At 70.2% G+C, this 56973-nt stretch carries 50 protein-coding genes (1 of these 50 only partly in view); 13 read left to right on the top strand and 37 right to left on the bottom strand.

From position 1 onward, the window contains the following. The 4 genes from recB to ABEA33_RS01430 form a co-directional block, all read right to left on the bottom strand. A protein-coding gene (recB, locus tag ABEA33_RS01445) for an exodeoxyribonuclease V subunit beta (protein ID WP_345524741.1) crosses the window boundary here: on the bottom strand, positions 1–1282 show its 5' portion. It extends 2012 nt beyond the left edge of the window; 1282 of the gene's 3294 nt are visible here — the first part of the coding sequence; its start codon is at positions 1280–1282; its stop codon lies beyond the left edge, outside the window. Continuing rightward, positions 1282–4581 carry an exodeoxyribonuclease V subunit gamma gene (gene recC / locus ABEA33_RS01440; RefSeq protein WP_345524740.1) on the bottom strand — a complete coding sequence of 1100 codons (3300 nt, stop codon included), beginning with the start codon at positions 4579–4581 and terminating at the stop codon, positions 1282–1284. Before recC ends, recB begins: the two co-directional genes overlap by 1 nt. Before the next feature lie 132 nt (positions 4582–4713). Then, positions 4714–5532, bottom strand: coding sequence for an ABC transporter permease (locus tag ABEA33_RS01435; protein WP_345524739.1), 819 nt, complete (start codon positions 5530–5532; stop codon positions 4714–4716). Further along, on the bottom strand, positions 5529–6446 hold the full coding sequence (locus tag ABEA33_RS01430; RefSeq protein ID WP_345524738.1) for an ABC transporter ATP-binding protein: 918 nt from the start codon (positions 6444–6446) through the stop codon (positions 5529–5531). Before ABEA33_RS01430 ends, ABEA33_RS01435 begins: the two co-directional genes overlap by 4 nt. Before the next feature lie 206 nt (positions 6447–6652). Here ABEA33_RS01430 and ABEA33_RS01425 point away from each other — a divergent pair, with 206 nt between their 5' ends. Continuing rightward, positions 6653–7141 carry a cupin domain-containing protein gene (locus tag ABEA33_RS01425; protein ID WP_345524737.1) on the top strand — a complete coding sequence of 163 codons (489 nt, stop codon included), beginning with the start codon at positions 6653–6655 and terminating at the stop codon, positions 7139–7141. Positions 7142–7209: 68 nt separating this feature from the next. Here the strand turns inward: ABEA33_RS01425 and ABEA33_RS01420 are convergent, their stop codons facing one another. Continuing rightward, positions 7210–9951 (bottom strand): ATP-binding protein, encoded by a 2742-nt coding sequence (locus ABEA33_RS01420; RefSeq protein WP_345524736.1) that lies wholly within the window; start codon positions 9949–9951, stop codon positions 7210–7212. Between the two features lie 128 nt (positions 9952–10079). On the opposite strand from ABEA33_RS01420, the gene ABEA33_RS01415 reads away from it, so the two are divergent. After that, complete coding sequence (locus ABEA33_RS01415) at positions 10080–11180, top strand: class I SAM-dependent methyltransferase (RefSeq protein WP_345524735.1); 1101 nt, start codon at positions 10080–10082, stop codon at positions 11178–11180. Beyond that, positions 11177–13363 (top strand): alpha/beta hydrolase, encoded by a 2187-nt coding sequence (locus tag ABEA33_RS01410; RefSeq protein WP_345524734.1) that lies wholly within the window; start codon positions 11177–11179, stop codon positions 13361–13363. Before ABEA33_RS01415 ends, ABEA33_RS01410 begins: the two co-directional genes overlap by 4 nt. A 9-nt stretch (positions 13364–13372) precedes the next feature. On the opposite strand, the gene ABEA33_RS01405 is transcribed toward ABEA33_RS01410, so the two are convergent. Beyond that, positions 13373–14746: an FAD-binding oxidoreductase gene (locus tag ABEA33_RS01405; protein ID WP_345524733.1), complete on the bottom strand. Its 1374-nt coding sequence runs from the start codon at positions 14744–14746 to the stop codon at positions 13373–13375. 189 nt (positions 14747–14935) lie between these two features. Here ABEA33_RS01405 and ABEA33_RS01400 point away from each other — a divergent pair, with 189 nt between their 5' ends. Together ABEA33_RS01400 and ABEA33_RS01395 are read left to right on the top strand one after the other, a co-directional pair. After that, positions 14936–15871: a Dyp-type peroxidase gene (locus tag ABEA33_RS01400; RefSeq protein WP_345524732.1), complete on the top strand. Its 936-nt coding sequence runs from the start codon at positions 14936–14938 to the stop codon at positions 15869–15871. A 45-nt stretch (positions 15872–15916) separates the two neighbouring features. Next, positions 15917–16585 (top strand): hypothetical protein, encoded by a 669-nt coding sequence (locus ABEA33_RS01395; protein WP_345524731.1) that lies wholly within the window; start codon positions 15917–15919, stop codon positions 16583–16585. Between the two features lie 22 nt (positions 16586–16607). On the opposite strand, the gene ABEA33_RS01390 is transcribed toward ABEA33_RS01395, so the two are convergent. Beyond that, entirely contained in the window at positions 16608–17153 is a 546-nt protein-coding gene (locus ABEA33_RS01390) for a cysteine dioxygenase (protein ID WP_345524730.1), read from the bottom strand. Next, positions 17150–18085, bottom strand: a complete 936-nt coding sequence (locus ABEA33_RS01385; RefSeq protein WP_345524729.1) for an amidohydrolase family protein — start codon at positions 18083–18085, stop codon at positions 17150–17152. The genes ABEA33_RS01390 and ABEA33_RS01385 overlap by 4 nt, the downstream gene beginning before the upstream one ends. A 99-nt stretch (positions 18086–18184) precedes the next feature. Here ABEA33_RS01385 and ABEA33_RS01380 point away from each other — a divergent pair, with 99 nt between their 5' ends. Beyond that, a complete protein-coding gene (locus ABEA33_RS01380; protein WP_345524728.1) occupies positions 18185–18442 on the top strand; it encodes a GlsB/YeaQ/YmgE family stress response membrane protein in 258 nt (85 codons plus the stop codon). Positions 18443–18449: 7 nt separating this feature from the next. On the opposite strand, the gene ABEA33_RS01375 is transcribed toward ABEA33_RS01380, so the two are convergent. The 5 genes from ABEA33_RS01375 to ABEA33_RS01355 are packed head-to-tail and all read right to left on the bottom strand — an operon-like array spanning position 18450 to position 22463. Continuing rightward, a complete protein-coding gene (locus ABEA33_RS01375) occupies positions 18450–18608 on the bottom strand; it encodes a hypothetical protein (protein WP_345524727.1) in 159 nt (52 codons plus the stop codon). Continuing rightward, the gene (locus tag ABEA33_RS01370) at positions 18601–19947 is read right to left on the bottom strand and encodes a hypothetical protein (RefSeq protein ID WP_345524726.1); all 1347 of its coding nucleotides are present in this window, start codon (positions 19945–19947) and stop codon (positions 18601–18603) included. The genes ABEA33_RS01375 and ABEA33_RS01370 overlap by 8 nt, the downstream gene beginning before the upstream one ends. Before the next feature lie 22 nt (positions 19948–19969). Beyond that, on the bottom strand, positions 19970–20614 hold the full coding sequence (locus tag ABEA33_RS01365; RefSeq protein ID WP_345524725.1) for a 3-oxoacid CoA-transferase subunit B: 645 nt from the start codon (positions 20612–20614) through the stop codon (positions 19970–19972). After that, entirely contained in the window at positions 20611–21285 is a 675-nt protein-coding gene (locus tag ABEA33_RS01360) for a 3-oxoacid CoA-transferase subunit A (protein WP_345524724.1), read from the bottom strand. The genes ABEA33_RS01365 and ABEA33_RS01360 overlap by 4 nt, the downstream gene beginning before the upstream one ends. Then, the gene (locus tag ABEA33_RS01355) at positions 21282–22463 is read right to left on the bottom strand and encodes a thiolase family protein (RefSeq protein WP_345524723.1); all 1182 of its coding nucleotides are present in this window, start codon (positions 22461–22463) and stop codon (positions 21282–21284) included. The genes ABEA33_RS01360 and ABEA33_RS01355 overlap by 4 nt, the downstream gene beginning before the upstream one ends. A gap of 71 nt (positions 22464–22534) precedes the next feature. Between ABEA33_RS01355 and ABEA33_RS01350 the strand changes: the two genes are divergently transcribed. Then, positions 22535–23431 (top strand): LysR family transcriptional regulator, encoded by an 897-nt coding sequence (locus ABEA33_RS01350; protein ID WP_345524722.1) that lies wholly within the window; start codon positions 22535–22537, stop codon positions 23429–23431. 40 nt (positions 23432–23471) lie between these two features. Here ABEA33_RS01350 and pcaDC read toward each other — a convergent pair whose 3' ends face one another. The 4 genes from pcaDC to pcaH are packed head-to-tail and all read right to left on the bottom strand — an operon-like array spanning position 23472 to position 27037. Further along, positions 23472–24653, bottom strand: a complete 1182-nt coding sequence (gene pcaDC / locus ABEA33_RS01345) for a bifunctional 3-oxoadipate enol-lactonase/4-carboxymuconolactone decarboxylase PcaDC (protein ID WP_345524721.1) — start codon at positions 24651–24653, stop codon at positions 23472–23474. Then, the gene (locus ABEA33_RS01340) at positions 24650–25747 is read right to left on the bottom strand and encodes a lyase family protein (protein WP_345524720.1); all 1098 of its coding nucleotides are present in this window, start codon (positions 25745–25747) and stop codon (positions 24650–24652) included. The genes pcaDC and ABEA33_RS01340 overlap by 4 nt, the downstream gene beginning before the upstream one ends. Positions 25748–25751: 4 nt before the next feature. Beyond that, a complete protein-coding gene (gene pcaG, locus ABEA33_RS01335; protein WP_345524719.1) occupies positions 25752–26267 on the bottom strand; it encodes a protocatechuate 3,4-dioxygenase subunit alpha in 516 nt (171 codons plus the stop codon). Beyond that, entirely contained in the window at positions 26264–27037 is a 774-nt protein-coding gene (pcaH, locus tag ABEA33_RS01330) for a protocatechuate 3,4-dioxygenase subunit beta (RefSeq protein ID WP_345524717.1), read from the bottom strand. Before pcaH ends, pcaG begins: the two co-directional genes overlap by 4 nt. A gap of 69 nt (positions 27038–27106) precedes the next feature. Between pcaH and ABEA33_RS01325 the strand changes: the two genes are divergently transcribed. The 4 genes from ABEA33_RS01325 (at position 27107) to ABEA33_RS01310 (ending at position 31340) form a co-directional block, all read left to right on the top strand. Beyond that, positions 27107–27850: an IclR family transcriptional regulator gene (locus tag ABEA33_RS01325; protein WP_345524716.1), complete on the top strand. Its 744-nt coding sequence runs from the start codon at positions 27107–27109 to the stop codon at positions 27848–27850. Between the two features lie 62 nt (positions 27851–27912). After that, positions 27913–29100, top strand: coding sequence for a 4-hydroxybenzoate 3-monooxygenase (locus tag ABEA33_RS01320; protein WP_345524714.1), 1188 nt, complete (start codon positions 27913–27915; stop codon positions 29098–29100). 78 nt (positions 29101–29178) lie between these two features. Next, positions 29179–30486 carry a S1C family serine protease gene (locus tag ABEA33_RS01315; protein WP_345524713.1) on the top strand — a complete coding sequence of 436 codons (1308 nt, stop codon included), beginning with the start codon at positions 29179–29181 and terminating at the stop codon, positions 30484–30486. A 122-nt stretch (positions 30487–30608) separates the two neighbouring features. Next, entirely contained in the window at positions 30609–31340 is a 732-nt protein-coding gene (locus ABEA33_RS01310; protein ID WP_345524712.1) for a hypothetical protein, read from the top strand. A 200-nt stretch (positions 31341–31540) separates the two neighbouring features. On the opposite strand, the gene ABEA33_RS01305 is transcribed toward ABEA33_RS01310, so the two are convergent. The 3 genes from ABEA33_RS01305 to npdG form a co-directional block, all read right to left on the bottom strand. Beyond that, on the bottom strand, positions 31541–31990 hold the full coding sequence (locus ABEA33_RS01305; RefSeq protein WP_345524711.1) for a PGPGW domain-containing protein: 450 nt from the start codon (positions 31988–31990) through the stop codon (positions 31541–31543). A 22-nt stretch (positions 31991–32012) separates the two neighbouring features. Continuing rightward, on the bottom strand, positions 32013–32675 hold the full coding sequence (locus tag ABEA33_RS01300; protein ID WP_345524710.1) for a PQ-loop domain-containing transporter: 663 nt from the start codon (positions 32673–32675) through the stop codon (positions 32013–32015). Between the two features lie 323 nt (positions 32676–32998). Continuing rightward, positions 32999–33676, bottom strand: a complete 678-nt coding sequence (gene npdG / locus ABEA33_RS01295) for an NADPH-dependent F420 reductase (protein ID WP_345524709.1) — start codon at positions 33674–33676, stop codon at positions 32999–33001. A gap of 87 nt (positions 33677–33763) precedes the next feature. Here npdG and ABEA33_RS01290 point away from each other — a divergent pair, with 87 nt between their 5' ends. Continuing rightward, the gene (locus ABEA33_RS01290; RefSeq protein ID WP_345524708.1) at positions 33764–35821 is read left to right on the top strand and encodes an MDR family MFS transporter; all 2058 of its coding nucleotides are present in this window, start codon (positions 33764–33766) and stop codon (positions 35819–35821) included. On the opposite strand, the gene mftF is transcribed toward ABEA33_RS01290, so the two are convergent. The 7 genes from mftF to mftA all read right to left on the bottom strand — a co-directional run bounded on the left by mftF (position 35778) and on the right by mftA (position 41506). Further along, entirely contained in the window at positions 35778–37205 is a 1428-nt protein-coding gene (gene mftF / locus ABEA33_RS01285) for a mycofactocin biosynthesis glycosyltransferase MftF (RefSeq protein WP_345524707.1), read from the bottom strand. The two genes, ABEA33_RS01290 and mftF, sit on opposite strands and share 44 nt — an antisense overlap. Next, the gene (locus tag ABEA33_RS01280) at positions 37202–37924 is read right to left on the bottom strand and encodes a mycofactocin-coupled SDR family oxidoreductase (protein WP_345524706.1); all 723 of its coding nucleotides are present in this window, start codon (positions 37922–37924) and stop codon (positions 37202–37204) included. Before ABEA33_RS01280 ends, mftF begins: the two co-directional genes overlap by 4 nt. Beyond that, positions 37921–38556, bottom strand: coding sequence for a mycofactocin biosynthesis peptidyl-dipeptidase MftE (mftE, locus tag ABEA33_RS01275; protein ID WP_345524705.1), 636 nt, complete (start codon positions 38554–38556; stop codon positions 37921–37923). The genes ABEA33_RS01280 and mftE overlap by 4 nt, the downstream gene beginning before the upstream one ends. Positions 38557–38653: 97 nt before the next feature. After that, on the bottom strand, positions 38654–39850 hold the full coding sequence (gene mftD / locus ABEA33_RS01270; protein ID WP_345524704.1) for a pre-mycofactocin synthase MftD: 1197 nt from the start codon (positions 39848–39850) through the stop codon (positions 38654–38656). A 45-nt stretch (positions 39851–39895) separates the two neighbouring features. After that, entirely contained in the window at positions 39896–41089 is a 1194-nt protein-coding gene (gene mftC, locus ABEA33_RS01265) for a mycofactocin radical SAM maturase (protein WP_345524703.1), read from the bottom strand. Next, a complete protein-coding gene (gene mftB / locus ABEA33_RS01260; RefSeq protein WP_345524702.1) occupies positions 41086–41382 on the bottom strand; it encodes a mycofactocin biosynthesis chaperone MftB in 297 nt (98 codons plus the stop codon). Before mftB ends, mftC begins: the two co-directional genes overlap by 4 nt. A 16-nt stretch (positions 41383–41398) precedes the next feature. Next, positions 41399–41506, bottom strand: a complete 108-nt coding sequence (gene mftA, locus ABEA33_RS01255; protein ID WP_345524701.1) for a mycofactocin precursor MftA — start codon at positions 41504–41506, stop codon at positions 41399–41401. Between the two features lie 72 nt (positions 41507–41578). Between mftA and mftR the strand changes: the two genes are divergently transcribed. Beyond that, positions 41579–42154 (top strand): mycofactocin system transcriptional regulator, encoded by a 576-nt coding sequence (gene mftR / locus ABEA33_RS01250; RefSeq protein ID WP_345524700.1) that lies wholly within the window; start codon positions 41579–41581, stop codon positions 42152–42154. Between the two features lie 235 nt (positions 42155–42389). Here mftR and ABEA33_RS01245 read toward each other — a convergent pair whose 3' ends face one another. From ABEA33_RS01245 to ABEA33_RS01200, 10 genes are all read right to left on the bottom strand, one after another. Continuing rightward, entirely contained in the window at positions 42390–43634 is a 1245-nt protein-coding gene (locus ABEA33_RS01245; RefSeq protein ID WP_345524699.1) for a DNA adenine methylase, read from the bottom strand. Then, a complete protein-coding gene (locus ABEA33_RS01240; protein ID WP_345524698.1) occupies positions 43631–44599 on the bottom strand; it encodes a hypothetical protein in 969 nt (322 codons plus the stop codon). Before ABEA33_RS01240 ends, ABEA33_RS01245 begins: the two co-directional genes overlap by 4 nt. Further along, positions 44596–46464: an ORC-CDC6 family AAA ATPase gene (locus ABEA33_RS01235; protein WP_345524697.1), complete on the bottom strand. Its 1869-nt coding sequence runs from the start codon at positions 46462–46464 to the stop codon at positions 44596–44598. The genes ABEA33_RS01240 and ABEA33_RS01235 overlap by 4 nt, the downstream gene beginning before the upstream one ends. Then, positions 46457–47692: a metallophosphoesterase family protein gene (locus ABEA33_RS01230; RefSeq protein ID WP_345524696.1), complete on the bottom strand. Its 1236-nt coding sequence runs from the start codon at positions 47690–47692 to the stop codon at positions 46457–46459. The genes ABEA33_RS01235 and ABEA33_RS01230 overlap by 8 nt, the downstream gene beginning before the upstream one ends. 449 nt (positions 47693–48141) lie before the next feature. Beyond that, a complete protein-coding gene (locus tag ABEA33_RS01225; RefSeq protein WP_345524695.1) occupies positions 48142–48774 on the bottom strand; it encodes a GTP cyclohydrolase II in 633 nt (210 codons plus the stop codon). After that, entirely contained in the window at positions 48771–49262 is a 492-nt protein-coding gene (locus ABEA33_RS01220; protein ID WP_345524694.1) for a DUF4231 domain-containing protein, read from the bottom strand. The genes ABEA33_RS01225 and ABEA33_RS01220 overlap by 4 nt, the downstream gene beginning before the upstream one ends. Positions 49263–49507: 245 nt before the next feature. After that, on the bottom strand, positions 49508–50719 hold the full coding sequence (locus ABEA33_RS01215; RefSeq protein WP_345524693.1) for an IS110 family RNA-guided transposase: 1212 nt from the start codon (positions 50717–50719) through the stop codon (positions 49508–49510). 310 nt (positions 50720–51029) lie between these two features. Next, positions 51030–51563 carry a hypothetical protein gene (locus ABEA33_RS01210; RefSeq protein ID WP_345524692.1) on the bottom strand — a complete coding sequence of 178 codons (534 nt, stop codon included), beginning with the start codon at positions 51561–51563 and terminating at the stop codon, positions 51030–51032. 200 nt (positions 51564–51763) lie between these two features. Continuing rightward, entirely contained in the window at positions 51764–54883 is a 3120-nt protein-coding gene (locus tag ABEA33_RS01205) for a M14 family metallopeptidase (RefSeq protein ID WP_345524691.1), read from the bottom strand. Positions 54884–54981: 98 nt separating this feature from the next. Beyond that, complete coding sequence (locus tag ABEA33_RS01200; protein WP_345524690.1) at positions 54982–56664, bottom strand: alkaline phosphatase family protein; 1683 nt, start codon at positions 56662–56664, stop codon at positions 54982–54984. Positions 56665–56973: the final 309 nt, after the last annotated feature.

Here is a 56973-nt window from a genome sequence, read left to right as displayed (position 1 = left end):
CGGCGATATCACCGGCCTCGAGCGGGCGTCCGTCGTACGACGCACCGGCGGCGAGCAGCCGCTGGATGTCGGCCGCGAGGTCGGCGGCGATGTGGTCGCGCACCTCGTCCATCGGCACCGTGCGGGTGCCGGTGACCCCGAACTTCTCCCGGGTCACGACGCGCAGCCGGAACGGGTCGTTGCGCGGCGCACCCGACAGACGGTGACCTTGGAGGTCTGCCTGCACGTCGCGTACGACGATCTCGGGGTGGCCGAGCGCGGCCCCGCCGAGGACCGTGGCGAGGCGACTCACCAGCGGCTGGTCGCTGCGGTAGTTGGTCGCGAGCGTCCACCGGTGGTCGGCGGCCGTCGCGGCCCGCAGGTAGGTGACGATGTCGCCGCCGCGGAAGGCGTAGATCGCCTGCTTGGGGTCGCCGATGAGGACCACGGTGGAGTGCCCGACGAAGGCCCGCTCGATCACCTCCCACTGCACCGGATCGGTGTCCTGGAACTCGTCGACCATCACGATCCGCCAGCGCCCGCGCATCCGGGCACGGGCCGGCGCGTCCTCGTCCTCCAGCGCGATCGCCAGCCGGCTGAGGAGGTCGTCGTAGCCCAGGATGCCGAGGCGTCTCTTGCGGCGTTCGAGCTCGGCGAGGACGTCGCCGGCGAACGCCCGCCGGATGCCCTCGACCGACTCGGCCGGCGGCTCCTCGGGCGTGAGCGTGGTGCGCGGGTTGGCGACCACGTCGCGCGCGAGGCCGAGCGCCTGGGCGCGGGTGAGCTCGGGCTTGTCACGCTGCTGGCCGAAGCGCTGCAGGTAGAGGTCGTCGACGATCTCGGCCACCACGTCGTCGAGACTCTCCACCAGGGTGACCCCGGCGTCGGTGTCGCCCGCGACGCCGAGCGAGCGGAGCACGAGCTGGCAGAACTGGTGGGTGGTCGCGATCGTGGCGGCGTCGAAGCCGGCGAGGGCGTCACGCAGCCGGTCGCGGCGGTCGGCCAGCTCCGCCGGCGAGCCCCGCAGCAGGTGGGCGAGGAGCTGGTTGCCGCCCACCAGAGACGGGTCGTCGAGCGCCTCGGCGGCCTGCACCAGCTGACCGCGCACCCGCTCGCGGAGCTCCTGGCTGGCCGCCCGGCCGAAGGTGATCAGCAGCATCTCGTCGAGAGTCGCCCGACCTTCGGCGACGTAGCGCGTCACCAGGCCGGCCAGGGTGAAGGTCTTGCCGGTGCCCGCGCTCGCCTCGAGCACGGTCGTCGTCGGTCCGGAGGGCAGGTCACCGAGCAGGTCGAAGGAGTCCATCAGGAGAAGGCCCTCTCCGAGCGGAGCAGCGGCAGCCAGAGCCGGGCCGCGAAGGCGCCGAGGCGGGTGTCCTCGCCCTCGACCGCCTCGCTCGGGGATGGCGGACCGAGCAGCCGGTCGAGCGGGGCGTGGTCGCCCCAGACCCGCACCTGCGCCGGGTCGGCGTCCTCGGCGGGGTACATCCCGCTCTTCCACCGGCGCGACGCCTGCTCGCGCGGGTCGTCGCCGTGGAGCCGTGCGCTCGCCCACGCGAACGTCGTCTTCAGTGGAAGCGGGAGAGGCTCGCGACGGCCGGCGTCGTACAGCCGGACCAGGTCGGTGAGCAGACTGAGCGGCTCGTCGACCGCGGGGCCGAGCAACCGCTGCGCGGGGACCGTCCCGCGCTGGGCACGGCCGATGGTCAGCGCGGTCCAGTTGTGGTCCGGGTCGTGGGCCGCCAGCGCCAGCAGCCGGACCCAGGACTCGATGAGCTGCTTGGCGTCGAGCCGTGAGTAGCCGACCGCGACGAGGCGGTCGCCGTACACCGGGCCGACCGTGCCGGTGACGCGTCGCCCGTCGTCGAGGCGTACGTCGACGTCATAGGCCTTCGGGTCGACCTGCCGGTGGGTCAGCGCCGCGATCGCCAGCTGCATGGCGGCGTCGCGCACCTCCCCGGCCTTGCGCCAGCCGAGCTGGCCGGGCGGCAGCGCGCCGCGGCGCCACTCGGCGCCGAGCGCCTGGTCGGGGTGGATCCCGCGCAGCATGTCGGCGAGCATCCGGTCGCCGACGCCCCAGGTCTCGAGGGCATCGATCTCGACCGGCATCGCGTCGGAGACGCCGTCGACGTCCCAGGGCAGGGTGAGATCGAGAGCGCGGAAGAACCCCTTCACCGGGTCCTTGAAGAAGCCCACCAGATCGGCCAGCGCGATGTCGTCCGGCTCCGGCGGTGCGAGTGGTGCCGCGAGGAACTCCGGCGCCGCCGGCCGGTCTCCGACTGCGGTTCGCGCGGCCACCAGGAGCGCGGGATCGAAGGTGAACGGCGTCGGCACCCCGAGGCTGCCCGGTGTCACGTTGCGCGCGTCGAAGGGCTGGAGCGGGTGCTCGACCACGAGCCGGTCTCGGACCCGCTCGGGGGTGGTGCGGTCGAGGGCGTCGAGCAGCTCGCCGAGAGGTACGGCGGGAGGCCGCTTCTGGCCACTGTGCTCGTTGGCGCCGGTGTAGGTCACCACCAGCGTCTCGGTCGCCGCTCCCACGGCGTCGAGCAGGAGCTGGCGGTCCTCCGAGCGCACGTCGCGCTCGCCGGTGAGGGGGGTGCGAGCGAGGACGTCGTCGCCGTCGACCAGACCCAGCCGGGGAAAGATGCCGTCGTCGAGGCCGAGCAGGCAGACCACTCGGTGCGGGACCGACCGCATCGGGACGAGGGTCGCGACAGTCAGGCCACCGGTGCGGAAGTTGGCGCGCGTCGGCCGGCCGGTGAGATGGGCGCCGAGCAGCGCCCGGACATCGCTCAGCCGCATCGAGAGGTCCTCGCGATGCGCGGCGTCGGCGCGCACCTGGGCGAACTCCCGCTGGACCTGCCCGGTCTGCCACTGGTCGTTGCGGTCGACCTTGGTCAGCGCCGCCACCCCGTCGGCCAGCGCGCTCAGCCAGTCGCGGAGTGGGCGAGTCCCGGTGAGCCCGTCGGCCGCCACCGACAGCCGGTCCACGAACTCCGCGAACCGACCCGCGAGCTCGACCCGGTTGCTGCCGACGTCGTCGAGCGGCAGGGTCGTGCCGAGCCAGCCCTGCGAGTCGTCGGACAGCGCGACCCCCACGAGCACCCGGTCGACCCCGAACTGCCAGGTGTTCTGGATGAAGTCGACGCCGTACGGCGCCCGATGCTCCTTGTCGAGGCCCCAGCGGATGCCCGACTCACGCACCCACGCCGTGATGGCGTCGAGGTCGTCGTCGGTGAAGCCGAAGCGACGGCGTACGGCAGGAGCCTGGGCCAGGTCGAGCACCTGGCTCGCCGTCGTGCGGCCGCCGGCGAGGTCCAGCAGCTGCGCCGCGACGCCGAGGAGCGGGTTGGTCTGGGTGAGCGCACGGTCGGCGAGACGAACCCGCAGCCGGTGGGCGGGGTGCCCGCCCTCGACGAGATCACCGAGGCCGAACCCGGCCGTGATCAGCGGTGCGTAGGTCTCGATGTCGGGACACATCACGAGGATGTCGCGCGGCTCGAGGGTCGGGTCGTCGTCGAGGAGCCCGAGCAGCACCTCGCGGAGCACGTCGACCTGCCGGGCGGCGCCGTGGCAGCTGTGCACCTGCACCGAACGGTCGGCTGGGTCGAACGTGCGCCCGTCGGGGCGTACGGCGTTTGCGCGCAGGTCGCTCTGGAGCCACCCCAGCATCGTGGCGGGAGCCGCCGGATCACCGTGGTGCTGGTCGGTCGCGTCGACGGCGGCGAGGCTGCGCTCGAGCTCGCGGACGTCGCGCCCGAGGGTGGCGAGCAAGGGATGGCCGACTGCGCGGTGGCCGCGGTCGTCCGCCCGACGTACGGGCCCGCGCTCGTCGGCGAGCGCCTGCCAGAGGCCGTCGCTGGGATGCGGGAGCCAGAGGTGCAGGTCGTGGTGGGTCGAGAGCGCGGCCAGCAGGGCGATCTCGGTGCTCGGCATGCGGGTGTGGCCGAAGAGCGACAGCCGCGTCGGCAGCTCGCTCGGCCCGGCCTCGAGCCGGGCGACCGTCTCCGCGTGCCGGACGTGTGGCGGCGGCTGGCCCACGGTCGCCACGAGCGCGCGCCAGAGCGGCGGCTGCCAGTGCAGGTCGGCCGAGAGCTCGCTGCCCGCGCCGTCGGTGAGCCGGCCGTCGAGCCAGTCGACCAGGAGCTGCGGCCGCTGCGTGGCATACGACGAGAAGAGCCCGGCCAGCCGGCGGGCGACGGAGTAGCGCCGGCCGCGCCGGAACTCGGCCTCGTCGCCGACGTGGTGCTGCCCGAGGTGCAGCGCGAGGGTGTGGGCCCAGGGTTCGTCGAGGCTGGCGTCGAGAACCTCGAGCAACGGCCAGGCAAGGGCGTCGGCCGCCCACGGGTCGTCGTACGTCGTGCCCATCAGCTCGGCGATCAGCGATCGCGGCGAGCGGAACTCGACCCCCGCGCACACGCCGTCCTGGGTCTCGCCGCGACCGAGGACGTGGGAGAGCCGCTGGCTGAGCCAGCGTTCGACCCCCTTCGCCGGCACCAGCACCAGCTCGGTCGCGAACGGGTCGTCGAGGGGCGACGCGAGCAGCTCGCCGAGGGCGTCGGCGAGCTGGTCGGTCCGCGGTGCGCGGTGCAGGTGGAGCGCCACGGCCGCACCCTACGGGGCCGCGGGGACATGGTGCCGGGCGGCGGCGGGTTTCACCGGTCGACCGGTGAAACCCGCGCGACACGCCGGGGGACTACGGCGTGTCGCGCGGGTTTCGGCTGACAAGTACGCCGATCAGGCGTCCCGCCGCCGCACCATCGCCCACGCGAGCAGCAGGAGTACGGCGGTCTCGGCACCGAACACCGCGAACCCGGTCCAGGCGTCCAACAGGTTGGGGTTGAAGGAGACCGGCGTGGCGATCGCCGAGCCGGCATTACCCGGCATCAGCTTCGTCAGCCACTCGCCGAACTCACCCGGCACCAGGTTGACCATGTTGCCGAGGATCAGCATCAGCGCGAGGACGATCGAGATCGTGCCGGCCGTGTGCCGCAGCAGGAAGCCGACGGCGACGGTGAAGAGGCCGATGCCGGCGAGGTAGAGGCCGGAGCCGTACATCGCCCGCAGGACGTCACCTTCCAGCGACATCCCGATGCCCTCGCGATCCAGGAAGTAGTTGCCGCCGAAGTAGCCGACGAACGCGGTCACCGTGCCGACGACGAACAGCACGGCCACGACCACGACGGACTTGGCGGCGAGCACCCGGCCGCGGGCAGGTACGGCGGCGAACGTCGTCCGGATCATGCCCGTGCCGTACTCGGTCGTCACGACGAGCGCACCCAGCACCACGGCGGTGATCTGGGCGATCATCATGCCCCAGGTGATGAACGAACCGGGCGACTCGTCGGCACCCTCGGACGCCAGCCAGTCGGCGTTGCCCCAGCACATCAGGATCGTCAACCCCGCGCCGAGCACGAAGGTCGCGACCAGCGTCCACCAGGTCGACCGCACGGTTGTCAGCTTGATCCACTCCGAGCGCAGCACGGCGCCCAGGCCGGGGCGGCGAACGTCGGTCCGCTCGACGACGGCGCCGGACTCCATCAGCGTGGCGCTCATGCGACGGCTCCTTCAGTGCTCGCGTGGTACTCCACGCTGTCGGCGGTCAGGGTCATGAACGCGTCCTCGAGCGAGGAGCGCACGAGCGTCAGCTCGTGCACCATCAGGCCGTGGCGGAACATCAGCTCGCCCACGGACGGTGCGTCCATCCCACCGATCCGGAGCTCGTCGTCGACGCGGGTCACCTCGAGGCCGCGGCCGGTCAGGAGGTTGGCGGCGTCGCCGAGCGCGGGCGCCTTGACGCGGACGTACGACGCGGCGTGGTCGCTCATGAACTCGGTCATCGAGCAGTCCGCGAGGATCGAGCCGCGCCCGATCACCAGCAGGTGGTCGGCCATCAGCGCCATCTCGGACATCAGGTGGCTGGAGATGAAGACGGTCCGGCCCTCGTCGGCGAGCTGGCGCGCGAGGGTGCGCACCCAACGGATGCCCTCGGGGTCGAGTCCGTTGACGGGCTCGTCGAGCACGACCACCGGCGGGTCGCCGAGCATCGCTGCGGCGATGCCGAGCCGCTGCCCCATGCCGAGCGAGAACCGGCCCGCCCTCTGACCGGCGACCGACTCCAGGCCGACCAGGTCGAGCACCTCGCCCACACGTGTGGTCGGGATGCCGTTGGACGCCGCCAGCCACCGCAGGTGGTCCCGGGCGGACCTCCCGGGGTGGATGGCGTGCGCGTCGAGGAGCGCACCGATCTCGCGCAGCGGCGCGGGCGACGCGGCGTACCGGTGCCCGTTGACGCTCACGCTGCCGGACGTCGGTGCGTCCAGGCCGAGGATCATCCGCATCGTCGTGGACTTGCCGGCGCCGTTGGGGCCGAGGAAGCCGGTGACGCGGCCGGGCTCGACGACGAAGTCGATGCCGTCGACGGCGTTCTTGTCCGCGAAACGCTTCGTGAGTTGGTGGGCTCGGATCATGTGTCGAGCGTGCCCGCCAGAAGCCCGGACCGCATCGGGGAGCACCCCGGACCCGACCCTGAGGCGTCCCCGGGGGGCTGCGGGTTTCCCCGGCTGCCCGGGGAAACCCGCGCGACACGCCGTGCCCACCCCGCGTGTCGCACGGGTTTCGGCTGACAAGTCCCGATCACCTGCGGCGTACGTCGCGCGTCCCTACGCTCCTGGGCATGAAGCGTCTCCTCGTCCCCGTCGCAGGTCTCGGTCTGATCGCGTCCGGGTTCGGCGCCGGCATGGCGGTGTCCGCGGCCTCGGCCGACGACCCCGTCCCGGTCACCGTCACCCGTCAGTCCCTCGCGGAGGCCGCGGCGCCTCCGGGCGCCCCGAAGCGCACCCTCGGGCTCAGCAAGGTCGTCGTGATGCCGGGCTCCACGCTCGCCTCGCACCACCACCCCGGCGCCCAGCTCGGCTACATCGCCGAGGGCGCGCTGACCTACACCGTCGAGACCGGATCCGCGACCGTGCTCAAGGGTCCCGGCGACGACGCCACCGTGGTCAAGAGGCTCAAGCCCGGGCAGACCTACACGGTCAAGGCCGGTCAATGGCTGCGCGAGGAGCAGGGCGAGGTCCACCACGCCCGCAACGCCGGGACCGTCCCGATCGTCATCTACATCGCCACGCTCTTCAAGACGGGCAAGCCTGCGGCGATCAGCGACTGACGCAGCGGGACGTCATACCAATCGAGGCCCCTGAGCCACGATTCGGATGACGTCCCGCGTCGCCGCGGTCAGCTGGCCCGACGCATCCGCTCGGCCAGCTCGGCCCGGGAGCCGATGCCGAGCTTCGTGTAGACGTGCCGCAGGTGGTACTCGACGGTCTTCGGGCTGAGGAACAAGGCGGCCGCGGCCTGGCGCGTGGTCTGCCCGTCAGCGAGGAGCAGCGCGATCTGCAGCTCCCTGGCAGTCAGGTCGACGACAGGTCCGGTGTCGCGCCGCCGGAGGGTCAGCCCGGTGGCGTCCAGCTCTGCCAGCGTGATGTCGGACCAGAGTCGGGCGCCGAGCCGCTTGAAGTCGTCCAGGGCCGACCGCAGGTGCACCCGGCACTCGGCCCGGCGACGCAGCCGTCTCAGCCGCTCGCCGTACAGGAGCCGGGTGCGCGCGGTCTCGAACCGGTCCGGGGTGCGGGCGTGCTCCGCCAGGGCCGCGCCGAACGCCGCGTCCACCTCGTCGTCGCCACACAGCAGCGCTCGCACCCGCGCCGCACGCGCCAGCGACCAGGGCCGACCCTTGCCTTCTGCCCTCGCGAGGTACGTCGCCACGAGTGCGTCCGAGCCCGTCACGTCACCCAGCCGCAGCTGGGCCTCCACGAGCTCGGGCACCGGGGACAGGTCGGGGTCGCGTACGTCGAGCTCCGCGAGCCTCGCCGCCAGCGACTCGAACCCGGCGGCCGCCTCCGCCACCCCACCCAAGGACAGGTCGAGCTCGGCCAACCCGAACTCCACCCACATCTCCGCCATGTGTACGTCGTGCGCGTGCGCGATCTCGCGTGCCTCGGCCCCGGCCGTGCGACAGTCCTCGACCCGTCCCTGGCGGGCATGGAGCCAGCACAGGCCGGCGAGGTTCGCCGCCAGCTCGGTGGCCTGACCGGACTCGCGGGCCAGGGCGACGGCCTCGCCGTACGCCGCCTCGCCCCGGGTCCACCGTTCACCCGTCGCGTCGTCGCGAGCCAGGTGGAAGAGCAGGTGGGGCAGCTCGCCGATCGCGCCGGCCTCGCGGCGCTCGGTCACGGCTCGCTGGACCAGGTCACGGCCGGCGCCCGACTCCCGGAGATACAGCGGCCCGAGCACCTCCCACGCCGACCGGCTGCGGTGGTCGGCGAGCGGAAGGCCCGCGAAGAGCGAGACGCCCCGACGCAGGTGCTCGACCCCCGAGCCCCCCTCCAGCGTGCGCGCCATGCCGACCGCGATCGACGCGATCGCCTCCGCTCGCGCCCCAGCCCGGGCGCAGACCTGCGGATCCGCCAGCAGCCGTTCGAGGCGCTGGGCGACGACACTGCCCGCCGGCACGTCCAGGAGGTAGGCGCAGACCTCGACGACCTCCGCGTAGAGCTCCATGGAGGCACCGATCGCCCGCTCCCCGGCGCGATCGGCGGCACGCAGGAGCTCGACGTACGCCTGTCCCAGGCGCCCGCTCCGGGCGGAGGCGAGCCCGGTGATCGCACGCACCCGGGCCCGTTCCTCGGGAAGGGTCAGGTGCCGGAGCGCATCGTCGAGGACGGCGGCCGCCCTCGCGTCGTCGCCGGACAGCCACGCTGCCTCCCCCGCGGCGAGCAGCCGACGACCCGTGTCCTCGGACGACTCCGAGAGCTGCGCCGCCCGCACGCTCGCCGTCGCCGAGACAGAGTGCGCGCCACGGGCCGTCGCGCGGGTCGCCACGAGGTCGAGCGCCTCCGCCACCGACTCGTCGGGGCCGAGCGCCGCGGCGCTGAGGTGCCACGCCCGACGGTCCCCGTCCCCTGCCGGCAGCGCCTCGGCCACCAGGCGGTGCAGCTCGCGGCGTAGCCCCGCAGGAGCCCCGGCGTACGCCGCCGCCCTAGCCAGCGGGTGGACGAACGCGACCCGCTCGGCGTCGGTGCTGAGCAGCCCCGACTCCTCAGCCGCCACCAGCCCCGCCACGGGGATCCGGGCGAGGCCGCAGGCGCGAGCCACGAGGGGGAGGTCCTCGCCGGCGACGGCCGCCACCCGGACAGCGTCGAGCGCCGCCTGCTCGAGCTGGTCGAGCTGCATCCCGTAGGCAGCCGTCGCCACCGAGGAGAGCCCCGGGTCCGGCGCGAGCACCGACGGCAGCCCGCTCAGGGAGTCGGGGCGACCGGCCAGGGTGCGCAGGACCAGCGGGTTGCCGTCGGCCAGCTGCACGATCCGCTCGACCTGCTCCTCGGTCAGTGCCGGGCCCGAGTCGTGCACGACCTCGCGCGCCGCCTCCGGGTCGAGGCGCATCAGGTCGAGGACCGGCAGTCCCTCCCAGGCATCCGACTCGTCGGGGCGCAGGGCGACCAGCACGAGGAGCGCATCGGCGAGAAGCCTGCGAGCGACGAAAGCGAGGGCCTCGGCCGACGGCCGGTCGAGCAGGTGGGCGTCGTCGATCACGACGACCGTCGGCTGCTCCTCGCTCGCCCGGGTCAGCAGGGTCAGCAGCCCGGCCGCGATCGCGAACCGGTCCACCACCCCACCCTCACGCAGAGCCAGCGCGATGCCGAGCGCCTCGGCCTGCGGCGGCGGGAGCGTCTCGACCCGGTCGACCAGGGGGCGCAGCAGAGCAGCGAGCGCGGCGAACGGGAGCTCGCGCTCCACCTCCGTCCCGCGCGCCCGCAGCACCTCGAGCCCGCTGGCGCGGGCCACGGCGTCCTCGAGGAGGGCGCTCTTGCCGATCCCCGGTTCGCCACGCACGACCAGGACGCCGCTCTGCCCGAGCCGGGCGCCCGCGAGCAGCGCCTCGACGTCGCGCTGGGTCTGGGGACGCCCCACCAACATCTCTGAAGTGTAGGGAACAGGCCGGGTGTCCTAGGGGGGTCACCGGATGCGGCATCGGTGACGGCTGACCGAGGGTCGACCTACCCATCCCGGCACCCGGCCGGACACCCGCACCGAGGAGTCTCCGCATGACAACCCAGACCGCCCAGACCACGACGCCCGCCCCTCCCGCCGAGCTGGACGAGGCCGCCCTGATGGCGTTCGTCTTCCGCGCCGTCGACGAGGTCGGCGCCTCCCTCAACTGTGCTCTTGTCGTCATGGGCGACCGCCTGGGCTACTACCGCGCCCTCGCCGACCGCGGCCCGCTGACCGCCCCCGAGCTCGCTCAGGCGACCGGCACCGGCGAGCGGTACGCCGCGGAGTGGCTCAACGCCCAGGCCGCCGGAGCGTTCGTGACGTACGACCCGGCCACCGGCCGCTACACGCTGCCGCCGGAGCACGTCGTCGCGCTGACCGACGAGTCCAGCCCGGCGTTCCTCCCCGGCTTCTTCCAGATCGCGTTCGGCACCATCAGCGACGCCGCCCAGATCTTCGACCGCGCCCGCGCGGGAGACGGACTGGGGTGGGGGGACCACAACCACGACGTCCACGAGGGGTGCGAGCGGTTCTTCCGGCCGAGCTACGCCGCCAACCTGCTGCCGAGCTGGCTGCCGGCCCTCACCGATGTGGTGCCCAAGCTCGAGCGGGGGGCACGCGTGCACGACCTCGGCTGCGGCCACGGGGCGTCGACGGTCCTGATGGCGGAGGCCTTCCCGGCCTCGACGTTCGTCGGCTCGGACGCGCACGGCGAGTCGATCGGCGTGGCCAGGGAGCGCGCGATCGAGGCGGGCGTGTCCGACCGGGTCGAGTTCGAGGCCGTGACCTCGACCGCGGTCACCGGCTCCGGCTACGACCTGGTCACCGTCTTCGACGCCCTGCACGACATGGGCGACCCGGTCGGCTGCGCGCGCCGCGTGCACGACCTGCTCGCCGACGACGGCACCTGGATGATCGTCGAGCCCGCCGCCGGCGACCGGATCGAGGACAATCTCAACCCCGTGGGCCGGGCCTACTATGGGTTCTCCACCCTGCTGTGCACGCCCGCGTCGCTCTCCCAGGACGTCGGACTCGCGATCGGGACCCAGGCCGGACCGGCCCGGATCCGCGACATCGTCACCGCCGCCGGATTCACGCAGTTCCGGATCGCGGCGCAGACGCCGTTCAACAACGTGCTGGAGGTCCGCAAGTGACCCAGCCGTCGACCCAGCCGGCAACCGCGTACGGCGACGCCACCGCCGTTGCCAGCCGGGCCACCCTGCCCGACCGGACCGGCGTCGCCGTGCGCGACGGCGTACCGCTCGCCTGGGCGTCGTACGGCAGCGGCGACACCACGCTGCTGCTGATGCCGACGTGGTCGATCGTGCCGTCCCGGATGTGGAAGGCCCAGGTCCCCTACCTGGCGCGGCACTTCCGGGTCGTCACCTTCGACGGGCGCGGCTGCGGCGCCTCGGGCCGGCCGACGGGGGCGGCGGCGTACACCGATGTGGAGTACGCCGCCGACACCGTCGCCGTGATGGACGACGCCGGGGTCGACCGCGCCGTCCTCGTCTCGCTGTCGTGCGGCGGGACCTGGTCGGTGCACGTCGCTGCCGGCCATCCCGAGCGCGTCCTCGGCCTGTTCTCGATCGCGCCGGCCTGCGGGCTGTCGGTCCACGACCCGGTGCGCGAGGAGTTCCACTGGTCCGAGCGCTACCCGCACGCCGACGGCTGGGCGAAGTACAACAAGCACCACTGGCTCGAGGGCGGTTACGACGACTTCCTCGCCTTCTTCTTCGCCCAGATGTTCACCGAGCCGCACTCGACCAAGCAGATCGAGGACGCGGTGGCCTGGGGGCGGGACGTCGCGCCGCAGACCCTGGTCGACACGACCGCAGGACGGCTCGGGTGCGACGGCGCCACCTGTACGTCGGTCGAGCCGCTGTGTCCCCAGGTCACCTGCCCGGTGCTGGTCGTGCACGGCACCGACGACCGGATCCGGGGCCACCGGATCGGCGAACGGCTCGCGGAGCTCACCGGCGGCGAGCTGATCCTCGTCGAGGGCGGTGGCCACGGGCTGCCCGGGCGCGACCCGGTGTGGGTCAACCACCAGATCCGCCGGTTCGCCGCGCGGTTCGACCCACCGCCGACCAAGCCGCCAGCACGCTCCTGGCGACGGGCCCTCAGCCGGCCCCGGCGCGCGCTCTACCTGTCGTCCCCGATCGGGCTCGGGCACGCGCGACGCGACCTCGCGGTCGCGGACGCACTACGCGAGCTGCACCCCGGCCTGGAGATCGACTGGCTCGCCCAGGACCCGGTGACCCGGGTGCTCGACGACGCCGGCGAGGTGGTGCACCCGGCGTCCGCGCACCTGTCCAGCGAGTCGGGACACGTCGAGGCCGAGTGCGGCGAGCACGACCTGCACGCCTTCCGGGCGATCCGCCGGATGGACGAGATCCTGGTCAACAACTTCATGGTCTTCGACCAGCTCCTCGAGGAGGAGCCGTACGACCTCGTCATCGGCGACGAGGCCTGGGACGTCGACTACTACCTCCACGAGAACCCGGAGCTCAAGCGGTCGGCGTACGCGTGGCTCACGGACTTCGTCGGCTGGCTGCCGATGCCGGACGGCGGTGCGGAGGAGGCGGCGCTGACCGCCGACCTGAACGCCGAGATGATCGAGCACCGCGCCCGCTTCCACCGACTGCGTGACCGGTCGGTCTTCGTCGGCAACGCCGACGACGTCGTGCCCGACACCTTCGGTCCGGGTCTCCCCGCGATTCGGGACTGGACGGCCGACAACTTCGAGTTCGCGGGCTACGTGACCGGGTTCGACCCCGCCGCTCTCGGCGAGCCGGCAGAGGTGCGGGCCCGTCTCGGCTTCCGCCCGGACGAGACGGTGTGCGTCGTCAGCGTCGGCGGCTCGGGCGTGGGCGCGCCCCTGCTGCACCGCGTGCTCGACGCCGTACCCCGAGCTCGAGCGCTGCGACCGGACCTGAGGTTCGAGATCGTCGCCGGGCCGCGCATCGACCCGAGGTCGCTGCCGGAACGAGACGGCGCCCGGGTGCACGGCTACCTCCCGGACCTGACCAGCTGGCTCGCTGCCTGCGACGTCGCGGTCGTGCAGGGTGGGTTGACGACCTGCATGGAGCTCACCGCCCTGCGCAAGCCGTTCGTCTACCTGCCGCTGCGCCACCACTTCGAGCAGAACTTCCACGTACGCCGCCGCCTCGACCAGTACGCCGCCGGCACCTGTCTGGACTACGACGTGACACGCGATCCCGACGCGTTCGCCAGCGTCATCGTCGCCGAGGCGGCGCGGGACACGGCGGCGTACCGCGCCGTCGAGACCGACGGCGCGCACCGGGTCGCTCGGCTCCTCGCGGACCTGCTGTGAGGTCCCGGCTCAGGCGGGCACGATGTTCTGGTTGTGCCGGAAGACGTTGCCGGGGTCGTACGTCGCCTTGATCTTCCGCAACCGGTCGTAGTTGCCCTTGTAGTTCGCGGCGATCCGGTCCTGGTCGTCCTCGGCCATGAAGTTGATGTAGCCGCCCTCCTCCGAGTGCGGGGCCGTGGCGTCGTAGTAGTCGCGGACCCAGGCCGTGCCGGCCTCGTCGTCCACCTGGTCCGGCGGCCACATCCCCGCGATCACGGTCGCGAAGGTGGCGTCGCGGTGGGCGAACGCGGTCGCGTCGGGCGCGACCCGATGGCAGGCGCCGTTGATCGGGTAGATGTGCATCGTCGAGTTCACCACCGGCAGCTTCGGGCCGTGCTCGAGGTGCGCGGCGATCGCGTCGTCGGTGAGCTCCTTGACGAAGCTGGCCTTCCAGTAGTGGTGGAGCCCCGGCGGGACGAGCGCGTCGAAGGCGCTGTTGAGCGCGGGGTAGGGCATGGGCCCGACCATCTCGGCGACTCTCGGGGCGACGTCCCGGATCGGCTGGAGCGCCTTCTCCCCCGCGTCGAGGTCGCCCGCCCAGCACGCCACCATCGCGATGAAGGGCTCGCCGTGGCGGTCCTCCGGGATGAACGGCAGCGGCGGCGCGATCTGGTACGCCGGGAAGCAGCCGAGCTCCTCGGGCGCGTCGACGATGAAGTCCCGGTAGAACCGGAGCACGTCCCCGGCCTTGTCGAGCTCGAAGAACATCGGCCCGCCGTAGATGTCCTTGACCGGGCTCAGCCGGAACTCGAAGGACGTGACGACACCGAAGTTCCCGCCGCCACCCCGGATCGCCCAGAAGAGGTCGGCGTCGTCCTTCTCGCTCGCGACGTGGAAGCTGCCGTCGGCGGTGACCACGTCGGCGGAGAGCAGGTTGTCCGAGGAGAGGCCGAGGCCACGCGACAGGTAGCCGATGCCGCCCCCGAGGGTCAGGCCACCGACGCCGGTCGTGGAGATGATGCCCCCGGTCGTGGCCAGCCCGAACGGGTACGTCATCGCGTTCAGGTCGCCCCACGTCGCGCCGCCACCGACCCGGACCGTGCTGGCCAGCGGGTCCACCCGCCCGCCTCGCATCGCCGACAGGTCCACGACCACCGCGTCGTCAGCGGTCCCGAACCCCGGCACGCTGTGCGCGCCACCGCGGACCGCGACCGTGCGGCCGTTGTCGGCGGCGTAGCGGACGGCCGTCATCACGTCCCCGGCGTTCGCCGCCTGCACGATGACCGCCGGGCGCTTGTCGATCATGGCGTTGCGGACCGTGCGCGCCTCGTCGTACTCGGCGTCGTCCGGCCCTACTACCGTCCCTCGGGTCTGTTCCCGCAAGGTGTCCAGCTGTGCACTCATCTGACCCTCCTGGTCGCTCGGGCTTGCCACGGCCGGGCAACAGGGGCGTCGAGAAGGCGTCGGGACGGCGTCACACAGTGCCGCGGAGCGCGGCAGGTCTAGGTAGCGATCGACACTAGACCCGCCCGACCGCTGCCGTCTTCCCGCAGGTGGGTCATTTCCCGGGCCCTGGTGCGGAAGGATGGCCTCATGCCTGCTCCCGAGCCCCAGGCCGTCACGTCGCCCCTCACCCGGGCCGCCGTCTTCCTCGTCCTGACGATCGAGCCTGGTGGCGAGGCCGCCGTACGCGACGTCCTCGCCGACGTGCAGGGCATGGCCCGGGCGATCGGCTTCCGCAACGTCGAGGCCAGCCTGTCGTGCGTGGTCGGGATCGGCAGCGACGCCTGGGACCGGGTGTACGGCGGCGCGCGGCCGGCGTACCTGCACCCGTTCGCCGAGATCCGCGGAGAGCGGCACACGGCGCCGGCCACCCCGGGCGACCTCTTCCTCCACATCAAGGCCGAGCAGCTGGACCTGTGCTTCGAGCTCGCCTCGCGGGTGACCCAGCGGCTGCACGGGTCGGCCACGGTCGTGGACGAGGTGCACGGCTTCCGCTACTTCGACCGCCGCGACCTGCTCGGCTTCGTCGACGGTACCGAGAATCCGGTCGGTCCGGCCGTCGACAGCGCGCTGCTCGTCGGTGACGAAGACCCGGACTTCGCCGGCGGCAGCTACGTGGTCATCCAGAAGTACCTGCACGACCTGGCCGCCTGGAACGCCATGTCCGTCGAGCAGCAGGAGGCCGCCGTCGGTCGCGAGAAGCTCTCCGACATCGAGCTCCCCGACGACCAGAAGGCCCCGGGCGCGCATACGGCGCTCACCAGCATCGAGGACGACGACGGCACCGAGCTGCAGATCCTCCGCGACAACATGCCCTTCGGCAGCGTCTCCGGCGGCGACGGCAGCGGTGAGTACGGCACCTACTTCATCGGCTACACCCGCGACCCGGCCGTGATCGAGCGGATGCTGCGCAACATGTTCGTCGGCGACCCGCCGGGCACGACGGACCGCCTGCTGGAGATCTCGACGGCCGTCACCGGCTCGCTCTTCTTCGTGCCGACGGTCGACCTACTCGAGGGAGAGTAGCGACAGACCCTTGCGGTCCCCGGATGATCGGCGGATCGTGGTGGGATGAGCATGCGCGGTGTCCCGGACGGTCTGCCGGTGCTCTCGCGGGGCAAGCACCGCAACCCCCGCCAGGGCGCCTGCTTCATGGAGATGGCCTCGCTCCTGGCCAACGAGCCGTGGAGCGACCGGCCCAGGTGCACCCATCCCCTGCTCGCCCAGCTCGCGCGCCTGGTCAACGACCACACCAGCGACGCCGGCCGCGCCGACCTCGTCGTGATGATCCCGGAGGTCATCGGCGCGCACGGCCACGGCTTCGCGTGGGAGGTGGCGCTGGTCGCCCGGGTCGCGACGCAGGCGATGTACGACCTGCCCGAGCCTCGACAGCGCACGCTGGCCGTCGGTCTGCTCCGCTGCGACGAGCTCGCGGCGTCGTACGGCGCCACGACCGTCGACCGGGACGCGATCCGGACCGCGCTCGAGCAGGTCCCCGGCGCGGCGACCTGGGCGCGGGACTTCATGACGGGATCGGTGCCGCTCAAGCCGCGCGCCTTCCAGCGGCACTCCGCGCCCGCGATGCTGGTCTGCGCCGTGCGCGGGACGGCCGAGGCGGCCGTCCCCGACCAGGACGCCCGGCTTCGTGCCTTGCTGCGGACGGGCATCGGGTCCGTCCGGCCCGACGAGCGGCCGCAGGACGTCATCCGAATCGTGGCCCCCGACCCACGATTCGTATGACGTCCCGGCGCGCGCAGCTCCCCTATTCGATCGGGCGCAGCTCCTCGGCGTACGACACCGACTGGCGGCGCAGACGGCCGTCGGCGCCGACGGCGTACTGACCCATCCGCCACAGCGGCGGGCTGTAGGCGTGCACGGACACGGCGCCGTGGGTGGCGCCGGTGAGCCGGTGGATGTGGTCGGGGCCGAAGCTGAAGACCTGGCCGCCCTCGACGTACGTCTCGATGGTCTCGTTGCCGACCGCGAGGTTGTGCTCGAGCAGGGTGCCCTCGACGACCGCGACGGCGCCGGAGGAGACGTCGTGGTCGTGGAAGCCGGTGTCGTTCTCAGGCGTCCAGCAGAGCAGCCAGACGTCGACGTGCGCATCGCGATGCAGCGAGACGTAGACCCGGTTGTCGGCGTCGAACGCCAGGTGGTGGCGCCACTGATCCGGGTGGAGGGCGAGGTACGACGCGAGCGAGCGCAGCTCGTCCTGGTCGAGGTCGCGTCCCGGGAGGGTGGCAAGGGTGAGGTCGCCCTCGAGCGGGGTCGCCTCGCGGGCCGGGATCTCAACGGCGAGAGTGCTCATGCTGCGTGCTCCTTCAGGGTGGTGCCGCGGTGCTGTCCGCCGAGTGCCCGGCGGGGATTGTCGATGCGGATGGCGCGGGTCGCCGCCTCCCCGAACAGCGCGGGGAGCGGGTCGGCGTACGGACGGTCGCTGCCCAGCACGATCGTGTCGATGCCGAGCACCCGGATCAGGGCGTCGACCCCCTGCGCGCCGTACGACGAGGTGTCGACGAAGACGTCGGGATCGACGGTGCCGGGCTCACCGCCGCGGGCACTGAGGCGCTCGTGGTGGAGCGGCGCGAGGCCTGCGCCGGCGGCAAACACCAGTCGCAGCGCCGGAAACTGCCCGCGCCCGCCGGCGGCGTGCCACGCCCACCAGGCCGCGTGCAGCTGGCCGACGTATCCGACGACCGGCGCCCACCATCCCGGCCCGGCCTCGGCCACGGCCGTCGGGCCCGGGTGCACGAAGACCGGCTTGCCGAGCTGCTCGGCGACGCGGAGCACCTGGCCGAGGGCCTCCCAGCCGGCCGGCGTGGTGACCTGGGTGGCGGCGATCTGCACGCCGACGAACGGTCCGTCGAGCAGCCGGGTGAGCTCGTCGAGATCGGGCTCGACGACCGGCACCGACGCCCAGGGAGCGAAGTGGTCCGGCAGCGCGGCCGCGCCGAGGTGCCAGGCGTCGAGCGAGGCGCCGGCCTCGTCGCGCGGGAGCGACTCCAGGCCGAGGGGCGCCGAGAGACTGACGCACGCGAGGCCGGTGCCTGCCGCGACGTCCAGCGCGGTCCGGCGTACGACGTCGTGGTCCTCGGCCTTCACCTCGTACGGCGGCTCACCGTCGGTGTGCAGCGTCCAACCGCGCAGGTACGGCGTCGTCGTGCGGCGGCGGAGCAGCTCGAGCAGCGGCTCGGGCCACAGGTGCTGGTGCAGGTCGATGGCGGACACGGTCTCCCTCATGCCTTAAGAATACTAAGTTGGGAGACTTTATCTGCTTAATCCGTGGATCGGCGATTCGTCTCACCGTCCGGTGACCAACCGCTGAGTAGTGTCGGTCCCATGGTCGGATTCCTCGTCGCTGGGCTCATCATCGGAGCGCTCGCCCGTCTCCTGAAGCCCGGGAAGCAGAACCTGGGCCTCCTCGCGACCCTCGGTCTCGGGGTGGTCGGCTCGCTCATCGGCGGCACGATCGCCTGGCTGATCGGCTCCGGCAGCATCTGGGAGCTCAACATTCTGGGCTTCGTGCTCTCGGTCGTGGCCGCGCTGCTGCTCGTCGGCACCGCCGAGGCCGTCACCGGCAAGGACCGCACGGCCTGACGAGGTCCTACTCGTCGCGAATCAGGTCCAGGCCGCGCTCGTACGCACTCGCCAGGAGACCGCCGGCGCCCAGTGACTCGTCGTCGGGATGCGCGGCCACCACGACGAGCCGGCGTACGCCGTCGAGCGTCTGGGCCCAGACGTGCCCGGCCCAGCCGTCAGTCATCGTCCAGCAGTCCGGAGTCGATGGCGTTGACGAACACGATGGCGAAGTCGCGACCGAGGTCGGTCAGCGTGTAGCGGTCGTCGACGACGGTCCAGAGGTTGGCGTCCTCGAAGTGGAACATCACGACGTCCAGGCGCTCCTGCCACCTCAGGGCGTCGAGGTTCCGCAGCGATTCGGGGCAGCGGGAGTCCCACCACGCACGCACAGCATCGAGCGGCACCACCTCGTCCTCGGCGACCACGGCCAGCAGGAGCATCCCGGCCATCGGCTCTACGACGTACCAGCCCAACCGGAAGCAGAGCCCGAGCAGCAGGACGAGTGCCAGGTCCCGCCACTCCTCGTCGGTCTCGGGGGCCCGCTGACCCCGACGAGCCGTCGAACGCGTCAGCTCCACCTGGTCTGCAGCGTCGCAGGCGTACCAGAGTCGATCGAGTGCGAGACAGTCACCCGCGCTGCGCCACGAGTTCAGAGCCGATTCGGCGAGCAAGGCATCCGCCTCTGCCGTCATCGGCGTCGCCGGGACTCCGTACGACCCTCGCTTCACCGCCTCGAAGCGCCGCTGCCACTGCCACAGATCGAGGTGTCGGTACGCCTCCCGCGCGACGGGCGGGCGCAGCAGCCCACGAGGGGTCACCGGCTTACCCTGACCGAGCCACTCGACCAGCGCGAGACAGGCCGCGACGAAGGCCGAGGACCGCGCGAGCTGTGCCGACACCTTGACGTCTCCGGGCTCGATCTCGGCATCGAAGTCGTCCGGCTCAGGCTCGGGCCAGGGCAGCCGGTTGACGGCCGCCGTCATCCGTTGCCCCGTCAGGCTCTTGGGTGACGGGTCCGGCATCAGGCGCGCCCGCTCCTCGGTGGGCAGTGCGTTCCAGGCCGCCGTCACCTGCGCCACGCGTGCCTTGAGGTCGGCGACGTCAGCGGCACCGTCCAGGTCCACGCCGATGCTGCGGCCGAAGTCCCCCAGCACCCTGCCCTGCGCATGGTTGGCCGGGTCCTCGCACGCCGCTGCCATCTTGGGAAGCGCACGCCGCACCTCCTTGCGCAGCTCGGCGGGCGTCGCCGATCCACCGGCCATCCGCCCCGTGGCCCGGAGGAATGACCAGAAGGTGTCGAGTGTCTCTCGCAGGCTGTCGGGGTCCGGTGGCTGCGGGCCGTACGCCGGCCAGGTCACGAGGAGGAGGCGCTCGGCGCTGCCCGCGGGCCACGCGCCCGGCGGTAGCTCGTCGTACCGGAGTCGCAGGTTCACGATCTGCCGGAGCAGCTCACTTTCGACACTCCTGCTCTTCCCGGTCGCCCATCTCTCGGCGTGCGTGATCAAGAGGTCCGGCTCGCCCATGCCCCCCACCGTAGGACGTTCGTCAGCGCCGGAGGGGCACGTCCAGCCGCTCGCTGAGCTCGTCGTACGACGTCCCGAAGGTCTCGACCACCACGACGTGCTCTCCACCCACCTCGAACACCGCGACGTCCGTGTAGACGCGGGAAACACAGCCGACGCCGGTGAGCGGGTAGGTGCACGACGGCACCAGCTTGGGCGTGCCGTCCTTGGCGAAGAGCGTCATCATCACGAAGACGCTCTTGGCCCCGATGGCGAGGTCCATCGCGCCACCGACGGCGGGGATCGCGTCGGGTGCTCCGGTGTGCCAGTTGGCGATGTCGCCAGCCGCGGAGACCTGGAAGGCGCCGAGCACGCAGACGTCGAGGTGGCCGCCGCGCATCATCGCGAACGAGTCCGCTTGGTGGAAGTACGCCGCTCCCGCAGGCTCGATCACCGGGATCTTGCCGGCGTTGATCAGGTCGGGGTCGATCTCGTCGCCGACGGCGGCCCGGCCCATGTTGAGCATGCCGTTCTCGGTGTGCAGCACGACCCCGGAGTCGGCGTCGAGGTGGTCAGCCACCAGCGTGGGCTGGCCGATGCCGAGGTTGACGTAGGCGCCGTACGGGATGTCCTGGGCGACCCGGGCCGCCATCCCATCCCTGGTCAACGGAGTCTTGGTCAGGCTCATACCGCCACACTCCCCACACTCACGACACGGTCCACGTAGATCGACGGCGTGACAACGGCTTCGGGATCGAGCTCGCCGACGTCCACCACGGACGACACCTGCACGATCGTCGTCGTCGCGGCGGTGGCCATCACCGGCCCGAAGTTGCGGGCCGTCTTGCGGTAGACGAGGTTGCCCATCCGGTCCGCGCGGTGCGCGCCCACCAGGGCGACGTCGCCGCGGATGGGGTACTCCAGCACGTAGGTCCGACCGTCGATCTCGCGCGTCTCTTTGCCCTCGGTCAGGGGCGTGCCGACGCCGGTCGGGCAGAAGAACGCCCCGATCCCTGCACCGGCCGCGCGCATTCGCTCGGCCAGGTTGCCCTGCGGCACGACCTCGAGCTCGATCCGGCCGTCGCGGTAGAGGCCGTCGAAGACGTAGGAGTCGGCCTGGCGCGGGAAGGAGCAGATCATCTTCCGCACCCGCCCCTTGGCCAACAACGCGGCCAACCCGGTGTCGCCGTTGCCGGCGTTGTTGGACACCACCGTCAGGTCGCTCGCGCCCTGCTCGATCAGCGCGTCGATCAGGTGCACGGGCATGCCGGCCATCCCGAACCCGCCGACCAGCACGGTCGAGCCGTCCGCGATCCCGTCGACAGCCTCGGCCGCGGTGTCACAGATGGCAGCCGTCATGCCACATTCTCCAGCACTACCGCGAGCGCCTGGCCGACGCCGATGCAGATAGCGGCGACGCCGTACCGTCCGCCCGACTCCTGCAGGCGCGCGGCGAGGGTGCCGATGATCCGACCGCCGGACGCACCGAGCGGATGGCCGATCGCGATCGCGCCACCCTTGGCGTTGACGATCTCCGGATCGACCTTCCAGGCATCGACGCAGGCGATCGACTGCACCGCAAACGCCTCGTTGAGCTCGATCGCACTGACATCGGCCCAGGTGATCCCGGCTCGGGCGAGCGCACGGTCGGCGGCCTCGACCGGGGCGTAGCCGAACATCGGAGGCTCCACCGCCGACACCCCACGACCGGCGATCCGCGCGATCGGCGCGCGACCGATGCTCGCGGCGGCGGCCTCCGACCCGAGCAGCACGGCGGACGCCCCGTCGTTGAGCGGAGACGCGTTGCCGGCGGTGATGGTCCCGTCCGTACGGAACGACGGCTTCAGACCCGCCAGCTTGTCGGCGGTCGAGCCCGGCCGGATGCTCTCGTCGCGAGCCAGGTCGGCTCCGTCGACCGGGACCACGAGGTCGTCGTAGAAGCCGGCCGCCCAGGCCGCGTCGGCGAGCTCGTGCGAGCGCGCCGCGAACTCGTCCTGCCGCTCGCGGCCGATCGAGAACTTCTCCCCCAGCAGCTCGTTGGCCTCACCGAGCGACACCGTCCACTCCGCAGGCATCCGCTCGTTGACCAGCCGCCAGCCCAGCGTCGTCGACACTGCCGTCACGTTGCCTGCCGGGAAGGCACGTGACGGCTTCGGCAGCACCCACGGCGCCCGGGTCATCGACTCCACGCCCCCGGTCAGGACGACGTCGGCGTCGCCGGACTCGATGGTGCGCGAACCGATGATCGCGGCGTCCAGAGACGAGCCGCAGAGCCGGTTGACCGTCGTCGCCGGCACCGACACCGGCAGTCCGGCCAGCAGCACCGCCATCCGGCCGACGTTGCGGTTGTCCTCGCCGGCCTGGTTGGCGCAACCCCAGACCACGTCACCGATCCGCTCCTCGTCGAGGCCGGGCGTCTTCTCGAGGAGGCCACGGACCGCGGTCGCGGCCAGATCGTCGGGCCGGGTGTCGGCGAGCGCGCCACCGAAGCGGCCGAACGGGGTGCGCACCGCGGCGTACACAAAAGCAGAGCTCATGCCTGCGAGCGTAGGCCGCACGCCGTGATCAACTCCAATACTGAATAACGGTCGATTGATAAGTTGAGTGCATGGAGCTGCGCCACCTGCGGTCGTTCACGGTGCTCGCCGACGAGCGCCACTTCGGTCGTGCCGCTGCCCGGCTGCACATAGCCCAGCCAGCACTCTCCCAGCAGATCAAGCAGCTGGAGCGCGAGCTGGGCGTCTCGCTCTTCACCCGTTCGACCCGCCGCGTCGAGCCGACCGAGGCCGGGCTGCGCTTCGCGGAGCACGCGCGGACGGTGCTCGGCGACGTCGCCCGCGCCGAGGCGGAGATGGAGCTGCTCGCCTCGGGCCACGCCGGGCGGGTGTCGGTGGGCTTCATCGGGACGGCGACGTACGACGTCCTGCCCCGCGTCGCCCGCGAGGTGCGCCGCGAGCTGCCGGACGTCGAGCTCGAGCTGCACGGGGAGCTGTTGTCCCCGCAGCTTGTCGCAGGCCTCGGCGACCACACCTACGACCTGGCACTGATGCGCCCGGATCCGCTCAACAGCGCGGATCTGACCGTGCAACCGCTGCGGTCCGAGCGCCTCGTCGCCGTGCTTCCCAGCAGTCACGCTCTCGCCGACCGACGCCGCATCCCCCTCTCGGCCCTGAGCCACGAGGCGTTCGTGATGCACCCGTCCGGGCACCGCTCGTCGATGCACGCGCGCGTCCTCGAGGCGTGCGCCGACGCCGGCTTCACGCCCGACCCCGTACTGGAGGTCGGCGAGACGGCGACGCTGGTGGTCTTCGTCGCGGCCGGCCTCGGAGTCGCACTCGTCCCCGAGCCGGTGCGCTCCCTGGGCCTCGACGGCGTCTCCTACGTCGCCCTCACCGACCCACCCGGCGTCGACCCACCCAGCGTCGATCTGGTCCTCGCCACCCGGTCCGGCGACCACTCTCCGGCGGTGGCCCAGGTGAGCGCTGCCATCAGGTCATGTCTGTGACGCTTGGCCGAGGGGCCCACGTGGGCCCCTCGGCCAAGCGTCACAGCAGGCCCTCCTCGCCGAGCACCCCCGACGCGATCCGGAAGGCGGTGTTGGCATCGGGGACACCGCAGTAGATGGCGGACTGCAGGATCACTTCCTTGATCTCGTCGACACTCAACCCGTTGCGGAGCGCGGCGCGCACGTGCATCGCCAGCTCTTCGTGGTGCCCGCGGGCGATCAGCGCGGTCAGCGTGATCATCGAGCGGCTGCGGCGGTCGAGCCCGGGTCGGGTCCAGATCTCACCCCAGGCGTAGGCCGTGATCAGCTCCTGGAAGTCCCGCGTGAAGTCGGTGGTCCCCGCGATCGCCCGGTCGACGTGCGCGTCGCCGAGCACCTCGCGACGCACTGCCATGCCCGCCGACTCCTCGGGTCGCGGAGCCTCACCCAAGAAGTGCTCGCGCAGCAGGGCGGCCACCACGTCCGGAGCCTCCGCCGGAGCCAGGTGAGCGACGCCCTCGAGCTCGACGTACCGCCCGTCCTGTACGCCGTCGGCGATCTCGCGCAGCTTGTCCGGCGGGGTGGCGACGTCGGCGCCGCCGGCGACCGCGAGGACCGGCACGGTCACCCGGGCGAGCTCGTCGCGCACGTCGTACGCCGCGAGCGCGCCGCAGACCTGGACGTACCCCTCATCGACCGCGTCGGACAGAGCGTGCAGCAGCGCCGAGGCTCGCTCGGGCTCGCGCTCGACGAAGCCCGGGCCGAACCACCGCTCGGCGGACCCGCTGACCATGACCGGAGTGCCGGACATCGCGACCTGGCTCATCCGCCCGGTCCACGTGTCCTCGGACGCGATCTGCGCACCGGTGCACAGCAGCGCCGCGGCCACCATCCGGTCCGGGGCGTCGAGGAGCAGCTGCAGCCCGACCGCACCACCCACGGAGTCACCGGCGTAGAAGAACGGGCCTCGCGGCTGACCGCGTTCGGTGAGGACGTCATCGACGACCCGCAGAACGCCGAGCGCGAGCTCGGCCATCGTGAACGGCTCCTCGGGCACCCCCCGGTTGTGGCCGTGCCCGGGCAGGTCCCAGGCGAGCACGTCGAAGGCGTCGGTGAGCCCGGCGGCGCAGGCGCTCCACAACGTGGTCGCGGACGTGCCGAGCGACGGGCCGAGGACGAGCAGCGGCAGCTCGGTGCGGTGCCGGGCGCCGGTCAGGCGTACGGCGGTGATGCTGGGGATCACGGACTCTCCTCGAGGGTGCTGTGGGCGCGGGCGACGACCGCATCGACGTACGCGATCGCGTCACCGAGGTACGACGGCGCGGGGTCGTGCCCCGCGGCTGCTGCCATGGTCCGCTGCTCGGCGAGCACCGCGTCACCGGCACCGGCCAAGGTTGCGGCCATCCGATCCGGGTCGACGCGCAGCCCGGCCAGCAGGTCGGCGGTCTGCGACGCGGCGACCAGGGTCCGGCGGACCAGGTCGCGCAGCGTCGCCCACTCCGCGTGCCAGCCGCCATCGGCACGGTCGTCGACCTGCTGGGCGGCGGCGAGATGCAGCGTCGCAGCGAGCTGGGGCGTCGTCATGGCGGCGCGCCGGACCAGCACGGACAGCACCGGGTTGGCCTTGTTGGGCATGGTGGACGAGCCACCGCCGCTGCCCTCGGCGAGCTCGCCGATCTCGGGGCGCGACATGGTCACGACGTCGTTGGCGATCCTGGCGCAGGCGTCGGTGCAGCCGACGAGCGCGTCCCCGAGCCGGGTGACCGGCGCACGGGTCGTGTGCCACCGCGGGACGCCCGGTGGCAGCTCGCGACCGAGCTCGACCATCGCCGCCCGGGTGCCTGCAGCACCGCCGATCTGGTCGGGGAAGTCCAGGTCGGCGAGGGTGTCGTCCGCATCGAGCACGGCCGTCAGCCAGGCTGCGACCCGGAACCCGAACGTGGTCGGGACCGCATGCTGGGTGAGCGTCCGGGCCACCATCGGGGTGTCCCGATGCGTGGCCGCGAGCGCCGCGAGCCGGGTGACGGCCGCATGCAGGTCACGACGCACGGACACGACCGCCGCCTCCGACATCCGCATCAGCGCAGAGTCGACGACGTCCTGGCTGGTCAAGCCGCGGTGGACCCCCTCGTCCTGCTCACGCAGCAGTCCGACCAGTGCGATCACCGGATTGCCGCCGGACTCGGACTCGTTCGCCAGCCACTCGAGGTCCTTCGGCACCGTGAGCGGCCGGCCCAGCCAGTCCGACTCGACGTCGACCATCGCCCACAGGAACGACTCCGACGTGAAGTGGTCGCCGGCGCGGTCGTCCCCGGGCCAGAAGAGGTCTGCTGCCATGGGGTCAGTCTTGCGTGTAGGACAGGAAGACCGTCTCGCCCTCGCCCTGCAGCCGGATGTCGAATACGAAGCCGCGGTCGTCGGCCGCGGCGGCCAGGCTCGGCCACTGCGCGGGGGCAGAGCCCGGCAGATAGGCCCGGGTGAAGAGCCGGTCGAGCAGCCCGCGGGCGAAGACCGTGATGGCGAAGTACGGCGTCGCGCCGCCCGGTCGCAGCGTCGAGAACTGGTAGTGCCCGGTGCGGTCGGTCGCGGCCCGGCCCCAGCCGGTGAACGTGTAGCCGTCACGATGCAGCGACCCCGCCGCCTGCGGGACCGAGCCGTCGGGCGCGGCCTGCCACACCTCGATCAGCGCGTCGGGCACCGGGTCGCCGGCGCCGTCGTACACGCGACCGTGCAGCCGGATCGCGTCCGGCCGGGTCGGCGGCACGAGCTCGTTGCCCCCGTCGTACGGCAGCGCATAGCCGAAGAAGGGACCGACCGTCTGGCCGGGCGTGGGGCTCTGCCGACCCTGGGCGCTCATGCAACGTCCTCCTCATGGGGGGTGCGGTGCGAGCCGCTCAGCACGATGTCCCAGCGGTAGCCGGTCGCCCACTCGTGGGTCGTGACGTCGTGGTCGTACGTCGCGACCAGGCGCTCACGCGCCGCCGGGTCGACGATCGACTGGTAGATCGGGTCGAGCGCGAAGAGCGGGTCGCCCGGGAAGTACATCTGGGTGATCAGCCGCTGGGTGAACTCCGTGCCGAACAGCGAGAAGTGGATGTGCGCCGGCCGCCAGGCGTTGTGGTGGTTCTTCCAGGGGTAAGGGCCGGGCTTGATGGTCGTGAAGGAGTAGGTGCCGTCGGCATCGGTGAGGCACCGGCCCATGCCGGTGAAGTGCGGGTCGATCGCGGCCGGGTGCTGGTCGCGCTGGTGGATGTAGCGCCCCCCGGCGTTGGCCTGCCAGATCTCGACCAACTGGTGCCGGACCGGGCGGCCGTCGCCGTCGGTGACCCGGCCGGTGACGACCATCCGCTCGCCGATCGGCTCGCCGCGGTGCTGGATGGTCAGGTCGGACTCGAGAGGGTCGACGTCGCGCTGCCCGAAGACCGGCGCCCACAGCTCGATGCCCTCCGGATCGGCCTGCTGCGGCGCCTTGGTCGGGTGCCGCAGGACGCTGGAGCGGTACGGCGGGTAGTCGAGCCGGGTGTTGGTCTCCGCCCGGAAATCCGGTAGAGCTCCGGCGGCCTCGTACTCCTTCGAGATCGCGTCGATCTCGGCGCTGAGGTCGGCCTGGCTGGCGAGTTGGCTCACCCGGCGAACGTAGGGACACCCGGCGTCGGTGACGACAGGAGCCTTCCGCTCAGTGGAAGACTGTCGCTCATGGCCGGCAACACCTCCACCCCGGGAGCGACCGTCACCTCCCGGGCGCTGGCACTCCTCGGCGCCTTCGACGAGCACCACCGACGGCTCACCCTCACCGAGCTCGCGGACCGCGCGGGACTGCCGATGCCCACCGCACACCGGCTGGTCGGCGAGCTGGTGGCGTGGGGCGCGTTGGTGCGCACGTCGACGGGTGAGTACGCCGTCGGGCGGCGGCTCTGGGACATCGGGCTGCTCGCGCCGGTGCAGACCGGGCTGCGCGAGGTGGCCTCGCCGTACCTCCACGACCTGTACGGCGCCACGCTCGCGACCGTCCACCTCGCCGTCCGCGACGGGACGTCGGCGCTCTACGTCGACCGGCTCGCCGGCCACGCCTCGGTCCCGGTCGTGAGCAGCATCGGCTCGCGGCTGCCGCTGCACGCGACCGGCGTCGGCAAGGTGCTGCTCGCACACGCGCCCCTCGACGTGCAGCACGCCGTGCTCGCCGACCTGACCCGGATCACGCCGTACACGATCACCCAGCCGGGCCTGCTGCGCCGCCAGCTCGCGCGGGTGGTCCGCGACGACTACGCCACCACCACCGAGGAGATGAGTCTCGGCGGCTGCTCGATCGCAGTGCCGGTCCGTCGCGGACCCGACGTGGTCGCCGCCCTCGGAATGGTGCTGCCGTCGCTGAAGGACCGAGCCAAGCTCGTCGGCGCCCTCCAGGTCGCCGCCCGCGGCATCGGCCGCTCGCTCGGCTAGACCTTCCACCCAGCGGAACGCCCGCCTGATCCGATCGACCCGTGACCGACCACACTGCGACCATGCGTACCCAGGTCGCCATCGTCGGCGCAGGCCCTTCCGGGGTGCTGCTGTCCCACCTGCTGGCCGCCGACGGCGTCGAGTCCGTGGTCGTCGAGACCCGCGCCGAGGGGTACGTCGCGGGCCGGATCCGCGCCGGCATCCTCGAGCAGTCCACGGTCGACCTGCTCCGCGAGGTCGGACTGGGCGAGCGGCTCGACCGCGAGGCCGACCCGCACCGCGGCATCTACCTGCAGTGGCCGGAGGAGCGGCACCACCTCGACTTCTTCGACCTCACCGGCCGCCAGGTCTTCGTCTACGGACAGACCGAGGTGCAGAAGGACCTCGTCGCCGCCTGCCACGCCCGCGGCCAGGAGGTCCACTACGAGATCGGCGACACCGCGCTCCACGACACTGCATCCACCGGCTCCGGGACCGACCGGCCGTCGGTCACCTTCACCGACAAGGACGGCGTCCAGCAGCGGCTCGAGGCCGACGTCGTGGTCGGCTGCGACGGGTCGTTCGGGCCGTCCCGCGAAGCCGTCCCGCAGGAGATCCGTCGTACCTGGGAGAAGACGTACCCCTATTCCTGGTTGGGGATTCTCGCCGACGTCGCGCCCTCGACCGACGAGCTGATCTACGCCTGGCACCCGGACGGGTTCGCGATGCACTCGATGCGGTCGGCGACCGTGTCGCGGCTCTACCTCCAGGTCCCCAACGACACCAGGATCGACGACTGGTCCGACGACCGGATCTGGGACGCCCTCGCCACCCGGCTCGGCCACGGGCAGGACGGCTGGCAGCTCACCCCCGGTCCGGTGACCGACAAGAGCGTGCTGCCGATGCGCTCCTTCGTGCAGCAGCCGATGCGCCATGGCCGACTCTTCCTGGCCGGCGACGCCGCGCACATCGTGCCCCCGACCGGCGCGAAGGGGCTCAACCTCGCGGTCGCCGACGTCGCCCTCCTGGCGCCGGCACTCGTGGCGATGCTCAAGGGCGACCCTGCCCTCGCCGACGGCTACTCAGACGCCGCCCTGCGCCGGGTCTGGCGGTGCACCCACTTCTCCTGGTGGATGACGACGATGCTGCACGCCAGCGGCGACCCGTTCGACGAGCAGCTGCAGCTCTCGCAGCTGCGCTGGGTCACGTCGAGCGAGGCCGGCGCCACCGGGCTGGCCGAGAACTACGCCGGCCTTCCCATCGGCTTCTGACGGAAGACCTCCTGACTCACAGGCTTCGTACAGGAATCCCTGGGGGTAACAGCAGGATCGTCGGTTGAACTTGGGACCATGACCGACCACGACCCGTCGCGCGACGACACCACTCCGATCGGGCGCATCCCTCAGCCCGAGACCGCGCCCCCGGCGTACGACCCCTACGGCAACCCCTACCAGGACCCGTACGCCGCGCCGTTCCAGCAGGCCGCCGCCCACCCCGCCCCCGTCGCCGCTCACCGCGGCGGCTGGAGCTGGCGCTCCTCACTCGCCGGCGCCGTCGCCGGCGGCGTCATCGCGGCTTCGGTCGCCGTCCCCGTCAGCTGGGCGCTCGCCAGCGGCGGTGGGCAGAGCGCGGTCGCCGACGGTCCGGCCGCCGCCGCTCCTCAGCGGCCCGACACGGGCGACAGCGGCGGGACCTGGGGCAACGGCGCCCCGGACGACCAGCTCGGTGGCAGCACCAGCAGCCAGGAGGGCAACCAGGCGGACGCCACCGCAGACCAGTCCCAGGGTGTCGTGCTGATCAACACGGAGACCACCGCCGGTGAGGCGGCAGGCAGCGGCCTCGTCCTCGACTCCTCCGGCCTGGTGCTCACCAACTACCACGTCGTCGAGGGCTCGACCTCGGTCAAGGTCACGATCGCCACGAGCGGCGACACGTACGACGCCGAGGTGGTCGGTCACGACCAGGCCGCCGACGTCGCGCTGCTCCAGCTCGGCGGCGCGAGCGGCCTGGCGACGGTCGACCTCGACGACGACGGCGACCCGGCCGTCTCCGACGATGTCACCGCGGTCGGCAACGCCCAGGGCCAGGGCTTCCTCTCGGCCTCCACCGGCACGGTCGTCGACCTCGACCAGTCGATCGACACCCAGTCGGAGGGCACCGTCGAGGGCGAGCACCTCACCGGGCTGATCGAGACCAACGCCAACGTCGTCGGCGGCTACTCCGGTGGCGCGCTCCTCGACGACGAGGGCGAGGTCGTCGGCATCACCACGGCCGCCTCCAGCGGCGGCCAGACCCAGAGCTACGCCGTCCCGATCGAGGACGCGCTCGACATCGCCCAGCAGATCGAGGACGGCAGGAGCGGCGACGGCGTGCAGGTCGGCCCCTCGGCGTACCTCGGCATCGCGAGCACCCAGTCCGACTCCGCCTCCGGCGTCGTGGTGGGTCAGGTCCAGAGCGGTGGCGCCGCCGCCCAGGCCGGCATCGAGGCCGGCGCGACCATCACCGGCATCGACGGCACCACGATCACGTCGTACGACGTGCTGAGGTCGGCGCTCGCGAGCTACGCACCCGGCGACTCGGTCACGCTTCGCTGGGCCGACGCTTCGGGCTCGACCCACAGCGCGCAGGTCACCCTCGGGGAGTCCCCGGTCAACTGACGGACGACCAACTGGTCTAGACAGGGTGTCGCCGGTCACAACCTTCCGGTTCTCCTCTCGTTGCTCGTGGGTACGAGACGCGGGCCCACCTCCACGGGCTGGCAACAACGACGGGAGAACCCATGTTCAGGCACCTGATGAAGGCGCTGCTCGCGCTGTGCGTCGTGGCCGCGATGTCGTTCGTCGGCACCACGTCCGCGACCGCCGCGAGCGACAGCTCCGCCCGGTCCGGGAGCAGCACGGCCAAGGCCGGCGAGCCGTGCGCCAAACAGAAGCAGAAGGTCGTCAAGGCCAAGAAGAAGGCCAAGAAGGCCGACAAGCGCGTGAAGAAGGTGGCGAAGGCCAAGAAGCGCGCCGACTCCAGCAAGCAGCGGCACGCGGCGGACAAGAAGCTCAAGAAGGCCAAGAAGGCGAAGAAGAAGGCGCACCGTCAGGTCGCCAAGGCCAAGCGGGCGCTGAAGAAGTGCCGCAACGCGGGCGGCCCCGGCCCTGGGCCCGGCCCGGTCAACCCGGGCCCGCTGCAGCCCGCCTGCGACGCCGGCCTGCCGCAGCCCATCTGTGACGCCTTGAGCCAGCTGCCCCTGCCGGGCGGCACTGGCGGAGCATCGCCGATCCAGGCCCTGTGCGACGCCGGCCTCCCGCAGGCCATCTGCGACGCGGCCAGCGCACCGGTCCCGCCGGGCGGAGCCTCGCCCATCCAGCCGCTCTGCGACGCCGGCCTCCCGCAGGCCATCTGCGACGCGGCGAGCGGTGGCAGCGCCCCCAGCCCGACGCTCATCTGCGGCCTGCTGCCGATCCCCGGACTCTGCCCCGGCTCGCTCCTGCCGCAAGGAGGGCTCGCCCGCACCGCGTAGGCCCCAGCCTGCGCGCGTGGATCTGATCCTCGCGGCGGTCGTGGTCGTCGTACTGGGTACGTCGACCGCGGCCGCCGTCCGCGCGAAACGGGCCGGTGAGCCCCTGGGCGCCGGCATCCGCGGCGTCGGCGCCTACGGTCCTGAGGGCAGCGTGCTGTCGCTGGTCGGCCGCCTGGTGGTCATCGGGCTGATCCTGGTCGTCACGGCACCGGGTCGCCCTTCACGCGGTACTTCCAGTAGGAGTAGGCCAGCAGTCCCAGGGCGATGAAGCCGGAGAGCACCAGCGTCACCCCGGTCGCCGGGCCGCCGATGAGCCACCACGACTCGCGGACCGGCCACCAGCTCGGAGCATCCGGATCGACGATCCAGAGCACGCCGAACGCCAGGATCGCCAGCCCCCCGAGTGTCGACATCGCGACCCGCAGCCAGGTCTCGACGCCTTCGGACGCGGCTCGCTTGGCCATCCGCTCGACGGGCTCGAGCCGGCGCTCGGCCCACTCGTACTGCTGGGAGAGCACGACCAGGCCGGCGAAGAGCATCAGCAGTCCGGGGCCCGGCAGGACGAGCGCGGCGATCCCCGCCACGATCAGGGACCATCCGACGACCTCCAGCAGGATGCGCTTCGCGTGGCGGCCGCCGGGGAAACCCATGCCCGAAGCCTGCCAGAGTGCGTCAAGCAGCCAGGCTCAGGTCGTCTCGGGCGACGTCCGGGTCGATCCCGTCAGGCAGCCGCACCAGGCGGGCGTGCACGTGTGGCGGTACGGCGAGCCGGGTCAGGATCAGGGCCGCACCACTGGACGCGACGAGCGCGTAGATCAGGTTGGCGTCGATGTCGGCGAGCAGGCCGTACGCCCCCGCCAGGGCGGCGTCCACGAGCAGCATCGCCCAGGCGGACGCGGCGATCGCCGACACGTCGTGCGAGCGCCAGGCAGTGACCGCCGCCGGGCCGACCATCAGCGTGATCGAGCAGCCGAGCGCGACGATGATCGGCCGCGAGCCGAGCACCGGCACCAGGGCGGTCAACACCGCGATCGTCAGCGCCCAGACGGCCGGCAGCCACATCCGATCGCGGCTGCCGCCACGCCGCCAGGCGAGGACCATCGCGCCCGCCGTACCCGGCAGCGCCAGGAACGCCGGGAGGACGACCCAGACCTCGTGCTCGACGACGCCGAAGATCGTCCAGGCGATGCCGCTCACCGTCGAGTTGGCCAGCGCGGCGACGCTGACGCCGGCGGCACTGCCGGTGTGCGTGAGCTTGCGCATCTGGGGGACGGTGTAGGCGAACGCGAGGAGCGTGCCGGCCAGGCCGACGACGGTCGCGAGCGAGAGGTGCACGGGCCGGGTCTTTCTACTGAGACTTCTGCTGGACACAGACGACGGCCGCCGTGTGCCCGCACATTGCTGGGCGCACGACGACCGTCGTCGAAACTGACTAGGGATGGCTGGCCGGCGGCGTACACGCCTGCCGGCCCGGCAATCCTACCGACCTTTCGGACCCATTCCGACCCAAAGTGTTGTCACTCAGGGTGATGTCACCCACAGATCTTCCCGCATGCGTCCTCAGCGACGGGAAGATGTCCCGTCTTCAGCGGCCCCGGTGGCGCGGCGGCCGCTTCTCGGCGAACGCCGTGGCGCCTTCCCGGTCCCCGCACGACGACTCAGATGTCGGTGACCCGGATCCCCGCGTGAGCCTTGTAGCGACGGTTGACGCTGATCAGGTTGGCGGTGAGAGCCTCGACCTGGTGGGCGTTGCGGAGGCGGCCGCCGTACACACCACGGACGCCGGGGATGGTGCCGGCGAGGTCCTGGACCAGGTCGGTGGCCTCGCGCACGTCGCCGAGGACGAGGACGTCGGTGTCGACGGAGGTGACCTCGGGGTCCTCGAGCTTCACGGCGCTGACGTTGTGGAAGGCACCGACCACGGTCGACTCGGCGAGGATCCCCTGCGCCTGCTGGGCGGCCGAGCCCTCCTCGACCGGCAGTGCGTAGGCGCCCTGCTTGTCGAAGCCGAGCGGGTTCACGCAGTCGACGACGACCTTGCCCGCGAGGGCGGGAGCCAGCTCGGTCAGCAGCTCGCCGTGCCCGTCCCACGGCACCGCCACGACGACGATGTCACCCGCGGCCGCGGCACCCGCGTTGTCGGCGCCGGTCACGTCGCCACCGACAGCTTCGGCCAGCGTCGCCGCGGCCTCCGACGCGCGCTCGGCGCTGCGGCTCCCGATCACGACGGGCAGTCCGGCGGCGGCGAACCGCCGGGCCAGACCGCGACCCTGAGGACCGGTGCCACCCAGGACCGAGACCGTCTTGCCAGCGAGAGATTCGGGGAGGTTGCTCATGGCGACACTCTGTCAGCCTGGCGTCCGGATGACGCGGTAAGGCAGGGTGGTGGACCTCACATCGTGGACACCACGCCGGGAGGCTCGATGACCGCCATCGCCACGTCTCCCGTTCCCCCTGCGCCACCGGCGCCGACCTTCCTCGAGGGCCGAGCTCGCATCGTGGCGTTCGCGACGATCGGTCTCGGCATGCTGCTGGCGGCCCTCGACGGCACGATCGTCTCGACGGCGCTGCCGACGATCGTGGGCGACCTCGGCGGCGGCGAGCACGTTTCGTGGGTGGTGACGTCGTACCTGCTCGCACAGACAGCCGTGACCGTGGTGGTCGGCAAGCTCGGCGACCAGTTCGGCCGCAAGCTGGTCTTCCAGCTCAGCGTCACCATCTTCATCATCGGCTCGGCGCTGTGCGGACTGTCCGAGAGCATGGCCTGGCTGATCGGATCGCGCGCCCTGCAGGGCATCGGCGCCGGTGGCCTCACCGTCACGGCCACGGCGCTGATCGCCGACATCATCCCGCTGCGCGACCGCGGCAAGTTCCAGGGCGCCCTCGGCGCCGTCTTCGGCGTCGCGACCGTGATCGGCCCGCTGCTCGGCGGCCTCCTGACCGACAACGCCAGCTGGCGCTGGTGCTTCTACGTCAACGTGCCGCTCGCTCTGATCGTCATCGTCGCGGCCCGCTTCACGATCCCCAAGGTCCCCGGCGGCGCCAAGCCACGCATCGACTACGCCGGCATGGCCGCAGTCGCGCTCGGCGCCTCGATGCTGGTCCTGGCAGCCAGCCTCGGGGGTACGACGTACCCCTGGGGCTCCTGGCAGATCATCGGCCTGCTCGTCGGCGGCGTCGCCGTACTCGGCGTGTTCGTCCTGATCGAGAGCCGCGCGGCCGAGCCGATCCTGCCGCTGCGGCTCTTCAAGTCGAAGGTCTTCTCGGACTGCTGCGCGCTCGCCTTCGTGGTCGGGTTCACGATGCTCGGCGCCATGACGTTCCTCCCGACGTTCTTCCAGTACGTCGAGGGCGTGACCGCGACCCAGTCCGGGTTCCGGATGCTGCCCCTGGTCCTCGGACTTCTGGTCACCGCGATCACCAGCGGCAACATCGTCAGCAAGACCGGCCGCTACAAGGTCTTCCCCGTCGTCGGGGGCCTGGTGATGGCGCTCGGCCTCTTCCTGCTCTCGACGATGGACCCGTCGACCTCGGTCGGCCTCTCGTCGCTCTACCTCTTCGTGCTCGGCATGGGCATCGGGCTGAGCATGCAGGTGCTGACGATCATCGTGCAGGCGTCGGTCCCCTACACCGACCTGGGCGTCGCGACGTCCGGGGTGACCTTCTTCCGCACGATGGGCAGCGCCTTCGGTGCCGCGATCTTCGGCACGTTGTATGCCAACTTCCTGAGCGACCGACTGCCCGCCGCCATCGCCGAGAGCCCGGGGGTCACCCCTCAGGACCTCGCCATCCCGAGCGCCCTGCACCAGCTCGAAGACAGCGTGATCGCCCCGATCGTCAACGCCTACTCCGACTCGCTCACCCAGGTCTTCCTCTGGGCCGTCCCGGTGGCGCTGGTCGCCTTCGTGCTCGCGCTCTTCCTGCCGCAGGTCAAGCTCGCCGACAGCCTGGCGCCGGAGGCCAACGACCTCGGGCCGGGCTTCGGCGCCCCGGAGTCGCTGCCCAACCAGGAGATCCTGTCGCGCCGGATCGCGAACCTGCTCTACGGCCGGCGCCGCGACCGAGTCCTCGACCTGCTGGAGTCCGACGAGTCCGACCTCGACGCGGCGGGGATCTGGGCGATCGTGCAGGTCTACGGGCTCACCGCGTCCGGCCACCGGGCCGACGTCGCCCAGATCGCGTGGTCGCGACACCTGCCTGCTGCGGTCCTCGAGCCGCTCTTCCGCCGGGTGGTCGCGGACGGGTACGTCGAGGGCAACTTCGACGACCTCACCCTGACCGCTCTCGGCAAGGGCACCGTGGACCGGCTGAGCGACGACCTCAGCGCGTGGATCCTCGAGAACCTCGAGGGCATGGAGGGCGAGACCCCGGAGGGCGTCGCCGAGGCCATCGCCTACGTCGTGCAGCGGATCGTGGTCGAGCGGGTCGAGTCTCCCGTCAGGCCGCCTGCCGCGGCGCTCGCGAGCGACGCAACCCCGTGATCCGGGGCACCAGCACCCGCGCCGAGCGAGCCCGCGCGGCGCCCCACCACAGGCCCGCGCCGTACGCCAGGTCGTCGAGGCGTCGCGCGACGAACGCCTCCGGGGCCCGGGCCAGCGGAACCTCTCGGTGGTCGAGCAGGTCCCAGACCATCGCAGCGGCGACCGCCTGGCGCGCCCGGCGCGAGACCACCGCGGCTGCCGCCGCCCCGGGCCACCAGTGCCGCAGCAGCAGGTGCGAGCCCTGCCGCAGCGTCGAGACCGCCACCTCGGCGGTGAGCTCGGTGGCCAGCCGGCCGCGGTCGGGAGTGTCCGGAAGGGTGCGGCCGAGGCGGTGTCTGACCAGGCCCACGCAGCCGAGGGCGACCGGCACCGACCAGCGCCGCTGGGCCAGCAGGGCGACAGCGCCGACGGCCGGCACCGGAGACAGCACCGCGGGCGCCATCCAGTCGCCGTGCCGCTGCGCCAGCCAGGCGCCACCGGTGCCGTAGAACGCCTTGCGACCCAGCCAGGTCGACCAGGTGACGCGGCTGTCGTGGCTTGCGACGTACGCCGGGTCGTAGCGGACATGCCGGCCCGCCTGGATCAGTCGCCACACCAGGTCGACGTCCTCGCCCACGCGACGGCCCTCGTCGAACGCACCCGCCTCTAGGTCGGCCATCCGGACGAGCAGGCAGGCGCTGGGCAGCCAGCCGACCTTGGACCACGGGCGCACCAGCGCGGGGACCTCGCCGAGGTCGAGCGACAGCCCGTCGACGTCCCAGCGCTCGAACCGGCGCGGGTCGGCGCTCCGCGCGACTCCCTGCACTCGAGGCCCGACCGCCGCGACCCGCGGGTCGGCGAAGTGGCCGGCGAGACCGCGCAGCGCCGCCGCCTCCACAACCACGTCGGAGTCGACGAACGCGACGTACGGCGTGCGCACCTCGGCGATCCCCGCGTTGCGGGCGCCTGCGGGGCCCACGTTGTCGGGCAGCTCGATCAGCCGCGCGCCGTGCCGCCACGCGACCGCCGCGACCGCCGCCGGGTCACGCGACGCGTCGTCGACCACGATGACCGGGAGACCGACGAGTGCACCCAGCAGCCGGTCGAGGCGGTCGGCGCGGTCCCGGATCGGCACCACGACGGTGACCTCACCCGTGTCGGCCGTCGGTCCCAGGACCGGCTCCGCCAGGTTGGCGGCGAGCAGCCGCTCGGCGACGGTGGCCGACGCGGGTCCGGCGACCTCGAGGATCTGGCCGCGTGCCAGCGCGGGCGCGGGCTCCTTGAGCCGCAGCACCCGCAGCGGGGAGCCGCCCACCAGGGTCCGCCCGCCGTCGTGGACCCGGACGTCGGCGCCGATCCGGACCCGGAAGCCGTACGGGAGGCCCTCCGAAGTCGGCTGGCTCACGGCCGGAAGCCGCCGTCGGCGTGCACGACGCTGCCGTTGAGCACCGCGCCGTCGACCGAGCAGCAGAAGGCGATCGTGGCCGCGATCTCCTCCGGGTCGAGCACCCGGCGCAGCAGTTGGTTGTTGCTGAAGATGACCGGGTCCGAGATGCCGTAGAGGTCGGCGGTGGCGTCGAGCATCGGGGTGTTCGTGGAGCCGGGCGAGACGGCGACGGCCGTGACCCCGGTGGCGACCAGGTCGGCCGCGAGGCCCTTCACCAGACCGACGACGGCGTGCTTGACGGTGGTGTAGCCGGCGAGGTTGAAGAGCCCGTAGGTGCCGGCCGCCGAGGCGACGGCGACGAACCGGCAGCCGCGCGGGTCCGGGCCGGCCAGCATGGCGGGTACGGCGACCGCGGCGGTGTTCCAGACCCCGCGGACGTCCACGTCCCAGAGCGTCTGGAGCTCCTCGTCAGAGGTCTCCCACAGCGGGTGCCCGCCGGCGATGACCGCAGCGGCGGCCACGACCGCATCCAGCCGGCCCCAGCGAGCGAGGGCGAAGTCGACCGCACCCTTGAGCACGTAGCGATCCCGCACGTCACCCACGACATGCGCCACGGTGTCGGACTCGGCGGCCTCCTCGAGGTCCACGCCGACCACGGCGTACCCCTGCTCGCTCAGCCTCGACACCGTCGCGGATCCGATGCCCCCGGCCGCGCCGGTGACCAGCGCGACCCTCATTCAAGCCGTCCGAGGATGTCGGCGACCATCGCCTTCAGGACTCGCTCGCCCTCGGCCGCGGACGCGCCGGCCGGGTCGCCGAGCACGCCGTTGGGCGACACGGCGGCGATGCCGCCGGCCATCATCGCCGGGAGGATCTCCCTCAACGGTTGGGTGTTCCCGGCCTCGGCCAGGTCGAGGCGGACCGAGTCCGGGCGCAGGTGCAGCATCAACGAAGTCTCGGTGAAGCCGGCGTGCAGGTCCACCTCTTCGGTCATGCAGGGCACCCACTCGAGCTCGGGGGAGGCCTTCAGGGCGGCGAGGTTGCCGCCGTGGGCGTTGACGAAGACGACCCGGTCCGCCCAGGTGCGCAGCGACCGGACCAGCTCGACGGCCAGGTGAGTGAGGGCGTCCGTGCCGATCGAGGACGTGCCTGGGAAGGACTGGTGCTCACCGCTCGACCCGTAGGAGACCGCCGGCGCGACCCACGTGCCCGGCAGCTCCTGTGCGACCACCTCGGCCACCGCGATCGCGATCGTCGTGTCGGTGTCGAGCGGCAGGTGCGGACCGTGCTGCTCGATCGACCCGACCGGCACCAGCACCAGGCCGGCGCCGGCTGCCTCGGGTGAGGTGGCGTCCGCCAGGCGGGTCATCGGATGCTCCCGGGCGTCGGTGAGCCAGCAACCGAAATCGGCTCGCGATCGGCCGAGAAAGGTTGCCTGCTCACCGCTGCCCCGCGGCACCACCGGCTCATGACCGGTGGAAGCCCTCGGGGATCAGCAGGTGCTCGGGCGTCAGTTCGTCGATCGACGCGACCCCGAGACCGAGCAGCGCCGAGTCGATGCCGCCGCGCAGGACGTCGAAGACGTTCTCCACACCCGCCTGGCCGTTGGCCGCGAGACCCCAGAGGTACGCGCGGCCGATGAGCACCGCACGGGCTCCGAGCGCAAGCGCCTTCACGACGTCCGAGCCACGTCGTACGCCGCCGTCCATCAGCACCTCGATCTCGCCGCCCACCGCGTTGGCGATCGGGTTGAGCAGGCGGATCGCGGCGGGGGTCCCGTCGAGGTTGTTGCCGCCGTGGTTGGAGACCGAGATGGCCGAGACGCCTGCATCGACCGCCCGGCGCGCGTCGTCGACGCGGCCGACGCCCTTGAGGACGAACGGCGTGCCGCTGAGCTCGGTCCACCGGTCGCGCATCCACGCGACGTCCTCCCACGACGGCGGCGGGGTGGTCATCCACTCGTAGTAGGCACCGAAGAACGTCGGCGCCTCGCCTCCCGGGGGCGCGAGGTTGGGCGCGGTCAGGTCGGGGATCTGCCCGGTCTTGCCGAACTCGTAGAGCCAGCGCGGCTTGGTGACGACCTTCGGCGCCATCCGCACCATCGTCTTGAGGTCGACCTTCTCCGGGATCTCGGGGCTGCCCCAGTCGCGGCCCATCGAGAACGACCAGTCCAGGGTGGCGATCAGGCCCACGGCGCCGGCCTTGTGGGCGCGCTCCATGCGCTGCACCATCACGTCGCGGTCGCCGGTCCAGTACATCTGGAAGAACGTGTTGGGGCAGGCCTCGACGACCTCCTCGACCGACTTGGACGCGAAGTTCGACAGGCCCATGATCGTCCCGCGCGCGTTGGCGGCCCGGGCGACGGCGACCTCGCCGTCGGGATGCACGGCCTGTACGCCGGTCGGGCTGATCAGCACCGGCAGCGACACCTCGTGACCGAGGACGGTGCGCGTCATCGACCGGTCGGCGTGGTGCCCGGCGACGTGCGGCAGCATGCCGAGCTCGCCGAACGCCGCCTGGTTGTCGTGGATCGTCTGCCCACGCTCCGAACCGGCGACCAGGGCGCCGTACACCGGCTGCGGCAGCCGCTTCTGCGCGCGCCGCTGGGCGACGGCGACGGACTCGAACCAGGGGTTCTGCTTCCAGGGGTTCTCGATCTTCATGCTGCCGTCCTACGTGGTGGTTTCGAGGCTCGCTTCGCTCGCACCTCAACCACCGGACGGCACGAACCCGGCGAGCGGGCTCTCGGCGCAGTCGCTGACCGGGGGGCGGGTCATCAGCTTGAGCATCACCGGCTGGTTGCGGGTCGGGTTGGCCTTGGAGTGGTCCTGGCTGGCGGCCGGGATCATCCGGTCGGCCGAGGCGAGGGCGGTCTCGCCGTACCCCTGCACGCACTCGGGGTCCGGACCGTCGAGCGGCAGGCCGGTGAAGAACTTCGCGGCCATGCAGCCACCGCGGCACGAGTCGTAGAAGTCGCACTTCGCACAGGCTCCACCGGTCTGCGGCGAGCGCAGGTCCTGGAAGAGCTCCGAGGTCTGCCAGACCTCCTTGAACCCGCCGTCGCGCAGCAGGTTGCCGGCCAGGAAGTTGTCGTGGATCGCGAAGGGGCACGCGTAGACGTCGCCGATCGGGTCGATCAGGCAGACCACACGGCCCGCGCCGCAGAGGTTGAGGCCGGGCAGGCTCTCACCGAACGCCGCGAGGTGGAAGAAGGAGTCGCCCGTCAGCACGTTGTCGCCGGACGCCATCAGCCAGTCGTAGAGCACCTTCTGCTGCTCGGGCAGCGGGTGCAGCTCGTCCCAGACGTCGGCGCCGCGACCCGACGGACGCAGCCGGGTGAGCCGCAGCGTGGCGCCGTACTCGTCGGCGAGGGCCTTGAACTCGTCGAGCTGCCCGATGTTCTGCCGGGTGCAGACGACGCTGATCTTGGCGTCGGTGAAGCCCGCGTCGCGCAGGTTCTTCAGCGCCGTGATCGCGGTGTCGTAGGAGCCGGGGCCGCGCACGTAGTCGTTGACCTCGGCGGTCGCACCGTCCAGGGAGATCTGTACGTCGACGTACCCACCGCACGCCGGGGACGCCAGGAACGCCGCCCGCTCGGGGTCGAGCCGGACGCCGTTGGTGGAGAACTTCACGCCGACCTGGTGGTTGACGGCGTACTCCAGCAGGTGCCAGAAGTCCGGCCGGATCGTCGGCTCACCGCCGCCGATGTTGACGTAGAAGACCTGCATCCGCTGCAGCTCGTCGATGACCGCCTCGGCCTGCGCGGTCGTCAACTCGCGTGGGTCGCGCCGCCCGGACGACGAGAGGCAGTGCGCGCACTCGAGGTTGCAGGCGTAGGTGAGCTCCCAGGTCAGGCAGATCGGGGCATCGAGTCCGAGCTCGAAGTGCTCGACGAGCTTCATGCTCTCTCCTCCACAGAATCGGGCAGTGCGTCGGTGCGCGGACGGATCATGTCGGCGTCGGCGAGACCCTCGAGCGCGCCGGCGTACGCCGCGTGCTGCGACGCCGGCACGCCGACGGCGACCAGGGTCGAGCGGATGTCGGGATGGTCGGCCAGCTGCTCGACCACGCGCACCAGCTCGGGGCGCTTGAGGAAGGTCAGCTTGCGGTTGCCGAAGTGGTAGGCGAGCGCACCGAAGGGCTCCGGGCGCAACGCCACCGACGGCGTCAGCCGCCACGGCTCATCGAGGATCACGGTCTGGTCAGCAGACTCAGTAGACGCCGCACATGCCGTCGATCGACACCTCTTCGATCAGGTCCTCGCTGGTCAACGTGGCGGTGATGTCCTGCTCAACGGTCTCGTTCTGCTCGGGGTTCATGGGAGCCTCCTCGGTGGGATGTGGTGCCCGACACAGTAATGGCACTCGACGCCAAAAAGATAGGGTTTCTTCATGAGCAGTCGCGGCCGTCCGGTGGCGACCAGCCACGCGCAGATCGAGGCGGCCGCCTTCCGGCTCTTCGCCGAGCGCGGCTTCGAGTCGGTGACGATGGCCGACATCGCCGCCGAGGTCGGCGTCGGCCGACGCACGCTCTTCCGCTACTTCGAGTCCAAGAACGACATCCCCTGGGGTCAGTTCGCCAGCACCCTCGACGGCTTCCGGGCGATCCTCGCCGAGACCCCCGACGACGTCCCGCTCGCCGAAGCAGTCCAGCGCGCGGTCCTCGCGTTCAACGAGTACCCCGCCGACGCCTACCCGCCGCACCGCGACCGGATGCGCCTCATCCTCGAGACCCCCGCCCTGCAGGCCCACTCCGTGCTGCGGTACGCCGAGTGGCGCGCCGTCATCGCCGAGTACGTCGCCTCGCGATGCGGTCTGCTGCCCACCGACACCCTGCCCCGAACCGTCGGCAGCGTCTCCCTGGCGCTCGCCATCTCGGCGTACGAGGGCTGGCTGGCGGTCCCAGACAGCGACCTCGCGACGTTGCTCGATGAGACGATGGCAAGCCTGCGCGGCTATCTCAGCTGATCAACGGAACAGCATCACTCCGCCCACTATGACAGGCCCGATCCACAGCGCCTACGCGACCGGCGAGCCACGGCACAGCACTTGAGTAAGAGCCGGAACGCTGAAGAGCCAGCAGGCGTTGCTCGGGGCTCGAGAGTCCAAAGCAAAATTGTCCCACGACGCCGAGCCCGCCGTTCCGCCGTCCGCGCGCGTGCTCGATGTCCTTAGCGGGACCCACACCTAGATATTGAATCGACTACGGCGTGACGAGATACAGCCGCTCGGTCGCAAGTTTCCCGGCAACGCCTCCGGATGCCCCGAGACTTGAGTGTGTCCGATCGACCGATGCATGGATTGCCACACGACCGCGCGCGCGGAGCGTCGAAATCAGCTCGTCCTCCGGTAGTAGTCCCGAGGAAGGGTAACTGAGCAAAAGTGACGCCCCGCTATCTAAGACGGTGCGACACAGTTCGTCGAAGGCTCCTCGGACTTTCGTGCGATAGCAGAACCTGCTCAGGTGCCGATCTGCGCGCACTCGCCCCGCGCCGGCGATTTCTGGGTAGTCGTAGAGCCAGAGGGTTTCGTAAAGGTGATAGAACCTGCTGTAGTGGTCCTTGGTGTAGGGCGGGTCCGCATAAATAAGCGTCCGCTCGTTCCACTGGGCAACAGTCTCTGGATCGAGAGACAACGCATCCGAATGTAGCACCGAGTTCTTCGTTCTCCATGTGAGGTCACCCACGGGGGAAAACGCGTTCTCAATCGACGCGAAGGTCGCGAAGACCGATCGCCGCCAATTTTGAGAGACACGCTTAAAACCTGCCTCCGTCGAAGCGCGAAGAAATTGCGCAGAATGTCCTGGACTGTTCGTTAACCGAGCCGCGGTCAGGATCCAGATGGCAAGTAGATAGTCGCGGCCCGTCGACTTCACCCATCCTTGCGTACCGAATTCCGGGTCAGCTGGAAGGTGGAGGTCGATTGCGTATCTGAGGGCATCAAGCTCAATCGCCTGCGCGGTTGAAAAATAGCCTCGTGCGAAATAGATCTCGACTAGTCGGTAGCGCGCGTCTCGGCGAGCCGCAGTCGCGGCGGCCTTCTTGCCGCTGCTATTCCCGGGATGCTTTGCCCCCAAGATCAGGGTGCTGGTCAGAGCGCGCCCAGCGTCGAGAGCCTTGACTTCGGTCCGGATGCTTGCGGCCGAGGAGCGGCGCCGAAGCTCGGCACGGTCCTGGGCGGTAGCCATAATTTGCGTGAGCTCAATATCTCTGCCCGAGGTCTGGGGGTTCAAGAATCGTGCCCGCAGAAGACCCGCTACGAACCCCAGTGCGTCGCTGCAGGTGACAGCACGCTCCGACGCCATCGAGCTCGCTACCGCTCCGCTACCCGCGAAGAGGTCTACAACGCGCGTGGCATGGCGAGGCAAATCGTCTACACACTGCTTGATCTCAGGTACCAGGAACTCCTTTGTTCCCATGTACCGGATCGACGCCGTTGCGGTGGTCATGATGATGCCGGGGAAACTGAAACAGACAGCCCGATGACCGTACCCGAGGCAATTCGATCCTCTGGCTGGCGACCATCATCGGCGGAGAGCCGCCAGACGGTGACGTTGTTAGGGTGCGCGGCACCAACCAAGATTGCCGCCAACGCAAACGGCTTCGGGCCTAGCGGTACCAGAACCACACGCTCGCGGCGGGACCAGCCGCTGACGCTTGCATCCAAGTCAATGACTGTCTGAAGCACGTTGTTTACGTTGTACTCGCCCGGCGGAACGTCCAACGATTCAAGAAGCGTCGCATTGGCGGTTCGGACGACATCTTCGTAACGGTCGTCTTCCCCGCGTGGAATGAGGGCAAGAGTGGCGTGCGGCTCGATCGTTTCAATCGCCGCTGTCGCGAGCCTCCCCTCGAAGCCCAGGCCCACCACGCAGACGATCCCTGCATCCGGGTCCGACGACCAGCCTTCGAGTCCATTGACGGGTCGATTCACCAGGACCGGGCCCTCACTTCCGACGAGACCGGCATCGAATAGCGCGCAGGAGTAGAGGAAGTCAACAACGAGTGGTTCGTCTTGCTCTTGGGTGCAAGCAAGAACGGCGTTGGCGATGAGGTCGCGATCCATGCTTGAGATGTCGACGGCGATCCGAGGGGTCACGCGTTCTCCGGTCGACTCGTCAAGGGGCATGGTTGAGCGCAGGGCAGAGATATGTTCACGAAGGCCCTCGTGAAATCCTCCCACAGGCTCCGGCCCTGCGCCGATTGAGTTATAGAACTCTGCATTGTCGTCATAACCCAAGACCTGATTGCTCGAATATTCGAACACCCAATGACGATCGACCCGTGAAGACAGAATACGGGCAATATGCCTCGCCCTTGACTCAAAGCCGAGCATGGAAATCAGCGCATCATAACGTACAGAACCCGACTCGGAAGCTAGACTCGCGACCTGCAAATTTGTAGTCCGCTTCACGATTCACCATCCAACGCAAAGAGGGCTTCTTCGCCGCCGACGGCGACTATCTGGCCACGTCCTGGGGCCTGAAGCCAGGTTTGCGGAATATGATCAGCGAGCGAGGTGGCCGGCGTCAGATGGATAGGAAGACCGTACTTAGTCGCCAGCATGTGCGAAAGGCGAAATTGCCTTCCAACGACATCTCCCGACAACCGGGCATTACCGTTCTTGGGTGGAATGTTGATGAAGGCACCCGCATTTATTCCTCGAATGAAGAGTGTCTTTATCTCTGGGTGAAGATCCTTGGGAACCCTGAAGGTAAGCGCGACGTTGTCGGAGAACGGCTGCTCAACGAGCCGCACAGCGAGCGAATCCCCGATGCGGTCCACTAGGTCCATTAGCGCTACTGACTTGCCGTGAACCTTCACCGCCTGTTGCGCCTCAAGCAGAGAAAGGAAGCGTGTCAGCGTCGCCTCGGTCGCAGCGCTTTGCATCGGCACGGAAACGCGTCCGTTTACCGTCCTCGCGTCGATAACGGGAAACAGTTGGCGCACCAGCGCGATGATCATTCGAGGGTTTCCGTCGGGAAGACTCAGGATGCTGTCGGCGCCCGCGTAGAGAGAGAACGACTTCCGGGATCTACGCCGCCCATCGTCGGCTCTGAAGAACTCGCGCACCACGACGATGTTTCGGATCTTTCGCAGGCGTGCGGCCCGCTTCTTCGGGTCGAGGTTGTCTAGGTGGTCAAGATCGATTCCGTTTTGTGCAAGGTAATTCTCGAACGTCTTGTCATGCTTGCGAAGTCGGTCCATCGATTTCCAGAGTGGGGAGCCGACACTATACGCGTTCGACGGTGTGACTTCGTCCCCATCAAAATCATCACGAGAATCCAGGGCTCCATGGCCCAGGATTCGTTCAACCGGGGGTGCAGATAGCCCGCCAACCCGACTTATTGTTTCGGACACGAGGGCTTTGGCAAATTTCAATGCCGGCAATTTGCGCGCGTATGTGAGGGGAACATGCTCATAGTCTTGGCCTGGCACTGGGGCATGCTCGTGTTCCAGTACCGCAAATCGTTCATTCGCTGGCGCGAGGCTCAGTTTGAATAGCAGCCGCGGCTGCGCACCGCGTAACGCACCCAGCAGGTTCTCGACTAGCTCGACGGGGGCCAATTCGAGTTCGTCAAATAGCAGCGCCCACTTTTGATCAGGTTCGAGAGCTGTCAGGTTAAATGCTTCTACCATCGCGTCCGCAATTACAAGACAGTCGAGGTCAACCCAGTCTGGAGGCTCGACTTCGACGCCGCGACGAGCACGTGTACGAAGTTCTCCAATAGTGCCGAGTCGGTCGGAAAGTGCGGCGCGAAATGACGCGATCGAATTCAACTGCAACGGCGTCGCAGCAAGCGTCGACAAACGGTTCGCAAGGATTCTTTCATCCTCGGGCGCCAGCACGGCCCGTCGATGCGGCGAGATGACGCCGTCTTGCGGTCCGCGTAGTCGGTAGTCCATTGCTTCACCGATGGACCGGAAGACGTGGGTTGTGAACGCAGCCGCAGTTAGCGCCGTTCGGATCGATTCCGAAATTTCTTCACCGGGCATCGCGAGCTGTTCGTTCCACGTGCGGTCCGCTCCGATGAATACACCAATTGCACGCGCCGAATCTCGGGCCACATCCGCGTCGGGCCCCGCCCATCGCTCCAGAGCCTCTGACTGCATCATTTTAAGGAGTGTTGTCTTGCCGCTACCGCGCGGACCGGTCAGTACCACGTTGTCTGCATGCAAGAGGGTCTCAAAGGCAGGCGGCGCGACGAAGGTGCCAGCAACTTGGCGAGCCGATAGTTTGATCGCATTCAGCGAGGTGAGCGGTGTCGCATCAGACATGCTGTCCAGCCACCTCGGTCATCAGGCCGATGCGATCGAGCGCACCCTCAGAGTCGATCCGGACGTCCAGCAATTCTGCGGGTCGACGCAAACGATGAACGACACGATCGAAGTCCGCTGGGGCCAGATGAACGAGGCGTGGCTCGAACGCTGTGAGTTCCTCCCACGAGGTGTCTGTGTTTCTGTCACGCGCAAACTGAATAAGGCGTCGCGCCAGGTGGGTCGGATCCGTGCGCCAGCCGAACCCTCCGCGCGCGGGCAGCCCATCCGTTACTCCGGACGGAACCCATGCCTGGCCTACCATCGGCGAATAACTCCAAGCACGAAAAGTCCCGCTTGCACCCAAGCCCATTGCGTCAGACGCCTCGTCATCTAGAACGTCGATGACGTAGAACTGATTCTTCGTACTCTGCGCGAGCACTCCATCGAGGCCCGCAGAGAAACTTCCCGCTGAGAATAGGACCGCTGAGCCGCCTCCGCCCGGCGCATAGTGAATGAACGGGCGATGCTTGTGGCCGTGTATCACGAGCCATGGACCATCGTCCTGCATGACTTCCAATAGCAACTCGGCGTCGCGGATCGCGCTCTTCTCGTTGAGGTCAATATTGGGGAGCTGAACCGGATGATGATGAACCACAAGCAGGCGGACGCCGCTCGATGGGGCGTCGTTCAACTCGGTCCTCAGTCGCTTCATCCCGTCGGCCGTCACTCTGCCGTGGCGAAACTCATCACCCTCCGGCCCACTGTAACCGCCGAGGGCGGCCGAATTAAGCACAACCGCCGTGTGTTCACCGACTGAGGTCCGAACGAAATGGTACGCAAAGTAGTTCGCGTGGGAGAGCTTGTCGCGAATTGGGAAGTGTGGCTCTAGAGCCATCAGGTGAGAGTTGGGTTGCGACCCGTCCGCTGCTCGGCTCTGCAGGTCGTGGTTGCCTGCTGTTGCGAGCAGCTCTGCCCCCAGTTCATCCGAAAGCCCGCACAATCTCGCCCAGACGCCGGCGAGTGCCGTGGGATCGCACTTGTCGGTGAGGTCGCCAGGAACGACAACAGCGTCAATATCTTCGACTCCTGCAGCCGCTAGAGCGGGAGCGATGCCACCGAACATGCGATCGACGCCCTGCGCGGAGCCATGGAAACTGAGGCTGGCGGCACCGCCCCCGTCGGGAACGGTCGTGTTTGCGTGGAGGTCCGAGAGCACGAGGAGTCGCATGGCTAGCCCGTTGCTCACCGGTACATGCTAGGGCTACTCAGCGGAAGATCAGTCGATCTGGTCGATTCGTCGCGCCGGGTCGGCGTCAAGGGTCTCGAAAGCGCGCTCAGGTCCCGCTGGCTGGCGGTCGACGCGCCCGGCCGGGCGTTGAGTGACTGATGCGCTCGGCCGCCAGAGTGACGAACCAACGCTGACGGCAGGTGCGCGACCTCAGGAGCTTGCCCACTAAGCTGCCCGACACATTGAAGGTGTACGTCCGTCCGTCCGTCCGCCCGTCCGTGAAAGAGCTTGCGTCATACCGCGACCGGACCGGTCAGCGCGTCTCGTGTGCGGGCCAGCGATAGATTCAGGGTCGTCCCGGACGTTGCACCAACTGCTCCCCCTGGGCGACCGCCCCGTGCTGGCCTGGTCGGTCCGCGACTCCTACACCGGCCGCGCTGGGATCCCGAGCGCCTCGTCTCGCCGATTCAGTCGTCCGCTGGACGTTCTTCTGCCGTGTAGTCGTACAGGTGGCCGAACTTGCGCTGCTTTGTGACCAGGTAAGGAAGCGATGTGGTCGTGGCATCGATCTTCAGCGAGACGTGCTCCACATCGAAGCCAGCCTCTTCGAGCCCGGCGATCTTGCGCGGGTTATTGGTGAGCAGGCGTAGAGATCTCAGGCCGCGGTCCTTTAAGACCACCGCAACCCGACTGTAGTCGCGAGGGTCCGGCTCGACACCGAGTGCTTCGTAGGCATCCCATGTATCCAGATTCTGGGTGTCACCGAGGGCGAGCCCTCTCACCTTAGTCAGGAGACCAGCGCCTCGACCATCACAGATCATGTACACAACCAGCCCCCCGTCACGGTGCACGCGAGCGAGGCTCTCGTCGAGTTGTTCGTGGCAGTCGCAGTCCGTGGCGCGAAATATCTCGGCTGTGTAGCAGGCGCTCTGGACCCTCACCAGCGGGGACGCAACATCCACCTTTCCTTCCGGAAGTGGGACCTCAATGCAGAGGATGTTGTCCTCCTCGTGGTCTCCAAAACTGTAGATGTGAAGAGTGCCGGAGCCGTAGTGGCTGGCGAAGTTGCATGAGGCGTGCTCGAACGCAGTCCTACTCACGGCGTAGGTCCGGTCTTCGAAGCGGCCGCGAGCTCGGCGCTGCTGGGGATGAGCCCCTCCCACTCCGCTTGCAGATCCAACTCATATTGAGCGACCCGCGCGGCAAGCGTGCGGTCGCGGTCGTCCTTGTCGAACGGCTCGATTCCGAACGTATACCGCTTCGCGTCTGCCTCCAGCAACCGCTGATAGCGCCGGTACAAGCTCCAGCGTTCATGTGGGCGCTCAATCTGACCTAACGCAACGACGGTTGCGGAGAGGGCAGCCAAGACACTTGGGACCGCCTTGCCTGTCACGAAGTCGTCGCCTGATAGGCCAATGAACACGGGGATAGCTGCCGTAGCGGCGGTAGTGAACACCGTGAGCACTCGGGCGCGGAACTTGTTCTTGTCTGCCTTGGCCCCAATCGACCTGGCCACCGCCGTGCATAGTGCCATCGGCGTTTCCGCGGCGGATTCCAGTTTGCCTTCGTGCCGAGTAGTCCGTTTCACGCACGTAGTTTCTCGCGTGGCGAAGAGTGACGGGCACGAACCGGCAACTCTCCTCTCGGCTCGCATGCTCAGGACCGCGCCTCGTTCCGCGCCGTCCCGAGCACTGACACCTGACTACATCTACTGCGTCCTTCCGCCGCCTGCCAGGCTGCGTCGCCGCCAGCCGACTGGATCACGCCGGCCGTGAGCCCCACCATCGACTCCTACGTGGTCAAGCACGTCGTCGAACAGGCACCCCTCTGTCGTCAAGGGGTTGGTGAGAGAGCTCGGTGGTTAGTGCTCTTCCGGCGTCGGCGAGTGGGTTGTAGCGTCGTGAGTGCGGGTCCGGGAAGTGGCTGATCCGAAGTGCCGATAGGCGGGTGCGAGTCGGCCGCGCTGGATTCTTGAGTCGCCCCGCAGTGCCCTCCCGGACCCGTGTCAACGTCGTGGGACGCGGCTTGTTGGGCGTCGTGGACGAGCTGGCGGTAGATCGCGTCGGAGATCCTGCGCTTGAGACATCTGATGGCCTCGAGGGGCTTCTTGCCCTCGGCCCGCTTGCGGCGGTAGTAGACCCGGCCGTCGGTGTCGAGGCGGAGCTGGCTGATCGCGGCGATGTGGATCATGTGATTCATCCGCCGGTTCCCGGCCCGGGATAGCCGGTGGCGATCCTGCTCCCCCGACGAGGCATCGAGGGGTGCGGTGCCGGTCCAGGACGCGAACCGGTTCCGATCAGCGAACCGGGCAACGTCACCGACATCAGCCAGGACCCGGGCCGCTACGACCGGCCCGACCCCAGGCAGGTCCATCAGCGTCGACTGTCGCGCCAGGACCATCGCCTTCAGCTCCGCGGTGAGGGTCTTGATCTTCTTCTCGATCACCACGAGCTCGGCGAGCTGCTCGGCGGCGAGCCGGCGGCGGGTCTTACCGGCCAGGTCCCGGGGCCGCAGCGAAGCCAGGGCGGCCTTGGCCTGGCCGGTGGTGATGTCCTTCTTCGCTCGTCCAGGTGTCAGCTCCGACAGCAGTCGATGCAACCGGTTGACCGTCTGCACCCGTGCCCGGGTGAGCTCCTCACGGCGATCGGCCAGCATCCGCAACGCCTCGAGCTCGTCGTCGTGACACAGCACCCGCAGACCAGCGGTGCGGACCGCGACGACCGCGACCGCGTGCGCGTCGTAGGCGTCGGTCTTGCGGTTGTGGCCGGTGTCGAGCAACCGTGCACGGGCCGAGAGCTTCGCCGGGACATCGACCACGTCCTCGCCGTCAGCGAGCAGCCGTTGCGCCAACGGGCGGCCGGCGCCGTTGCTGCCCTCGATCGCCCACACCCGCTCAGGCCAGGGCGCCACGGTCTTGCACATCGCGGCGTACCCCGCCTTGTCGGTGGCGAACCGGCCGGTCGCCAGCACTATCTCGCGCCCATCGACGACCTCGATCGTCGCCGACAGCTTGTGGGGATCGACCCCAATGAAGACCTTCGCCATGCCACACCATCCTGAGTCGTGCACCAGTAGGGATCGCGAGGCGGGCATTGCTGTTACGAGCAGGGCAAACCCCTCTGGAGCCACACCTCGACACGGCGAACGACGGCACGCAAACCGAAAGAGAGCCACACCAGAAAGCAGGTGGGCAGCCGCAAGAAGAGCATTCCGCCGAACGCCTAGACCGAGTCTGGCCGGACACCGGTCCTACCGGAATCGTCTAACAGCCGCCTGTGGGCGTCGGTCGTTCGACCGGATCGGCGGCAAAGCCGCCTCAGGGAGGCGACCTGGGTGTAGGCAGGCCCGAGCCGGGTCAGCCCTGCGTCCCCTCGAGCGTGTGGCACGTGAGCACCGCGGCTGCTCGGTCCTCGGCTAGGTCGCTGCCGCTGGCGTCGTACAGGACCTGGTGGAGCCCGAAGGTCGTCTCGGTGAGGCCGTTGATCTCCTGCTCGTTGAATCCGTTGACGCGCTGGAAGATCGCGTAGTGCAGCTGGTAGTCGGTGTGGATCGAGCCGGCGATGGCTTGGCACGCCACGTCCACCAGGGTGGGCTCCACGCCTTCGGGAGCGTCGTCGTAGATGGCGCGTACGCCGTCCATCGACTGCTGCCAGACATCTTGCTCGGCGAGCGACGAGCCAACCGACTTGAGGACGTCTGGCTCGACGTTCGCCAGGGTCGCCAGGCGTTCGACGTCGGCCGGCGTGAGGAGGAGGGGGTCGTCAGCGCTGCCGCCCGCGATGCCGCTCACCTCGGACACCGCGTCGGCGGGTATCTCGGTGCCCTCGTCGTCGCCGCAGCCGCACAGCAGCAAGGCCAGAGACGCGGCCGATGAGATGGCGTAGGCCACCCTCCCCCGGAGGTCGAACTTGCCGAGACTCCCGCGGCCCGTCGCCCTGCGTGAGCTGCGGGGGTTTCGAGGCTCAGGCCTGGCGGCCTTCACACCTCAACCAGCGGCCCGGAGGCCTGGCGGCCTTCACACCTCAACCAGCGGCCCGGAGGCCTGGCGGCCCTCACACCTCAACCACCGGTGCGGCGCGGCCGGGCACGTCAGTCCAACAGGTAGTCGACGGCGCGACCCATCACCGCGTTGCGTTCGGCGGGGGTGGAGACGCCCTCGAACCCGAAGCCGACCAGCAGCGAGCGCGGGGTGGCGATCGTGTTGCCGACCGGGAAGCCGGAGGCGTCCGTCTGGATGAAGTTGTTGGCGTTGGCGCCGCTGCCCTCGGGCGGCCCGGTGACCTGCCAGCCGCCGAGGTCGGTCTCGAACGACGTGCTGGTGCCGTCAGGGAGGACGACGTCGTCGAGGAAGACGCCGATGCCCTGGGTGGCCCAGTCGCTGGCGTACGCGATCGACACCTCGACGCTCTGCCCGGCGTACGCCGAGAGGTCGACGCTCCACTGCTGCCAGCCGCTCGAGTTGCCGCTCGCCGCGTTCCAGGCGCCGGTGGTGCCGGTCGGGTCGCACGCCGACGGACCGTTCTGCGTCTGGTAGTGGTCCATCTGCGGGTGGAGGGTGCGCCAGCCGCCGGAGTTCTCCTCGTTGCAGCTGTCGCCGGTGGCCTGCGTGGTGTGGCCGTTGGCGTCCGGCAGCGTCGTCCAGTTGTCACCGCCCGGGGTGCGCGCCTCGACGAACAAGTGGTCCCAGGCGGCCTCGGTGTCGTACGACGTCCAGAAGGTCATCGAGCCGCCACCGGCCGGGACGGCGATCTCCCGGGTGAGCCGCTTGTACGACGCGTCGGCGATCTGCGAGTAGAGGTACTTGTCGCCGGTGTGCGGCTCGAAGGGGCCGCCGGGCTTGTCGTAGCGCGCCGCCGGCCAGCTCTCGAACTGCTTGAACTCGTCGACCGGCAGGATGCCGCTGGTCGAGATGAACGACGACCTCCGCAGCGTGTTGGCCGAGAGGTCGGGGTCGTCGAGACCCCAGGACAGACCCGTGAAGGGATCGTCCACGCCGACCGAGTCGAAGGCCGTCCCGTCGCTGTGCCCGTCGTTGGCCACGGCCAGGTAGCCGCCCAGGTAGTACTGCAGCACGTCGTTGGTCGTGTCGCCGCCGAAGAACGAGCCGTACGTCGGCAGGCAGCGCCGCGGGTCGGTGTCGGCCGGCGCCGGGTTGCATGTGATCACGCCCTGGGGGTCGTAGAGCTGGGCGCCCACGTTGGTCGTGTACTGCTGGCCGGCCGAGTCGCCCGCGAGCATCGCCTTGCCGCCCTCGTTGAGGAAGGAACGCAGCTCGAGCAGCTCGTCGATCGCGAGCCGGTCGGCGTTGCCTCCGGCGCGACCAGCGGTCCGGGTGACGAGGTCATCGCCGGTCTCCCAGACGACGGCGTCGTAGTGGCTGAGCACGCCGAGCGCGTCGGGCGCGACCCGACCGGACGCGTCGATGTCGTAGAGGTCCGACTGCTCGCCGTTGGCGGCGAGTGCGTCGGTGTACGCCGAGGCGTGGTGCGGGCCGTCCGTCGGCTGCACCGGGGAGGCCCCGGTGTAGTCCTCCGCGGCGACCACCAGCACGTCGCGGCCGGAGTCGGAGACCGCGTCGTAGGTGAACGACTCGCTGCGCTTGTGCTTCGCCTCGAACCAGACCTTGACCGAGTCGCCGGGGTCCGTGCCGCGGACGACACCGCGGACCTGGCGGTAGTAGACCGACGCAGGGTCGTAGGTGGACCCGCCGCTCCACTCGCGGGTGGACGCCGTGCGGACGCGCCCGTTGTTGATGCGGTACTTGACCTTCACCTTGCCCAGGCTCCGCTTGGCGATCACAGCGACCGGCTGCGGGTCGCCGTACGACTTCGTGAAGCTCAGCTGCACCCCCGGGTTGCCGCTCTTGTAGGGGTCCTCGCTGTCGAGGTAGAAGGGCTTGGTCTTGATGCCGGTGACCGTCTTCGGGTCGTCGGGGTCGCCTGCCGACCGCGCGACCGAGTCGGCGAAGGGCAGGTTGCGCTCGAACTCGGCCTGCACCAGAGCGTCGTCGTCAGGGAAGACGAACCCGCACCCCTCGCAGCCCTCGGACAGCTCCGGCGTCCAGGCCAGCGCGCCCGTGGTCGCGTGCGCGTAGTCGGTGGTCTCGCCGTTGGTGACGTAGAGGACGTCGGAGCTCAAGCCCGGGTGGAAGTCGGCGATCGCCGGGGCGTCCAGGTTGCCGGACATGGCGTAGTAGATCGGGTCGTCCGCGGTCGGCGTGCCGGTCTGCCAGCCCTCGGCGTAGAGCAGCCACTGACCAGCGGAGTGGTAGTTGACCTGGAAGGCGAACCCGATCCGGTCGAGCAGGCCGACCATGGCCTTGGTCTCCGGCTCGGACAGCGGCGCCGGGCCGCGGTAGGTCTCACTGGACTGGATGGACGACGAGCCCTCCTCGTCGTACCCCCAGTGGTTGGGGAAGTTGCGGTTGGGGTCGACGCCGTCGCCGATCTGGGTCTGCCCGTCGCCGTTGTTGTCGCGGAGGTTCTTGCGCCACAACCGCTCGTGGTCGAACGTGTACTGGTAGCCGTCGGGGTTGGCCACCAGCACGAACCACAGCTCGGTCGTCTTCAGCAGCTTCCGGACCTTCTTGTCGTGCGCCCGCCACTTGTCGATGTAGTTGTTCATCAGGCGGCGGTTGACCTCGGTCGAGATCCACTCGCGAGCGTGCTGGGTCGAGCTGTAGAGCACGGCCGGCCGACTGCCGTCCCGCTTGCCGCGGGCGTCCTTGGTCACCTTGACCGCCAGGATCTCGCGACCCTGCCCGGTGTGACCGATGACCTTGAGCTTCACGAGCCCGGGGTTCCGGCGGGCCGCCGCGTAGAGCTGGTCCCGGATGCCGCCGCGCTCGTCGTACGAGCGCCAGACGTTGAACCCGCCGGCCGCCTGCTTGGCGGCAAACTGGCGGACGGTCAGCCCACCCTTGACCCGGGTGAGGTCGACGTCGACGCCCTGGGCCTCGAGCTTGTTGGCCTGCGCCCCGTCCAGTACGACGTCGAGCTCGAGCCCGCCCTTGACCGAGCGCTGGCCGCTCACCTCGACGCCCAGGTCGGAGACGGCCGACAGCTCGGACGGTGCGACGGTCAGTGTGTAGGCGTCCAGCCGGTCGGGATCGCGTCCCGCGGCCGAGGGTGCCGCCGTCGCGGAAGTCAGTCCCGCGCACATGGCGGTGACAACCGTGAGAACCAGTGATCCGATGAGCCACTTGCGCATGAGCCGAACCTCCGAGGACTCCCCCCATCTGGTCGGAGTCTGGCACCGGCACGCGGCTCCCGCGTCCCCAAAGTTGAGGGTGCCCCCGGCGCTTGAGGTCAGGGCAGCCGGTAGGCGCGCCCGTCGGTCCAATGCGTCTCCGGGATGCCGAGGGCGCGCAGCACCGTCGGCATGATGTCGACGGACCGCATCGCGTCGCGCGGTCGTACGCCGGCCTTCACGCCCGGTCCGGAGAACACGATCGGGATCCGCTGCACGCTCTCCTGCGCGCCACCGTGGTCGCCGGCCACGCCGTAGCTCGCGTTGTCCCGCAGCAGCCCGATCACATCGGCGCCGTAGTCGGCCGCGGCCGTGTTCACGATCTCCTGACCGTGCCGGCGCCACCACTGCCACTCGGACGCCGTCCACCTCGAGCGTGGCGCGTGCCAGGTCAGCCGGTAGCGGTCACCGGCGAGCACGTACGTCGCCCGGACCCCGGCCAGGGTGGCCATCACGCTGGCCGCGTCCTTCTTCGCCGACCAGGACCGGTCGACCAGCCAGGTGCGGATCGCCGAGTCCTGCATGCTCATCTCGACGTTGCCGGTCTCGTCGACGAGCCGCTGGATCTCCGGCTGCGAGGACAGGTAGGTCTCGTCCGCGTCGGAGCCGTAGTACCAGTTGAAGTTGCCTCGGCCGAGGCCGTCGACACCGTAGAAGTGCTTGCTGGTCTGCTGGGCGTGGTCGGTGGTCAGCACGATCAGGGTGTCGTCGAGGAGTCCGTCGTCCTTGAGCCGCTGGACGACCCTCCCCACCTGCTCGTCGGCCGTCCGGGCGATCTCGGCCATGTGCACCCGCGGGTCGCCGCCGGCGTACGGCGGCCGGTCGTTGAGGCCGCCCCACATGTGCCCGGCCTTGTCGATGCCGCCGTACGTCAGCAGCAGCCCGCTCCAGTCCTCGTGGTCCATCACGTCGAAGGCGGCGTCCGTCACCCAGACGTCCCCGCCCTGGTGCGCCGGGTCGAGTCCGGGCACGTCCCGGTTGCCCTCGACGGCGTACATCCACGCCGGCGCGGTGGTGCGGGTCCCGTAGTCGAGGTTGCGGTCCGCGTCGACGTAGAAGCGGCCGCAGACCGGGCTCGCGATGTACGCCGGCACCCCGACGCCGGCGGGCCCGCGCCAGGTGAGATCGGTGGGCTCGTTGGGGACGTCGTCGCAGTCGGCGGTGCGGCCGCCGAACGTGATCCGCATGTCCGCACCCGGGCCACCCATCGTATGCACGGCGTAGTTCTTCTCGCCGATCGCGGCGACGACCTTGCCCGGGTAGGCCGCGTGCAGGTAGTCAGCGAGCTTCGGGTAGCCCTCCGCCTTGATGACCGTGTCGAACTGGGCGGCCGACATCGACCCCGTGACGTAGCGGCCGTCGACGGCGCCGAGCAGGCCCTGCGTGTCGCGGAACCACTCGTCCGACCAACCCATGTGCTTGGGCAGCATCCCGCTGGTCATCACGTTGTGCGAGACCACCGTCTCCGAGCCCATGTGGCCGAGATAGGCGTCGGGGTACGACGCCCCGCTGCGCATCAGCCGCTTCACGTTGCGCATGTCGAAGGCCTCGACGAACTCCGGCCGGAGCTGGTCGAGCACGATCTGCACGACCCGCGTCGGGCGGTCCTGGGCATGACCTGACCCGAGATGGCCCGACCTCGAGGCGCCCGCCGAGTCCGCGGCCAGCGTCGGGAACGCGGCCGCGGCCAGCAGCCCGATCGTGGCTGCGGCGAGGGTGGAGGTTCGGATCCGACTGCTCATGTCGCGCTCCCAAGGACCGGCGGCTCAGGCCTCCCGTCCGCCCCGTCATCATCGAGCCGCGCGCGCTGCTCCTGCCTCCCCCAAGTTGGGGAGATGCCCGCTGGCTGCTCAGCGAAGTCGGGCCTGGGACGTCATACGGACGGTGCATCCGCATGCTCCATCCGTATGACGTCCCAGGCCGGTCGGTGGTGTCGCCGCAGCCCTCGGATGCCGCTAGATCGCCGGGCGTCGTACCGTCGTCGGTATGCCCGCCTCTCGCCTGCTGCCCTCGGACGAAGCCGTCGACCTGATCGCGCTCGTGCGCGACCT

Source organism: Nocardioides endophyticus (assembly GCF_039543845.1).
Taxonomy (GTDB): Bacteria; Actinomycetota; Actinomycetes; order Propionibacteriales; family Nocardioidaceae; genus Nocardioides; species Nocardioides endophyticus.
Note: the sequence above shows the minus strand (reverse complement) of the source record. Positions and strands in the feature narration are given on the sequence as shown.

What these genes read in the sequence shown, in the direction of transcription:
- ABEA33_RS01435 (WP_345524739.1), bottom strand. Translation starts at nt 5,532, where the DNA reads ATGAGCGCCACGCTGATGGAGTCCGGCGCCGTCGTCGAGCGGACCGAC.
- ABEA33_RS01430 (WP_345524738.1), bottom strand. Translation starts at nt 6,446, where the DNA reads ATGATCCGAGCCCACCAACTCACGAAGCGTTTCGCGGACAAGAACGCC.
- ABEA33_RS01425 (WP_345524737.1), top strand. Translation starts at nt 6,653, where the DNA reads ATGAAGCGTCTCCTCGTCCCCGTCGCAGGTCTCGGTCTGATCGCGTCC.
- ABEA33_RS01420 (WP_345524736.1), bottom strand. Translation starts at nt 9,951, where the DNA reads ATGTTGGTGGGGCGTCCCCAGACCCAGCGCGACGTCGAGGCGCTGCTC.
- ABEA33_RS01415 (WP_345524735.1), top strand. Translation starts at nt 10,080, where the DNA reads ATGACAACCCAGACCGCCCAGACCACGACGCCCGCCCCTCCCGCCGAG.
- ABEA33_RS01405 (WP_345524733.1), bottom strand. Translation starts at nt 14,746, where the DNA reads ATGAGTGCACAGCTGGACACCTTGCGGGAACAGACCCGAGGGACGGTA.
- ABEA33_RS01400 (WP_345524732.1), top strand. Translation starts at nt 14,936, where the DNA reads ATGCCTGCTCCCGAGCCCCAGGCCGTCACGTCGCCCCTCACCCGGGCC.
- ABEA33_RS01395 (WP_345524731.1), top strand. Translation starts at nt 15,917, where the DNA reads ATGAGCATGCGCGGTGTCCCGGACGGTCTGCCGGTGCTCTCGCGGGGC.
- ABEA33_RS01390 (WP_345524730.1), bottom strand. Translation starts at nt 17,153, where the DNA reads ATGAGCACTCTCGCCGTTGAGATCCCGGCCCGCGAGGCGACCCCGCTC.
- ABEA33_RS01385 (WP_345524729.1), bottom strand. Translation starts at nt 18,085, where the DNA reads ATGAGGGAGACCGTGTCCGCCATCGACCTGCACCAGCACCTGTGGCCC.
- ABEA33_RS01380 (WP_345524728.1), top strand. Translation starts at nt 18,185, where the DNA reads ATGGTCGGATTCCTCGTCGCTGGGCTCATCATCGGAGCGCTCGCCCGT.
- ABEA33_RS01375 (WP_345524727.1), bottom strand. Translation starts at nt 18,608, where the DNA reads ATGACTGACGGCTGGGCCGGGCACGTCTGGGCCCAGACGCTCGACGGC.
- ABEA33_RS01370 (WP_345524726.1), bottom strand. Translation starts at nt 19,947, where the DNA reads ATGGGCGAGCCGGACCTCTTGATCACGCACGCCGAGAGATGGGCGACC.
- ABEA33_RS01365 (WP_345524725.1), bottom strand. Translation starts at nt 20,614, where the DNA reads ATGAGCCTGACCAAGACTCCGTTGACCAGGGATGGGATGGCGGCCCGG.
- ABEA33_RS01360 (WP_345524724.1), bottom strand. Translation starts at nt 21,285, where the DNA reads ATGACGGCTGCCATCTGTGACACCGCGGCCGAGGCTGTCGACGGGATC.
- ABEA33_RS01355 (WP_345524723.1), bottom strand. Translation starts at nt 22,463, where the DNA reads ATGAGCTCTGCTTTTGTGTACGCCGCGGTGCGCACCCCGTTCGGCCGC.
- ABEA33_RS01350 (WP_345524722.1), top strand. Translation starts at nt 22,535, where the DNA reads ATGGAGCTGCGCCACCTGCGGTCGTTCACGGTGCTCGCCGACGAGCGC.
- ABEA33_RS01340 (WP_345524720.1), bottom strand. Translation starts at nt 25,747, where the DNA reads ATGGCAGCAGACCTCTTCTGGCCCGGGGACGACCGCGCCGGCGACCAC.
- pcaG (WP_345524719.1), bottom strand. Translation starts at nt 26,267, where the DNA reads ATGAGCGCCCAGGGTCGGCAGAGCCCCACGCCCGGCCAGACGGTCGGT.
- ABEA33_RS01325 (WP_345524716.1), top strand. Translation starts at nt 27,107, where the DNA reads ATGGCCGGCAACACCTCCACCCCGGGAGCGACCGTCACCTCCCGGGCG.
- ABEA33_RS01320 (WP_345524714.1), top strand. Translation starts at nt 27,913, where the DNA reads ATGCGTACCCAGGTCGCCATCGTCGGCGCAGGCCCTTCCGGGGTGCTG.
- ABEA33_RS01315 (WP_345524713.1), top strand. Translation starts at nt 29,179, where the DNA reads ATGACCGACCACGACCCGTCGCGCGACGACACCACTCCGATCGGGCGC.
- ABEA33_RS01310 (WP_345524712.1), top strand. Translation starts at nt 30,609, where the DNA reads ATGTTCAGGCACCTGATGAAGGCGCTGCTCGCGCTGTGCGTCGTGGCC.
- ABEA33_RS01305 (WP_345524711.1), bottom strand. Translation starts at nt 31,990, where the DNA reads ATGGGTTTCCCCGGCGGCCGCCACGCGAAGCGCATCCTGCTGGAGGTC.
- npdG (WP_345524709.1), bottom strand. Translation starts at nt 33,676, where the DNA reads ATGAGCAACCTCCCCGAATCTCTCGCTGGCAAGACGGTCTCGGTCCTG.
- ABEA33_RS01290 (WP_345524708.1), top strand. Translation starts at nt 33,764, where the DNA reads ATGACCGCCATCGCCACGTCTCCCGTTCCCCCTGCGCCACCGGCGCCG.
- ABEA33_RS01280 (WP_345524706.1), bottom strand. Translation starts at nt 37,924, where the DNA reads ATGAGGGTCGCGCTGGTCACCGGCGCGGCCGGGGGCATCGGATCCGCG.
- mftE (WP_345524705.1), bottom strand. Translation starts at nt 38,556, where the DNA reads ATGACCCGCCTGGCGGACGCCACCTCACCCGAGGCAGCCGGCGCCGGC.
- mftD (WP_345524704.1), bottom strand. Translation starts at nt 39,850, where the DNA reads ATGAAGATCGAGAACCCCTGGAAGCAGAACCCCTGGTTCGAGTCCGTC.
- mftC (WP_345524703.1), bottom strand. Translation starts at nt 41,089, where the DNA reads ATGAAGCTCGTCGAGCACTTCGAGCTCGGACTCGATGCCCCGATCTGC.
- mftA (WP_345524701.1), bottom strand. Translation starts at nt 41,506, where the DNA reads ATGAACCCCGAGCAGAACGAGACCGTTGAGCAGGACATCACCGCCACG.
- mftR (WP_345524700.1), top strand. Translation starts at nt 41,579, where the DNA reads ATGAGCAGTCGCGGCCGTCCGGTGGCGACCAGCCACGCGCAGATCGAG.
- ABEA33_RS01245 (WP_345524699.1), bottom strand. Translation starts at nt 43,634, where the DNA reads ATGACCACCGCAACGGCGTCGATCCGGTACATGGGAACAAAGGAGTTC.
- ABEA33_RS01235 (WP_345524697.1), bottom strand. Translation starts at nt 46,464, where the DNA reads ATGTCTGATGCGACACCGCTCACCTCGCTGAATGCGATCAAACTATCG.
- ABEA33_RS01215 (WP_345524693.1), bottom strand. Translation starts at nt 50,719, where the DNA reads ATGGCGAAGGTCTTCATTGGGGTCGATCCCCACAAGCTGTCGGCGACG.
- ABEA33_RS01205 (WP_345524691.1), bottom strand. Translation starts at nt 54,883, where the DNA reads ATGCGCAAGTGGCTCATCGGATCACTGGTTCTCACGGTTGTCACCGCC.
- ABEA33_RS01200 (WP_345524690.1), bottom strand. Translation starts at nt 56,664, where the DNA reads ATGAGCAGTCGGATCCGAACCTCCACCCTCGCCGCAGCCACGATCGGG.